This is a genomic window from Bombella apis, from assembly GCF_018221685.1.
Lineage (GTDB): Bacteria > Pseudomonadota > Alphaproteobacteria > Acetobacterales > Acetobacteraceae > Bombella > Bombella apis.
Map to the genome: position 1 here is coordinate 7,501 of NZ_JAGJTM010000005.1, position 56,955 is coordinate 64,455.

Annotated in this window: 53 protein-coding genes and 1 pseudogene (2 of these 54 cut by a window edge); 34 read left to right on the plus strand and 20 right to left on the minus strand. The window is 61.5% G+C overall.

Annotated features, from left to right (window positions below; translation table 11 throughout):
- Both J8Z04_RS07155 and J8Z04_RS07160 read right to left on the minus strand, forming a co-directional pair.
- Positions 1-124: the start of a cell division protein ZapA gene (locus J8Z04_RS07155; RefSeq protein ID WP_081563301.1), read on the minus strand. 269 nt of this gene lie to the left of the window's left edge; only the first 124 of its 393 coding nucleotides appear in the window; its start codon is at positions 122-124; its stop codon lies beyond the left edge, outside the window.
- A 5-nt stretch (positions 125-129) separates the two neighbouring features.
- Entirely contained in the window at positions 130-363 is a 234-nt protein-coding gene (locus tag J8Z04_RS07160) for a hypothetical protein (protein ID WP_103765175.1), read from the minus strand.
- Positions 364-491: 128 nt separating this feature from the next.
- Here J8Z04_RS07160 and J8Z04_RS07165 point away from each other — a divergent pair, with 128 nt between their 5' ends.
- Together J8Z04_RS07165 and J8Z04_RS07170 are read left to right on the plus strand one after the other, a co-directional pair.
- Positions 492-923 carry a hypothetical protein gene (locus J8Z04_RS07165; protein ID WP_192848483.1) on the plus strand — a complete coding sequence of 144 codons (432 nt, stop codon included), beginning with the start codon at positions 492-494 and terminating at the stop codon, positions 921-923.
- Positions 910-1,488 carry a thiamine phosphate synthase gene (locus J8Z04_RS07170; RefSeq protein ID WP_081563299.1) on the plus strand — a complete coding sequence of 193 codons (579 nt, stop codon included), beginning with the start codon at positions 910-912 and terminating at the stop codon, positions 1,486-1,488. Before J8Z04_RS07165 ends, J8Z04_RS07170 begins: the two co-directional genes overlap by 14 nt.
- A 10-nt stretch (positions 1,489-1,498) precedes the next feature.
- Here the strand turns inward: J8Z04_RS07170 and J8Z04_RS07175 are convergent, their stop codons facing one another.
- The 3 genes from J8Z04_RS07175 to epmA are packed head-to-tail and all read right to left on the minus strand — an operon-like array spanning position 1,499 to position 3,668.
- Positions 1,499-2,200 carry a hypothetical protein gene (locus J8Z04_RS07175; RefSeq protein ID WP_086431219.1) on the minus strand — a complete coding sequence of 234 codons (702 nt, stop codon included), beginning with the start codon at positions 2,198-2,200 and terminating at the stop codon, positions 1,499-1,501.
- 5 nt (positions 2,201-2,205) lie between these two features.
- Positions 2,206-2,610: a hypothetical protein gene (locus J8Z04_RS07180; RefSeq protein WP_086431220.1), complete on the minus strand. Its 405-nt coding sequence runs from the start codon at positions 2,608-2,610 to the stop codon at positions 2,206-2,208.
- Between the two features lie 56 nt (positions 2,611-2,666).
- Complete coding sequence (gene epmA, locus J8Z04_RS07185) at positions 2,667-3,668, minus strand: EF-P lysine aminoacylase EpmA (RefSeq protein WP_043557946.1); 1,002 nt, start codon at positions 3,666-3,668, stop codon at positions 2,667-2,669.
- Positions 3,669-3,789: 121 nt separating this feature from the next.
- On the opposite strand from epmA, the gene J8Z04_RS07190 reads away from it, so the two are divergent.
- The 17 genes and pseudogenes from J8Z04_RS07190 (at position 3,790) to trpS (ending at position 22,916) form a co-directional block, all read left to right on the plus strand.
- Complete coding sequence (locus J8Z04_RS07190) at positions 3,790-4,854, plus strand: lysine-2,3-aminomutase-like protein (protein ID WP_192848482.1); 1,065 nt, start codon at positions 3,790-3,792, stop codon at positions 4,852-4,854.
- Positions 4,855-5,000: 146 nt separating this feature from the next.
- Positions 5,001-5,567 (plus strand): elongation factor P, encoded by a 567-nt coding sequence (gene efp, locus J8Z04_RS07195; RefSeq protein ID WP_043557943.1) that lies wholly within the window; start codon positions 5,001-5,003, stop codon positions 5,565-5,567.
- Positions 5,568-5,569: 2 nt separating this feature from the next.
- A complete protein-coding gene (locus J8Z04_RS07200; protein WP_086431222.1) occupies positions 5,570-6,397 on the plus strand; it encodes an inositol monophosphatase family protein in 828 nt (275 codons plus the stop codon).
- Between the two features lie 97 nt (positions 6,398-6,494).
- Positions 6,495-7,220 (plus strand): OmpA family protein, encoded by a 726-nt coding sequence (locus J8Z04_RS07205; protein ID WP_192848481.1) that lies wholly within the window; start codon positions 6,495-6,497, stop codon positions 7,218-7,220.
- Complete coding sequence (locus tag J8Z04_RS07210) at positions 7,217-8,770, plus strand: MotA/TolQ/ExbB proton channel family protein (RefSeq protein WP_192848480.1); 1,554 nt, start codon at positions 7,217-7,219, stop codon at positions 8,768-8,770. The genes J8Z04_RS07205 and J8Z04_RS07210 overlap by 4 nt, the downstream gene beginning before the upstream one ends.
- Positions 8,771-8,772: 2 nt before the next feature.
- A complete protein-coding gene (locus J8Z04_RS07215; protein WP_192848479.1) occupies positions 8,773-9,741 on the plus strand; it encodes a peptidoglycan -binding protein in 969 nt (322 codons plus the stop codon).
- Positions 9,742-9,819: 78 nt separating this feature from the next.
- Positions 9,820-11,622, plus strand: coding sequence for a translation elongation factor 4 (lepA, locus tag J8Z04_RS07220; RefSeq protein ID WP_043557939.1), 1,803 nt, complete (start codon positions 9,820-9,822; stop codon positions 11,620-11,622).
- A 3-nt stretch (positions 11,623-11,625) separates the two neighbouring features.
- Positions 11,626-13,017 carry a glycosyltransferase family 2 protein gene (locus J8Z04_RS07225; protein ID WP_192848478.1) on the plus strand — a complete coding sequence of 464 codons (1,392 nt, stop codon included), beginning with the start codon at positions 11,626-11,628 and terminating at the stop codon, positions 13,015-13,017.
- A gap of 14 nt (positions 13,018-13,031) precedes the next feature.
- On the plus strand, positions 13,032-14,378 hold the full coding sequence (locus J8Z04_RS07230; RefSeq protein WP_192848477.1) for an NCS2 family permease: 1,347 nt from the start codon (positions 13,032-13,034) through the stop codon (positions 14,376-14,378).
- Positions 14,379-14,565: 187 nt separating this feature from the next.
- Positions 14,566-14,811: pseudogene (locus tag J8Z04_RS07235) on the plus strand (exodeoxyribonuclease VII small subunit); the annotation flags it as partial.
- 178 nt (positions 14,812-14,989) lie between these two features.
- Positions 14,990-15,898 carry a polyprenyl synthetase family protein gene (locus J8Z04_RS07240; protein WP_192848476.1) on the plus strand — a complete coding sequence of 303 codons (909 nt, stop codon included), beginning with the start codon at positions 14,990-14,992 and terminating at the stop codon, positions 15,896-15,898.
- A 6-nt stretch (positions 15,899-15,904) separates the two neighbouring features.
- Positions 15,905-17,863: a 1-deoxy-D-xylulose-5-phosphate synthase gene (gene dxs / locus J8Z04_RS07245; RefSeq protein WP_192848475.1), complete on the plus strand. Its 1,959-nt coding sequence runs from the start codon at positions 15,905-15,907 to the stop codon at positions 17,861-17,863.
- Positions 17,863-18,618, plus strand: a complete 756-nt coding sequence (locus J8Z04_RS07250) for a TlyA family RNA methyltransferase (protein ID WP_081563290.1) — start codon at positions 17,863-17,865, stop codon at positions 18,616-18,618. The genes dxs and J8Z04_RS07250 overlap by 1 nt, the downstream gene beginning before the upstream one ends.
- Before the next feature lie 72 nt (positions 18,619-18,690).
- Complete coding sequence (rlmN, locus tag J8Z04_RS07255; RefSeq protein ID WP_408610222.1) at positions 18,691-19,902, plus strand: 23S rRNA (adenine(2503)-C(2))-methyltransferase RlmN; 1,212 nt, start codon at positions 18,691-18,693, stop codon at positions 19,900-19,902.
- A gap of 110 nt (positions 19,903-20,012) precedes the next feature.
- On the plus strand, positions 20,013-21,245 hold the full coding sequence (locus tag J8Z04_RS07260) for an argininosuccinate synthase (protein ID WP_043557929.1): 1,233 nt from the start codon (positions 20,013-20,015) through the stop codon (positions 21,243-21,245).
- Positions 21,246-21,331: 86 nt separating this feature from the next.
- Positions 21,332-21,823: an FKBP-type peptidyl-prolyl cis-trans isomerase gene (locus tag J8Z04_RS07265; protein ID WP_043558393.1), complete on the plus strand. Its 492-nt coding sequence runs from the start codon at positions 21,332-21,334 to the stop codon at positions 21,821-21,823.
- Positions 21,824-21,926: 103 nt separating this feature from the next.
- On the plus strand, positions 21,927-22,916 hold the full coding sequence (gene trpS / locus J8Z04_RS07270) for a tryptophan--tRNA ligase (protein WP_086431348.1): 990 nt from the start codon (positions 21,927-21,929) through the stop codon (positions 22,914-22,916).
- Between the two features lie 66 nt (positions 22,917-22,982).
- On the opposite strand, the gene lpxB is transcribed toward trpS, so the two are convergent.
- The 5 genes from lpxB to rpmI all read right to left on the minus strand — a co-directional run bounded on the left by lpxB (position 22,983) and on the right by rpmI (position 28,548).
- Entirely contained in the window at positions 22,983-24,206 is a 1,224-nt protein-coding gene (gene lpxB / locus J8Z04_RS07275) for a lipid-A-disaccharide synthase (protein WP_081563289.1), read from the minus strand.
- Positions 24,207-24,240: 34 nt separating this feature from the next.
- Positions 24,241-26,709: a phenylalanine--tRNA ligase subunit beta gene (gene pheT, locus J8Z04_RS07280; RefSeq protein ID WP_103765184.1), complete on the minus strand. Its 2,469-nt coding sequence runs from the start codon at positions 26,707-26,709 to the stop codon at positions 24,241-24,243.
- A 1-nt stretch (position 26,710) separates the two neighbouring features.
- Positions 26,711-27,781 carry a phenylalanine--tRNA ligase subunit alpha gene (pheS, locus tag J8Z04_RS07285; protein ID WP_043557925.1) on the minus strand — a complete coding sequence of 357 codons (1,071 nt, stop codon included), beginning with the start codon at positions 27,779-27,781 and terminating at the stop codon, positions 26,711-26,713.
- A 195-nt stretch (positions 27,782-27,976) separates the two neighbouring features.
- Positions 27,977-28,330, minus strand: a complete 354-nt coding sequence (rplT, locus tag J8Z04_RS07290) for a 50S ribosomal protein L20 (protein ID WP_043557924.1) — start codon at positions 28,328-28,330, stop codon at positions 27,977-27,979.
- Between the two features lie 14 nt (positions 28,331-28,344).
- Positions 28,345-28,548 (minus strand): 50S ribosomal protein L35, encoded by a 204-nt coding sequence (rpmI, locus tag J8Z04_RS07295; protein ID WP_043557923.1) that lies wholly within the window; start codon positions 28,546-28,548, stop codon positions 28,345-28,347.
- 387 nt (positions 28,549-28,935) lie between these two features.
- Here rpmI and J8Z04_RS07300 point away from each other — a divergent pair, with 387 nt between their 5' ends.
- On the plus strand, positions 28,936-31,386 hold the full coding sequence (locus tag J8Z04_RS07300) for a membrane-bound PQQ-dependent dehydrogenase, glucose/quinate/shikimate family (RefSeq protein ID WP_192848473.1): 2,451 nt from the start codon (positions 28,936-28,938) through the stop codon (positions 31,384-31,386).
- A gap of 314 nt (positions 31,387-31,700) precedes the next feature.
- Positions 31,701-32,012 carry a hypothetical protein gene (locus J8Z04_RS07305; protein ID WP_197981626.1) on the plus strand — a complete coding sequence of 104 codons (312 nt, stop codon included), beginning with the start codon at positions 31,701-31,703 and terminating at the stop codon, positions 32,010-32,012.
- 77 nt (positions 32,013-32,089) lie between these two features.
- Here the strand turns inward: J8Z04_RS07305 and J8Z04_RS07310 are convergent, their stop codons facing one another.
- From J8Z04_RS07310 to J8Z04_RS07320, 3 genes are all read right to left on the minus strand, one after another.
- The gene (locus J8Z04_RS07310) at positions 32,090-32,536 is read right to left on the minus strand and encodes a SufE family protein (protein WP_043557920.1); all 447 of its coding nucleotides are present in this window, start codon (positions 32,534-32,536) and stop codon (positions 32,090-32,092) included.
- A gap of 94 nt (positions 32,537-32,630) precedes the next feature.
- On the minus strand, positions 32,631-34,130 hold the full coding sequence (locus J8Z04_RS07315) for an ATP-binding response regulator (protein ID WP_192848472.1): 1,500 nt from the start codon (positions 34,128-34,130) through the stop codon (positions 32,631-32,633).
- Positions 34,127-36,043: an ATP-binding response regulator gene (locus tag J8Z04_RS07320; protein WP_192848471.1), complete on the minus strand. Its 1,917-nt coding sequence runs from the start codon at positions 36,041-36,043 to the stop codon at positions 34,127-34,129. The genes J8Z04_RS07315 and J8Z04_RS07320 overlap by 4 nt, the downstream gene beginning before the upstream one ends.
- 131 nt (positions 36,044-36,174) lie before the next feature.
- Between J8Z04_RS07320 and J8Z04_RS07325 the strand changes: the two genes are divergently transcribed.
- The 10 genes from J8Z04_RS07325 to nadC all read left to right on the plus strand — a co-directional run bounded on the left by J8Z04_RS07325 (position 36,175) and on the right by nadC (position 46,095).
- Positions 36,175-36,612: a hypothetical protein gene (locus tag J8Z04_RS07325; RefSeq protein ID WP_043557919.1), complete on the plus strand. Its 438-nt coding sequence runs from the start codon at positions 36,175-36,177 to the stop codon at positions 36,610-36,612.
- Positions 36,613-36,635: 23 nt separating this feature from the next.
- Positions 36,636-37,379 carry an ATP-binding cassette domain-containing protein gene (locus J8Z04_RS07330; protein ID WP_043557917.1) on the plus strand — a complete coding sequence of 248 codons (744 nt, stop codon included), beginning with the start codon at positions 36,636-36,638 and terminating at the stop codon, positions 37,377-37,379.
- Positions 37,376-38,257 carry a hypothetical protein gene (locus J8Z04_RS07335; protein ID WP_192848470.1) on the plus strand — a complete coding sequence of 294 codons (882 nt, stop codon included), beginning with the start codon at positions 37,376-37,378 and terminating at the stop codon, positions 38,255-38,257. The genes J8Z04_RS07330 and J8Z04_RS07335 overlap by 4 nt, the downstream gene beginning before the upstream one ends.
- Positions 38,254-38,919 (plus strand): YdcF family protein, encoded by a 666-nt coding sequence (locus tag J8Z04_RS07340; RefSeq protein WP_192848469.1) that lies wholly within the window; start codon positions 38,254-38,256, stop codon positions 38,917-38,919. The genes J8Z04_RS07335 and J8Z04_RS07340 overlap by 4 nt, the downstream gene beginning before the upstream one ends.
- A 67-nt stretch (positions 38,920-38,986) precedes the next feature.
- Positions 38,987-39,742: a lysophospholipid acyltransferase family protein gene (locus J8Z04_RS07345; RefSeq protein WP_192848498.1), complete on the plus strand. Its 756-nt coding sequence runs from the start codon at positions 38,987-38,989 to the stop codon at positions 39,740-39,742.
- Between the two features lie 228 nt (positions 39,743-39,970).
- A complete protein-coding gene (locus J8Z04_RS07350) occupies positions 39,971-41,158 on the plus strand; it encodes a hypothetical protein (RefSeq protein WP_192848468.1) in 1,188 nt (395 codons plus the stop codon).
- The gene (locus J8Z04_RS07355; RefSeq protein ID WP_192848467.1) at positions 41,155-42,012 is read left to right on the plus strand and encodes an NUDIX hydrolase; all 858 of its coding nucleotides are present in this window, start codon (positions 41,155-41,157) and stop codon (positions 42,010-42,012) included. The genes J8Z04_RS07350 and J8Z04_RS07355 overlap by 4 nt, the downstream gene beginning before the upstream one ends.
- Before the next feature lie 714 nt (positions 42,013-42,726).
- Positions 42,727-43,713: a quinolinate synthase NadA gene (gene nadA / locus J8Z04_RS07360; protein WP_081563426.1), complete on the plus strand. Its 987-nt coding sequence runs from the start codon at positions 42,727-42,729 to the stop codon at positions 43,711-43,713.
- A gap of 11 nt (positions 43,714-43,724) precedes the next feature.
- On the plus strand, positions 43,725-45,191 hold the full coding sequence (locus J8Z04_RS07365) for an L-aspartate oxidase (RefSeq protein WP_192848466.1): 1,467 nt from the start codon (positions 43,725-43,727) through the stop codon (positions 45,189-45,191).
- A 34-nt stretch (positions 45,192-45,225) separates the two neighbouring features.
- Positions 45,226-46,095 carry a carboxylating nicotinate-nucleotide diphosphorylase gene (gene nadC / locus J8Z04_RS07370; RefSeq protein WP_043557912.1) on the plus strand — a complete coding sequence of 290 codons (870 nt, stop codon included), beginning with the start codon at positions 45,226-45,228 and terminating at the stop codon, positions 46,093-46,095.
- 4 nt (positions 46,096-46,099) lie between these two features.
- Here nadC and gloB read toward each other — a convergent pair whose 3' ends face one another.
- Positions 46,100-46,807 (minus strand): hydroxyacylglutathione hydrolase, encoded by a 708-nt coding sequence (gloB, locus tag J8Z04_RS07375; RefSeq protein WP_197981625.1) that lies wholly within the window; start codon positions 46,805-46,807, stop codon positions 46,100-46,102.
- A 176-nt stretch (positions 46,808-46,983) separates the two neighbouring features.
- Here gloB and J8Z04_RS07380 point away from each other — a divergent pair, with 176 nt between their 5' ends.
- Both J8Z04_RS07380 and J8Z04_RS07385 read left to right on the plus strand, forming a co-directional pair.
- Positions 46,984-47,661, plus strand: a complete 678-nt coding sequence (locus tag J8Z04_RS07380) for a phosphatidylserine decarboxylase (protein ID WP_043558376.1) — start codon at positions 46,984-46,986, stop codon at positions 47,659-47,661.
- An 11-nt stretch (positions 47,662-47,672) separates the two neighbouring features.
- Positions 47,673-48,539, plus strand: coding sequence for a CDP-alcohol phosphatidyltransferase family protein (locus J8Z04_RS07385; protein ID WP_081562888.1), 867 nt, complete (start codon positions 47,673-47,675; stop codon positions 48,537-48,539).
- On the opposite strand, the gene J8Z04_RS07390 is transcribed toward J8Z04_RS07385, so the two are convergent.
- Positions 48,455-48,973: an NADH-quinone oxidoreductase subunit B family protein gene (locus tag J8Z04_RS07390; protein WP_043557909.1), complete on the minus strand. Its 519-nt coding sequence runs from the start codon at positions 48,971-48,973 to the stop codon at positions 48,455-48,457. The two genes, J8Z04_RS07385 and J8Z04_RS07390, sit on opposite strands and share 85 nt — an antisense overlap.
- A gap of 108 nt (positions 48,974-49,081) precedes the next feature.
- On the opposite strand from J8Z04_RS07390, the gene J8Z04_RS07395 reads away from it, so the two are divergent.
- Complete coding sequence (locus J8Z04_RS07395) at positions 49,082-50,077, plus strand: diacylglycerol/lipid kinase family protein (protein WP_192848465.1); 996 nt, start codon at positions 49,082-49,084, stop codon at positions 50,075-50,077.
- Here J8Z04_RS07395 and J8Z04_RS07400 read toward each other — a convergent pair.
- From J8Z04_RS07400 to J8Z04_RS07420, 5 genes are all read right to left on the minus strand, one after another.
- Positions 50,001-52,874: a TonB-dependent receptor domain-containing protein gene (locus J8Z04_RS07400; RefSeq protein ID WP_332067163.1), complete on the minus strand. Its 2,874-nt coding sequence runs from the start codon at positions 52,872-52,874 to the stop codon at positions 50,001-50,003. The genes J8Z04_RS07395 and J8Z04_RS07400 overlap by 77 nt on opposite strands.
- A 95-nt stretch (positions 52,875-52,969) precedes the next feature.
- On the minus strand, positions 52,970-54,409 hold the full coding sequence (locus J8Z04_RS07405; RefSeq protein ID WP_192848464.1) for an NADH-quinone oxidoreductase subunit D-related protein: 1,440 nt from the start codon (positions 54,407-54,409) through the stop codon (positions 52,970-52,972).
- A 2-nt stretch (positions 54,410-54,411) separates the two neighbouring features.
- Complete coding sequence (locus J8Z04_RS07410; RefSeq protein ID WP_192848463.1) at positions 54,412-55,617, minus strand: hypothetical protein; 1,206 nt, start codon at positions 55,615-55,617, stop codon at positions 54,412-54,414.
- Positions 55,617-56,153, minus strand: coding sequence for a hypothetical protein (locus J8Z04_RS07415; protein WP_043557906.1), 537 nt, complete (start codon positions 56,151-56,153; stop codon positions 55,617-55,619). Before J8Z04_RS07415 ends, J8Z04_RS07410 begins: the two co-directional genes overlap by 1 nt.
- Positions 56,150-56,955, minus strand: the 3' portion of a protein-coding gene (locus J8Z04_RS07420; protein WP_146046898.1) for a hypothetical protein. 58 nt of this gene lie beyond the right edge of the window; only the last 806 of its 864 coding nucleotides appear in the window; its start codon lies off the right edge, out of view; the stop codon is at positions 56,150-56,152. Before J8Z04_RS07420 ends, J8Z04_RS07415 begins: the two co-directional genes overlap by 4 nt.

Consider the following 56,955-nt stretch of genomic DNA (forward strand, 5'->3'; position numbering starts at 1 on the left):
TTCTGCGTACTTCCTCAAGACGCTGCGAAATGGAGGCGGCAAGCGCCTTCAGATGGTCTTCCTCACCATCCTGACAGCCAACCGTGTAGCTGAGGCCACCGACCGAAAGCGTTACCTGCGCCATGACCCTTATCTTTCCTCTTCTTCTGTTTCAGGAGACGCAGCAGCCCCGAGCGCCCCGGCATCCATCTCGAGAATTGTCCGCAGGCGGGCCTCAAGAGCATCGATCCTGTCCAGCAGGGCCTGCCTCATTTCCTTCTGTTCCGTACGCTCGGCTTCGGCCTGGATTTCCTGCTGCTCCAGAGCAAAACCAAGCTGGACAAGGGCAATTTCCAACCGTTCAAGATCCGGATTTTTCTGCATGACACTCAACTGCCTGTTCTCCTGCACTGACACCCCCACCTTCATGGCCTATGATGCACGTCTGCCATGGCAGGATTCCCCTGCACTCCCAACATGACCATCCAGCTGATTTCCCAGATGAAGCCAGAATGACCGATCTTTACAGTGCGTCAAGCACCTTTCCACCCTTTCCACGCCCCTTCATCACCATTTCCTCCCGCCCTGCCCTCCTGAAGGCTCATCAACATTTCGCCACACGGCCCTTTACTATCCTCTCGCCCCTCCATGCCGGGGCAAGCCTAGGCGTAGACTGGTGGCTCCACCTCACCAGAGGATCTGAAGCCCCTTCCATTCTTGATTGCGGTGCCAGCGCCTCACTGGCCATCAGCGCCCTGCATGAAGGGATTGACGGAGTCGTTTGCCGCGATTTCCGTGCTGGACTCCCCGACGACATGAAACATCGCCTTTTCTCCAGCCGCCCAGAAGGTGACGTCATGCTGGACCTGCCTCTCTTCCAGGAGACGAAATGCTGGTCAACCAGCCAACAATCTGTCACATCTGACCCTCATGAATCACTGTGACCTCTACCCTGTCATCCCCTCACTTCCCGCCCTGACACAGCTTCAGGCGCAGCTTCCTCCCCTGCTGGCGCAAGAGGCCGTCACGGCTCTGCGGCTCTGCTTCGACAGGCCACCAGAGCGGAAACAGCTGGATGCCGTTCGTCAGATGGCCTGGGAAAGAGATGTCGCCCTGATTCTGGCTCCCGCCAACCTTGATCTGCTCCATGGTCTCTCCCTCAAGGAGAGCGATGGCGTCCATCTTTCCAGCCCGAAAGATGTCAAAACCTTTGCCGGACGCAGAGACAGACCGGAAGCGTTCCAGATCGGCTGCCATTGCCTGACACTGGATGACGCCATGCTAGCCGGGGAACAGGGAGCCGATTATGTCAGCCTGCCCGCCATCGGGCTGACAGCCCTGAAGCAGTGGAGCCTGTTTGCGGAACTGCCTGTCGTGGCCGAGCATGTCTGCACCACGGAAGAAGCCTTGGCGGCCACCCAGGCCGGAGCTGACTTTCTGGCCATCACGCTGGACCCGGCAGAGAATGGCCTAGACCATTTCACGGCCATAAGTGCAGCCATCCCCTGACGAAACCCTGTTACTGGTAGGGAAGGATTGAATCCACCATATACAGAACCCCGTTGGACTGCGGATAGCCATCACCGGCCAATGTCACGGTGCCATCTTTGCCGATGACCTCCACATTCCCGAAGGCCGTGGGCTTCAGGATCACGTCATAGCCGGGGCCGGCCAATGTCCGCACCTGTATGCTCCCGCCCCTCTTCGCCGCCTTGCGCCGGATTGTCGGCATGTCCCAGTGCCCTACAAGAATCATCTGGCCAATGAAGCCCGTCAGATAACCATGCCCCGTTGCCCTCATGAGGTCCGGCCTGACCTCATGCTTGAAGGCTTCAAACGGCCCATTGGGAACAGCCAGCACGGTATGATCCTTCTCTCCCTCAAGAATGGACCAGTATCCCGCCCTTATGACGGCAGCCTCAAAATCGGCCAGCTCAATGGCACTGGCCAGATTGTCGCTCAACGGCCTGTCCTCAAAAGAGAAAGCAGGCGGCATGTGGTACCGGACCTGCGGATTGGGAGGCGCATCCGGTGCGGCAGGCCGGTATGTCGCCTGAATGCTTTTCGCCTCGGGCAAGGCCTCCGCATGGGTTGAGCCATGTACGTCAACAGGATCCTGCCGGACCACCCGATGGCCAGAACAACCCGCCAGAACGGCAAGAACCATACAGGACAGACCCAGCCTCACGGACAGAGCCTGTCCTCCAAAAGAGCTACGCATCAGGCTCAACATCCTCCCCCATACAGCTTCCATCCCACAACCTTGTCTCCCACAACCTCAAATGTCGTCTGACAGGTAGCGCTGTAATAGCTCGGGGGAATGTTGATGCCCCCCCAGCCGCCACCATAGCCGTACCCGTATCCACCGCCCCAGCCCCAATCCCAGCTGGAATAGCCCGGCGAAACCTGCGTCTGTGTCTCGATATAAGAGAGGAAATTGTGCCCCTGTACATCGTAGGTACGGGCCGGAACCCCAAACCGCCGCAGCAGTTCAACGGTTGACTGACCAACCATGGAATCCAGAACCTTTGGCCGCTGAAGGGCCGGGACCGTACACCCGCCCAGCAGCATGACGGCCCCAAGGACCAGCCATGCCCGGCGCTTTCCCGCACCATTCACATCTCGTTCCATATCCCTCCCCCTGTTCCGCACGCCTGCACCCTGAAAACAGAAAATTCCGCTCCGCCTCAGCTTAACCAAAGAATCTCCTCAAGACGAGGGGCACCCGTTGCCAGCATCACGAGCCTGTCGAAGCCCAGTGCAATGCCAGAAGTCGGCGGCATGTCGGCCAATGCCTCAAGAAAAGCTTCATCCAGCGGCCAGTCCTGCTCTGGTGTGATCTGCATCCGCCGTGCCCGGTCCGTTTCAAAACGCTGGCGCTGCTCCTGCGGGTCCGTCAGCTCCTCGAAGGCATTGGCCAGCTCCAGCCCGGCAGCATACAGCTCGAAACGCAGGGCCACCCGAGGATCAGCCGGATCACGCTTTGCCAGAGCCGCCTGTTCGGCAGGCCAGTGCGTCAGAAAGGTCGGTCGCTCCCGCCCTATATGCGGCTCGATCCTTTCCAGAAGCAGGCGGAAGAACAGGTCCTCCCAGCTTTCTCCCTCCCGCAGCACCACCCCGGCCTCACGGGCCAGACGGTCGGCATCCCCGGCACTGGCCAGCAGGTCCACCCCGACATGGCGGGCAAAAGCCTCCTGCATCGTCAGGCGTTCAAAAGGCCGGTCCAGCTCCAGCATGACATCCCCATGAGAGAGACGGGGCGGCAGGACACGACGCAGCAGGTCCTCCGTCTCATCCATGAGGGACGACAGCCCGGCACCGGGACGATACCATTCCAGCATGGTGAATTCCGGCATGTGGGTCGCACTCCGCTCCCCGTTGCGCCAGACACGGGCCAGCTGGAACAGGGGCTGCCCCGTGGCCGCTACCAGACGCTTCATGGCAAATTCAGGACTGGTATGGAGGTAACGGACCTCGTCCGTGCCATCAGGACGTTCCAGAACCGTGCGGAAACAGCGCAGATGCACCTCTTCCCCCGGGGCAGGAACGGCATAGGGTGTCTCGACCTCCAGATACCCCCTGCCCTCAAAGAAGGCCCGCACGGCCTGCACCATCCGGGCACGCCGGCGCAGCAGGGGCAGGCGCTCCTGTATCCGGGCTGTCGTCTGTGTTGCGCTGGAACTCTCCATGACCGTTTCCTTCCACCCTCATCCGGCGATGCCGTCCCCTCCCTATAGGCCAGAGGCCCCGCACGGCACCATAGGCAGAGTTTTCTTGCAGGACGACGCGGCCTTTCGCTAGAGCAACCTCATGCACGATACCGCCTCATCCTCCCCGTCAGGCAGAACCCTCCGCAGCACACAATCGCTTCTCGAGGCGAAGCTCATCACGCCGGAACAGGCCCCGGCACTGGAGGAGGTGGCCAGGCATTATGCCACGGCCATTCCCCCCGCCTTCCAGCGGCTCATCACCAGCCCGGATGACCCGATCGCCCGGCAGGTCATTCCCGATGCCCGGGAGCTGCGGACCATGCCCCATGAAAGCGAAGACCCGATCGGTGATGAGGCCCTCTCCCCCGTTCCCGGCATCGTGCATCGCTATGAAGACAGGGCCCTGCTCAAGCCCCTGCTGGTCTGCCCGCTCTACTGCCGCTTCTGCTTCCGGCGGGAGCATGTAGGGCCCGATGGCGGCCTGCTGGGGGAAGAGGCTCTGGAAACCGCCTTCCACTGGATAGAGGCACATCCGCAGATACGGGAAATCATCCTGACCGGGGGCGACCCGCTGATGCTCTCCCCCCGCCGGATGCAACACATCATCCAGCGCCTGTCCTCCATCAGTCACATCGACATCATCCGCATCCACAGCCGTGTTCCCGTCGCCGCCCCGGAACGCCTGACCACGGCGCTTCTCGATGCCATGGAGACTGACCGTGCCCTCTGGATGGTTACCCACATCAACCATGCCCGGGAGCTGACGGACGAGGCCCGTGTGGCTGTCCGGCAGATGCTGGGCCGGGGCATCCCCGTCCTGTCCCAGTCCGTCCTGCTGCGGGGCGTGAATGACACGACGGAATCGCTGGAGGCCCTCCTCCGTGCCCTGATCGCCGCCCGCATCAAGCCCTACTACCTGCATCACCTCGATTCCGCCCCCGGCACGGCGCATTTCCATGTGCCGGTGGAGGAAGGCCGTGCCCTGCTGGAAAGCCTGCGGGGCCGGGTCTCCGGGCTGGTCTGGCCGACCTATGTCGTGGACATACCGGGCGGGAAAGGCAAGGTTCCACTCGGGCCGGATTATCTCGTCTCCACCCCGGCCGATGAAAGCTCCGGCTCCTCGCAGGCACGGGGACCGGACGGAAAGCCTTACCCTTTTACCTAGAGTGTACAGAGGGAGCTTGCGCCCGCCCCACCGACGCGGCTAGAAGTCTCCCTGAAGTTCATCAGAGAGTTTCCGCTTCTGCCCTGCCTGCATGGCCAGAAGCCTTGAGCAATACCCGATCTTTTGCATGTACATCAGGAGCTGACATGAAACAGCAAGCCAACCTCATCCGGGCCGGGCAGGTCATCGAACATAACGGCCGCCGCTGGACCGTCCTCAAGCAGCAGATTCTGACCCCCGGCAAGGGCGGTGCCTTCATCCAGGTGGAGATGCGCGACCTCGCCAGCGGCAACAAGAGCAACGAGCGGTGGCGTACGGCCGACACCGTCGAGCGTCTCGTCACAGAGGACAACGACTACATCTATTCCTACATGGATGGCGACAACATCGTCCTCATGGACCCCGAGACGTTCGAGCAGACCATGCTGCCGAAGGACATCCTTGGCGATCAGCTCCCCTTCCTTCAGGACAACATGACCATCAGCGTCAAGCTGGTCGAGGGCGACCCGGTGGCCGTCACCCTGCCGCCGCAGGTCACGCTGGAGATTGCCGAGGCCGACCCGGTCGTCAAGGGCCAGACGGCCAGCTCCTCCTACAAGCCTGCCGTGCTCTCCAACGGCGTGAAGGTGATGGTGCCTCCTTTCATCGAGGCCGGTGAGCGCATTGTCGTCCGCACGGAAGACGCCACCTACGTCGAGCGTGCCAAGGACTGATCATGCGTCTTTCTCCCCATATGGCTGTCATGCAGAACACCGCGCAGAAAGCGGCGCGGTCTCTCCTGCGTGACTTTGCCGAGGTCGAGCAGCTCCAGGTCAGCATCAAGGGTCCGGGAGACTTTGTCTCCCAGGCCGACATGCGGGCCGAGAAGACCATCCGTGAAGAACTGGCCCGTGCCCGTCCCGGCTATGCCTTCCTTATGGAAGAGAGCGGGGCCTCTGGCGGTGACAACTGGACATGGCGCTGGATTGTCGACCCGCTGGACGGCACCTCCAACTTCCTCCACGGCATTCCGCACTGGGCCATTTCCATCGCCCTCCAGCGTCGTCATCCGAATGGGGACGTCGAGCTGGTGGCCGCCGTCGTTTACAACCCGGCCTCTCATGAGATGTTCTGGGCCGAGAAAGGCATTGGTGCCTTCCTCAATGACCGGCGCATCCGTGTCTCTGCCCGGCGCAAGCTTTCGGAAGCCATGTTTGCCACGGGGATTCCTTTCGCCAAGGTACCGGCCCAGTACCGCATGCCTTTTGGCCGCGTGCTGAGCAGCCTGATGCCCAAGGTCGCTGGCATCCGCCGCTGCGGCGCTGCCGCCCTGGACCTCGCCTGGCTGGCTGCCGGCCGCTATGAAGGTTACTGGGAGCTGGGCCTGAAGCCGTGGGACTGTGCCGCAGGGCTGCTGATTGTCCGGGAGGCCGGTGGCCATGCCACGGATGTTGAGGGCAACGACCTCGGTACCCTTGATGATGATGTCCATGTCGTCGCTGGCAACCAGCACTTCCATGCCCCCCTGCGTGAACTGGTGCACAACGCCCTCACGCAGGACTGAAACATCATTCCACCATGACCGGGGATGGAGCCGTGTTCTCTGCTATGGCACCGCCATAAAGATTGCAGGATGCGGCTCCTCCGCATAGGATGCAGGCATGAAAAATCGGCTGGCTTCCCTCTTCCCTCTGCTTTGCACGCCTCTCATGGCGGGGCTTCTGTGCGCCCCGGCGGTGCGGGCCCAGATTTCCACGAATCTGGATGCCCTCCCCGAGGCTGCACCAGCAACCCAGACACCCCGGCAATCCGCCCGGCATGAAAATCGCACGGTGACCCATCCTGCCCCCGTACCGCAGGCCCCGCCCGTACCGCCGGGATATACCCGGGTTCCCAGCATTGCTGCTGAGGCTCCCAAACCGACAGTCATCACCCCACCAGAATTCCCTGTCATCCTGCACCCTGCCGTTCCCGCAGCGGACGTCCAGCCCGACGGAAGCAGCCACAGCCATACCGAGCCGCAGGAGGCAGACGCCCTGCGCATCCTGTTCGACACCGGCAGCACCGGCCTGAACGCCACAACCATCGAGTCCATCCGCCATTATGCGGAGACCATGGCCCCGAAAGCAGACACACGCTTCGTACTCCGCAGTTATGCCACGGTGCCCGGCAGCGACATCTCTGCACCCCGCCGTCTGGCCCTCTCCCGTGCCCTGGCCGTGCGTGGCCTGCTGGTACGGAGCGGCATTGCCACGACACGCATCTATCCCATCGCCCAAGGGCGGCCAGACAGTACCGACACCGCCCCTGCGGACAGGCTGGACATCCTCCCCGAAGCCAACCCCTCTCCTTCAGACAGTCCTGAAAAAGGAAACACGGCACCATGACGCGCCCGACCCGTTATCTCGTCCGTATCGTTGTTTTTCTGCTAATCATCATGGGGCTGGCCTTTGCCCTGCGGGATGTGCTGGTCCATGCTTTCATGGTCAATCCGGGACTGGACGGTGTCATCATCGCCATCCTGCTGCTGGGCATTCTCTGGAACCTCCATCTGACCATCCGGCTCTTTCCTGAAGTCCGCTGGGTCAACATCCTGCGCCAGCCACGAGCCGGGCTGAAAGTGCCGGAGCCGCCCCGGCTTCTCTCCCCCATGGCCCGTGTCCTGCGGGCACGGCGGGATGAGAATCCTGGTCTCTCCCTCTCCACCCAGACCACACGGGCCATGCTGGAAAGCCTGGAAGCCCGCATGGATGAAGGCCGGGAGATTTCCCGCTACATCACGCAGCTTCTGGTCTTTCTCGGGCTGCTGGGCACGTTCTATGGGCTGATTCTCACCGTACGTTCCGTGGCAGATGTCATCAGCGCCATGCCTTCCGGCGGGGCGGACATATCCACCATGTTCGAGCACGTCAAAACAGGACTGGTCAAACCGCTCGGTGGCATGTCCACGGCCTTCTCTGCCTCCATGTTCGGTCTGGCGGGGTCGCTCATTCTCGGCTTCCTCGACCTGACATCAGGACAGGCGCAGAACCGTTTTGCCAATGAGATCGAGGAATGGCTGGCTGACCAGACCTTTCTCGAAAACCCGGAAACAGGACCTGAGAGCCCCGCAGAAGACAGGCTGGCCACCATGGAAGCCTGGCTGCCACGTGTGCAGGACTTCATGCGGCTCACGACGGAAAATGTGGCCCTGCTCCAGCAGAACATCACCATCCTGCGCCGCATCCTGGAGGTTGACGGAGAGGACAACGCCAAGATCATTCTTGGCCTGCGCGCCCTGAACGAAACCATGCACAAGCTCTATGCCGATGGTGCCTTCCACAAGGACCAGTCCGCCATTCTCGGCCAGCTGACCAGCATGAATGAGACCTTCCGCAAGGGAGCTCCAGCGACGCAACATGACACATCCTCCCCATCCCGTGATAATCAGGGGTCTCTCATTGAGAGACTGACGCGCATCAGCGAGAATCTCCTGCATCATCGTGAAGCAGCCGCTCAGCCTCATGATAAAGTCCTCCGTGAAGGGCAGGCCGCCATCATCGAGAAGCTGGCGGAGATCCGTGAAGCCCTGCCTCATGAACGTGAAACCACATCCCATCAGCATGATGAGGCCATCCGGGCTGGACAGACGCACATCATTGAGAAGCTGACAGAAATCAACGAGACCCTCCGCAGCCATCAGGCACCCCCTGCCGCCCCTGCGCAGGACCTCTCGCAGCTCCAGCAGATCCTTCAGCAGATCGAAGAAGGGAACCAGGCCACACTGCGGACCATGAAGGCCCTGAGCAGCAGCGTCAGCCAGCGTCACTTCGAGGATCCGGCCGTCACCCAGCTTCTTCAGGACATGGAAAGGCAGCTGCTCGGCCTGCGTACCGATATCGTTTCCCTTGCCAGAAGTGAGAAAAGCCCCTTCATCTCCCGGCGTGGGGAGGGCTGACCATGGCCCGCCGCCGTCACCGCTCCGGCTCCATCAATGCCTGGCCGGGCTATGTGGACGCCCTCTCCTCCCTGCTGATGGTGGTCACGTTCGTCCTGCTCGTCTTCGTCCTCGGGCAGGAATTCCTCTCTGCGACCATCACCCAGAGAGAACACGCTCTGGAAAACCTGAAGCAGGAGCTCACCCATCTCAGTGACATGCTCTCCCTCAGTGAGGCAAAGGTCAAAACGCTGAGCAGTGCCGAGCAGGAACAGCGTGCCATGGTCGCCACGCTGAAGAGCCAGCTTGATGAGCGACAGCATCAGCTGGACGACATGCAGACCCACTCAAAAGAGGTCGAAAGCGCCCAGCTTGGCAGCATTGCCGATCTCTCATCGCAGATCACCGAGCTGACCCGCCAGCTCCAGGCCGTCTCCAGAGCCCTGGAGATTGAAAAAAAGAACGAGGTGGACAAGGATGCCCGCATCGCCGAGCTGGGGCAGAAGCTCAACATCGCCCTCGCTGACAAGGTCAACCAGCTTCAGCGTTACCGTTCCGAGTTCTTTGGCAGACTGAGGGACATTCTCAAAAATCAGCCAGGAATCTCCATTGTGGGCGACCGCTTTGTCTTCCAGTCCGAGATTCTCTTCCCCAGCGGCAGCGCAACTCTCACCCCGACAGGCCAGAAACAGCTCCTCACCCTGGCCCGTACGTTCCGTGAGGTAGCGGCCACCATTCCGTCTGATGTCCCATGGATTCTCCGTGTTGATGGCCATGCGGACCGCAAGCCGATCCGCTCCACTTTCCCAAGCAACTGGGAGCTGTCATCCGCCCGTGCCATTACGGTCGTCAAAACACTGATCACCAATGGGGTGGACCCGCATCACATTGCTGCCACGGCATTCTCCGGCTATCAGCCACTGGACAATGGCTCAAGCCCGGAAGCTCTGGCCCGCAACCGACGGATCGAGTTCCGCCTGACAGACCGCTAGCCCCCTTCACCCGTGGCGGGGGCCTCCCCGCCACCACACATGCTGACAGAACTTTCAGAATCACCTAATTAGGGCGTCATGACCGACACACCGCTTCACCTCATCCGCAATTTTTCCATCATCGCCCATATCGACCATGGCAAATCCACCCTGGCCGACCGGCTGATCGAAGCCTGCGGCGCCCTGACTGCCCGTGAAATGAAGGGGCAGGTTCTCGATTCCATGGAGCTGGAGCAGGAGCGGGGCATCACCATCAAGGCCCAGACTGTCCGGCTGACCTATCCCGCCAAGGATGGCAACGTCTATACGCTCAACCTCATGGACACGCCCGGCCATGTGGACTTCGCCTACGAGGTCAGCCGTTCCCTCGCCGCCTGCGAAGGGTCCCTGCTGGTCGTGGATGCCTCACAGGGCGTCGAGGCGCAGACTCTGGCCAACGTCTATCAGGCAATTGATGCCAACCATGAGATCGTCCCCGTTCTCAACAAGATTGACCTCCCGGCCGCTGAGCCGGAACGTGTCCGTGCCCAGATCGAGGAAGTGGTCGGCATCCCGGCAGATGATGCCGTGGAGATCAGTGCCAAGACGGGCCTGAACATCGAAGGCGTGCTGGAAGCCCTCGTCCAGCGCCTGCCTGCCCCCAAGGGTGATGCCGAGGCTCCCCTTCAGGGGCTGCTGGTGGACAGCTGGTACGACAGCTATCTCGGCGTCATCATCCTTGTCCGCATCAAGGAAGGCCGCCTGAAGCGGGGCGACAAGATCCGCATGATGCAGACCGGGGCAACCTATCATGTCGATCAGGTCGGCGTGTTCCTGCCCAAGATGCAGCCGGTCGATTCCCTTGGCCCGGGGGAAATGGGCTACATCAATGCCGCCATCAAGACCGTGGCGGACTGCAATGTCGGTGACACCATCACGCTGGACAACCGCCCGGCGGAAAAGGCCCTGCCCGGCTTCAAGCCCTCCATACCGGTCGTCTGGTGTGGTCTCTTCCCTGTCGATGCCGACGATTTCGACAAGCTGCGCACCAGCCTCGGCAAGCTGCGGCTCAATGACGCCTCCTTCCACTTCGAAGCGGAAACATCGGCTGCCCTCGGCTTCGGGTTCCGCTGCGGGTTCCTCGGGCTGCTGCATCTGGAGATCATCCAAGAACGTCTCTCCCGTGAGTTCAATCTGGACCTCATCGCCACCGCTCCCTCCGTCGTGTACAAGATGCACATGAACAACGGCGAGGTCGAAGAGCTGCACAACCCGGCCGACATGCCGGAGATCAGCAAGATCGACTATATCGAAGAGCCGTGGATCAAGGCCTCCATCCTCGTGCGGGACGAGTATCTGGGGTCCGTCCTCACCCTCTGCACGGAACGTCGTGGCGTTCAGATCGACCTGACCTATGTTGGAGACCGGGCCATGGTCGTGTACCGCCTGCCCCTCAACGAGGTGGTGTTCGACTTCTATGACCGTCTGAAATCCCTCACGCGGGGTTATGCCTCCTTCGAGTATCAGATGGATGGTTACGAGGAGAGCGATCTGGTCCGCATCTCCATCCTCGTCAATCACGAGCCAGTGGATGCCCTGGCTTTCATCGCCCACCGTACCGTGGCCGAGACACGGGGCCGGGCCATCTGCGCCAAGCTGAAAGACCTCATCCCCCGCCAGCTCTTCAAGATCGCCATCCAGGCCTCCATCGGCTCCAAGGTGATCGCCCGTGAGACGCTGGGGGCTCTCTCCAAGGATGTCACGGCCAAATGTTATGGTGGTGACATCTCCCGTAAACGCAAGCTGCTGGAAAAGCAGAAAGAGGGCAAAAAACGCATGCGGCAGTTCGGCAAGGTCGAAATTCCGCAGAGCGCCTTCCTCGCCGCCTTGAAGATGGACTGACCCATGCCCCGGACCGCCGCCCTTCTCTGCGTCCACAATGAAGCCAACAGGCTTGGCTGGTGGATCGCCCACCATATGGCGGCGGGTTTTTCGGCCCTGCTCATCTGTGACGACCATTCCACCGATGGTACGCAGGACATCCTGACCCAGGCAGCCCGCAACTACGACATCCGCCTGCTGACAACGGACCGCCAGGAAACAGACAGCCTGCACCGCCATCAGGATGCCCTGCTGACCATGCTCCAGCAGGAGGGCGACCATTTCGACTGGATCATCCAGCTGGCCGTGGATGAATATTTCACGCCTGATAGCGGCTCCGTGAAGGCGTTCCTGACCGGGATGGAGGCAGAACTGGGGGCAGAGACCTTCCAGAAAACCAGTCATCTCCCTGTCAACTGGTGCCTGACCGGCCTTGGCCAATGGGCCCACAAAACCCTTGATGGGCAGATGCCCCATCCACGGGCCCTCTTTCAGACCCACGCCGACAGCAATTTCCCGGACAGCCGGGTCACACGGTCTTTTTTCCGTCCTTCCAGCAGACAGGGCCTGCCAGACCCGTTTGCCCATATCCATGCAGCGCCGGACTGGTCCGCTGCCCGCATCCTGCATGATGCTGCCACCAGCAGCCACACACCGCAGATGCGCCGCCACTTCGACCGCAGCGAACAGTTCTACGACAAAGGGCAGGCTCTCCTGCCCCAGACGCTGGATATCAGCGCCCATCTCCTTCAGGGCCTGATCCTCGGTGCCTGTTACGCCATACAGAATGGACAGGCCCCTACCTCCTCCACCGGGGCACCTCCCCCCGAGACCGCCTGCCGCTTCAACCGGTTCCATCTGCACCGCGACGGACAGCGGCTTGCCCTGAACAGGGACAGCCGCATGACAGGCTTCCACCCCCTTGAGGAACTCCGGGACAGTCCCACACTGATACCGCTCTGCCTCATCAAGCCGGAAAACCCCGTACCGGGAATGGAAAATCGGGCATGGCTGTATGCAGACCGTCCGTCTGGCCTCCCATACCTGCCCGCAGCAGCCCCTGCCTCCACCTGTTTCCCGACCCTGCTGGACTGCCTGCCCCTCCATCTCCAACAGGATGACGGAGCTGTCAGGCTCTCGCTCCGCCCGACGGCGCTGGCTTTTCCCGATGACGCCCCCATAACCCTCATCCCCGCAGAGACCTCCTCATTCTCTAGGCTGGCCCCCGTGGAAAACGCTCTCCAGCACTTTACACTCCATGGTTTTTCAGCCGCTGGACTCCATGAAGCCATACGGCAGGGCCGGTGGCTCTCACCATCCGTCATCGGGGCTCTCTATGCCCAGCTGCCAGAGCAGGAGGCCCGTACACTCTTTACCCCCCTGCTCTACCGGCTCTTCCACGACTGGCCCCGCTAGACATCCCCTCTTTCATGAAACATGACGCCGTGATCCGCTCTTCCCTTGACCATTTCTTCCAGATCACCCGGCGTCACTCAACAATCCCCCGTGAAATCAGTGCCGGACTGACCATTTTTGGCTCCATGGCCTATATCATGGCCGTCAATCCGGCTGTTCTGGCAGGTGCCGGACTGGCCCGCCATGACATGATCATGACCACCATCGCCGGTGCCGTAGCCGGAACACTGCTCATGGCCCTATGGGCACGGCTGCCCATAGCCCTGGCCCCCGCCATGAGCAGCAATGTCCTGTTTGCCCAGGTGGTCGTTCAGCAGGCCCATGTCTCCCCCTCCACGGCCTTCACGGTCGTCCTCTTCAGCGGGATGTGTTTCACGCTCCTCTCGCTCACACGGCTTCGCCTGAAAATCATACAGAGCTTTCCACCCTGCATCATACTGGGCATCCAGACAGCCATTGGCGCTTTCATCGCCCGGATCGGTCTCATCTCCGCCGGAATCGCCGTCCCATCCGCAGGCGGGCTTGGTTTTGCCTCCCTCTCGCACCCGGCCGTGATCCTTGCCCTGGCTGGGGTGATGTTCTGCCTGCTGCTCCAGCTTCTCCGTATTCCCGCAGGGCTGCTTGTCACCATCATGGTCCTGACCCTTGCCGGCCTTGTCGTCCCCGGCCCTGATGGGCAGCCCCTGACCCAGCTTCCCGGCCACCTGATTGACTGGCCCCATTATCCGGTCAACATGCTTGCGCCCTTCGACTTCCATGAATTCTTTCAGCATCTCGGGCTGCTGCTGCCCATCACGCTCTATATCCTGCTCAGCGATTTCTTCGATGCCACAGGAACGATGCTGACAGTGACACGACAGGCTGGGCTCTGCGGCACCAGAGAACAACCCGACCTGCCTCCCCGCGCCTTTGCAGCGGACGGAGCAGCCAGCATCATCGGGGCCCTGCTTGGAACCTGTACCGTTTCCGCCTATCTGGAAAGCCTGACAGGCGCCGAAGCCGGTGGCCGTACAGGCCTCAGCGCCCTTGTGGTCGCCCTGCTGTTTGCCCTCTCCTGTTTCTTCTGGCCCCTGATAACAGCCATCCCCGCTCTGGCAACGGCCCCTGTACTGGTCTTTGTCGGAATCATCATGCTCAGCAACCTGACCGAACTGCCCGACAATCTGGAAGAGTCCTTCCCACCCCTCTGCATGGTTCTGCTGACGGTCGTTACGGGCAGTTTCATGCTGGCCCTTGCCTGCGGAATGCTGCTCTACACGGCCATGCTACTCATCAGACGGGCATTTCACAAAGTTACACCTGTCATAATTTGTCTTGATATAACTTTTCTCTGTTACATGATTCTGCAGGGGCGGTTTTAATGAAACTGTAAGACAAAAGCCCTGATGTTCCTCGATAAAAAACGTTAAAACAGGGTTGCCACTCTCCCGGAAAAACATCACGGCGCTCCGTGATGTTCCCCGACGGGCAGGATGAGGGCTGGAAAAAATCTCTCCATCCCTGTAATGCCCTGTAAGTTTCATGATCTGAACCCCGGCTGGATAGTTCATGCCCGACCCTACGACGACACAGACAACACCGCTGCACCAGCTTTCTTTTGAAAACGCCCTGGCCGAACTTGAGCAGATCGTCCGCGGGCTGGAAAGCGGCCAGATGAAGCTGGAAGACGCAATCTCCGCTTATGAGCGCGGTGCTGCCCTGCGCCGCCATTGTGAGGAAAAGCTGGGAGAGGCAGAAATGCGTGTGAAGGCCATCGTCCAGAAGGCTGATGGCTCCCTGTCGGAAGAACCTCTGGAGAAGGCAGAACAGCCTGCCCCACGCAGAAGGGCCAACGCCAGCCCCAGGAGGCCATCACCCGCCCCAAAGGAAGGCTGGTCTTCCCCGCCGCCTCATCTGGATGATGAGATTCCATTCTGATAAATCATTGCCTGCACACACTTACGACAGCCACCTTCCGCAAGGAGACTTCCCGATGACCGACAGCCACGCCCTTCCCCTCAAGGATGCCCTCCGCCAGGCCTGTCGTGAGATCGAGGCCAGCATTGATGCTCTCCTGCCGCCAGTGCCGGGTGATGAATCCCTGCTGATCGACGCCATGCGCTATGCCGCCCTGAATGGCGGCAAACGGCTGCGAGGATTCCTCGTGCTGGAGATCGCAGCCCTTTTCGGGGCATCCCGTGAAGCCGCCCTGCGTGTGGCTGCCTCCGTCGAGTTCCTGCACGCCTATTCTCTCGTCCATGATGACCTGCCTGCCATGGATGATGATGACCTCCGCCGGGGCCAGCCTTCCACCCACAAGAAATTCAATGAAGCCTTCGCCATCCTCGCTGGTGATGCCCTCCAGACCAGTGCCTTCGAAGTCCTGCTGGAAGACGCCACAAGTGCAGACCCCGCCATCCGGGCCGAGCTGGCGCTGGCACTGGCCCGTGCCTCCGGCAGTGCAGGCATGGTGGGCGGTCAGGTCATCGACATCCGCGGGGAAGGCAAGGCTCTTCCTCTCGAGAAGGTCAAACGCCTTCATGCCATGAAGACAGGTGCCCTCATCCGCTATGCAGCAGAAGCCGGGGCCATTCTGGCAGGGCTCAAGGCCGATGACCCACACCGCCAAGCCATCGTCCGCTATGGGACCGACCTCGGCACGGCCTTCCAGGTGGCTGATGACATCTTGGACACTACCGCCAGCACCGAAGAACTGGGTAAAACGGCAGGGAAAGATGAAGATGCCTGCAAGTCCAACTACGTCTCGCTGCTTGGCATCGAAGGGGCCCGCAGGGAGGCCCTGCGCCTGAGCGAGCAGGCCCGCCAGTCCCTTTCCTCTTTCGGCCCCCGTGCGGATACGCTCCGTGCCCTCGCTGATTATTTCGTTGAACGCAGGAACTGATTGTTCATGAGCACGTCTTCCTCCATCCCTACTCTGGGCCGTTATCCTCTTCTGGATCGGGTAAGCGTACCGGCGGACATGAAAAACCTGTCCATCGAGCAGCTCACCACCCTGGCCGAAGAACTCCGCTCGGAGACCATCAATGCGGTTTCCACCACGGGTGGGCATCTGGGTGCCTCCCTCGGCGTGGTCGAGCTGACGGTCGCCCTCCATGCAGTGTTCAACACACCGGATGACCGGGTGATCTGGGATGTCGGCCACCAGGCCTATCCGCACAAGATCCTGACCGGCCGCCGTGAGCAGATCCGCACGCTGCGCCAGCCGGGCGGTCTCTCCGGCTTCACCCGCCGGTCGGAAAGCCCCTACGACCCCTTCGGTGCGGCCCATTCCTCCACGTCCATCTCTGCTGGACTAGGCATGGCTGTTGCCCATCACCTCTATGCGGAGGACCATCCTTCCTACCGGGAACGGAATGTCATCTCCGTCATCGGGGACGGGTCCATCTCCGCCGGCATGGCCTATGAGGCCATGAACAATGCCGGGGCCATGGGTGGCAAGGGAGCGGAACGGCTCATCGTCATCCTGAATGACAATGAGATGTCCATTGCGCCGCCTGTCGGGGCCATGTCCAACTATCTCAGCCGCCTGATGTCCTCCCGCCGCTTCCTCACCCTGCGGGACATGGCGGGCAAGCTGGCCAAACGGCTGCCCTCCCGCATTGAGCGCACAGCCAAGCGGGCCGAGGAATATGCCCGTGGCATGATCATCGGCGGCACGCTGTTCGAGGAGCTGGGCTTCTATTACATCGGCCCGGTAGATGGACACGACATGCATCAGCTTGTCCCCATCCTCCGCAACCTGCGGGATGCCGAGGACAAGGGACCCGTCCTGCTGCACGTCATCACGGAAAAGGGCCGTGGCTACAAACCGGCCGAGGCCGCCGGGGACAAATATCATGCCGTCGCCCGCTTCGACGTGGAAACCGGCAAGCAGAAAAAAGGGCCTGCTGGTCCCCCCACCTACACGGATGTCTTCTCCCGCGAGCTGCTCCACCGGGCCAACCAGGATGACAGGGTGGTTGCCATCACGGCAGCCATGCCGTCCGGCACCGGGCTGGACAAAATGGCCCAGCAGCATCCTGACCGCTATTTTGATGTCGGCATTGCCGAGCAGCATGCCGTGACCTTTGCCGCCGGGATCGCCAGCGAAGGGATGCGCCCCTTCTGCGCCATCTACTCCACGTTCCTCCAGCGGGCCTATGATCAGGTCATGCATGACGTGGCCCTCCAGAACCTGCCCGTCCGCTTTGCCGTGGACCGGGCCGGGCTTGTCGGTGCGGACGGCGCAACCCATGCAGGCTCCTTTGACCTGAACTATCTCTGCTGTCTGCCCAACATGACGGTCATGGCTCCCTCTGATGAGGTGGAGCTACTTCACATGACGGCCACGGCATGGGCGCATGACAGCGGACCAATCGCCCTGCGCTATCCCCGTGGGGCTGGTCTGGGCCAGAAACTCCCCGATGAAGGGGAAATTCTGGAAATCGGCAAAGGCCGCATCATCCGCTCCTCCGAAGGAGAAGGCGTAGCCATCCTGGCTCTCGGCCCCCGCCTGCACGAGGCCCTGAAGGCCGCCGAAACGCTGGCCAGGGACGGTATTGCCGTCACCGTGGCCGATGCCCGCTTCGCCAAGCCCGTTGACGGTGCGCTGATCGAATCCCTCGCCCGCCAGCACAGGGTCTTCATCACCATTGAGGATGGCGCACCGGGTGGGTTCAGCACGCAGGTAGTGCAGCATCTGGCCGAAACCGGCCTGCTCGATCAGGTCCGTTTCCGCCCCATGGCCCTGCCGGATACGTGGATCGACCACAACACCCCTGCAGCCCAGTACGAAGAAGCGGGCCTGACAGCCCGTCACATTGCCGATCTGGCCCGCAAGGCCTTTGATGGCAAGGCTGGGGCCTGATGGCCAAACGCCGTGCGGACCAGCTCCTTGTGGACAGGGGGCTGGTGGAGACACGCAGCCGGGCACAGGCCCTCATCATGGCCGGGCTGGTCTATGCCGGCCCGCATGGTGACAGGCCCGTCAAAAAAGCAGGGGATCAGCTCGCTGAAGACATGCCCCTGACCCTGAAAGGGCAGGACCATCCCTGGGTCTCCCGTGGTGGGCTGAAACTGGCCCATGCACTGGAACATTTCCCCCTCTCTGCGGAGGGAAAGATCGCCGTGGATGTCGGAGCCTCAACGGGCGGCTTTACCGACGTACTGCTCCAGAATGGAGCGGCAAAAGTCTATGCCGTGGATGTCGGACACGGCCAGCTGGCCTGGAAGATACGCTCCGATGACCGTGTGGTGGTGCTGGAGAAAACCAACGCCCGCCACCTGAATGCCGAACACATACCCGAGGCCCCGGACATCGTCGTCTGCGATGCCAGCTTCATCAGCCTGAAAACCGTTCTGGCTCCGGCCCTTGGCATGGCAAAAAATGGGGCCTGGGCCGTGGCCCTCATCAAGCCGCAGTTCGAGGCAGGCCGGACCGACATCGGCCCCAAGGGGGTCGTACGGGACCCCGCCGTGCATGAACGTGTCTGCGAGGAAATCCGGGACTGGTTTGCCAGCCTCCCCGGCTGGACCATCCTTGGCCTGGTTCCCAGCCCGATCACCGGGCCCGAAGGCAACAGGGAGTTCCTCATCGCCGCCCGCAAGGACGCCATCGGGTAAGCCCACCCTCGCCCCTCACTTTTCTGACCCGGAAACGGGTTCCCATGCTATAGCCACCACATGACACATCCGATGCCTTCTTCAGCTCCCATTTCCTCCGATGCCGTGAATGCCCTCAACGAGAGCGAGCGCAAACGCATCGAGGCCAAGTCAGCCCTGTTCGCACCGCCAACACCGGTCACGGAGGATGGACGCCGTGAGCTGGTCGGCCTCTCCCGGGAAGAGCTGGCCGGGGTCCTGACCGAGATTGGCGAGAAGCCCTTCCGGGCCAAGCAGCTCTGGCACTGGATCTATCATCAGGGCGTGACGGACTTCTCCCGCATGTCCACCATCGCCAAGCCCTTGCAGGCCAAGCTGGAAAAGCACTTCATCGTCGGCCGCCCCAGCCTGACGACGCAGCAGACATCCAAGGACGACACGCGCAAGTTCCTCTTCCGCTTCCGGGACGGGCAGGAGGCAGAGACTGTCTATATTCCAGACAGGCGGGAAGACCGTGGAGCCGTCTGCATCTCCTCCCAGGTGGGCTGCACCCTGTCCTGCACCTTCTGCCATACGGGAACGCAGAAGCTCGTCCGCAATCTGGGAGCAGCCGAAATTGTCGGGCAGTTCATGGCAGCACGGGACAGCTATGGCGAATGGCCCAGCCCCAAGGGGGACACGCCCCGCCTGCTCTCCACCATCGTGCTGATGGGCATGGGAGAGCCGCTCTACAATTATGAGAACGTCGCCAAGGCCATGAAGATCATCATGGATGGCGAAGGCATCGCCCTCTCCCGCCGCCGGATCACGCTCTCCACCTCCGGCGTCGTGCCCATGATGGACCGCTGCGGTGATGAGCTGGGCATCAATCTGGCCATTTCCCTCCATGCCGTCCACAACGACCTGCGGGACCAGCTCGTACCGCTGAACCGGAAATACCCGATCGAGGAGCTGATGGCCGCCTGCCACCGCTATCCGGCCGCCTCCAACTCCCGCCGCATCACCTTTGAATACATCATGATCCGGGACATGAATGACAGTGATGCCGAAGCCCGGGAGCTGGTGCGGCTGATCCGTGGCCTGCCCGCCAAGGTCAATCTCATCCCCTTCAATCCATGGCCGGGATCGGACTTCCGCCCCTCCACACGGGAGCGGCTGGCCAGTTTTGCCCAGATCGTCATGGATGCCGGTTATGCCGCCCCCATCCGCATGCCCCGTGGCAAGGATATCCTCGCCGCCTGCGGGCAGCTCAAGACACAGAGCGAGCGGAAGCGGCAGGCCGAATCCCGCAAAAACGAGGCCTGAGCCTTCTCTTGCGGATATGGGCCTCTGGCCCAATGGCCTGACAGCTGTTACAAGACCATAATAACTTAACGATATCTGGTTCTGTCTTTCAGCAGAGGTATATAACGATCATGAGCAAAGCCTCAGGCATCAAGAAAGTCGTTCTGGCCTATTCCGGTGGGCTGGATACGTCCGTCATTCTCCGCTGGCTTCAGGAGCATTATGGCTGCGAGGTTGTCACCTTCACGGCTGATCTCGGTCAGGGGGAAGAGCTGGAACCCGCACGCCGCAAGGCTGAATCCCTTGGCGTGAAGGAAATCTTTGTCGAAGACCTGCGGGAAACCTTCGTCAAGGACTACGTCTTCCCGATGTTCCGTGCCAACACGGTTTATGAAGGCCAGTACCTGCTGGGCACCTCCATCGCCCGCCCGCTGATCTCCAAACGCCAGATCGAGATTGCCGAGGCCGTCGGTGCGGACGCCGTGGCGCATGGTGCGACAGGCAAGGGGAACGACCAGGTCCGCTTCGAGCTGGCCTATTACGCCCTGAAACCGGACGTGAAGGTTATCGCCCCATGGCGTGAATGGGACCTGACCTCCCGCACCAAGCTGCTGGACTTTGCCGAGAAGAACCAGATTCCTGTCACCAAGGACAAGCGGGGCGAGGCTCCGTTCTCCGTCGATGCCAACCTGCTGCACTCTTCCTCCGAAGGGAAGATTCTGGAGGATCCCTCCCTGCCGCCGGATGAGATCGTCTTCCAGCGCACCATCTCCCCGGAAGCTGCCCCGGACAAGGCAACCGAGATCACCATCGACTTCAAGCATGGTGACCCGGTGGCCATCAATGGTGAGGCCCTCTCCCCGGCCAATCTGCTGGCCCGCCTGAACGAGCTGGGCAAAGCCAACGGCATCGGCCGTCTCGACATCGTGGAGAACCGCTTCGTCGGCATGAAGTCCCGCGGCATTTACGAGACGCCCGGCGGTACCATCCTGCTCCAGGCGCACCGCTCCATGGAGTCCATCACGCTGGACCGTGAAGCTGCCCACCTCAAGGACAGCATCATGCCCCGCTATGCCGAGCTGATCTATAACGGCCTGTGGTTCTCCCCGGAGCGTCACATGCTTCAGGCCCTGATCGACAGCAGCCAGAAATCCGTCAATGGCCGTGTGCGCCTGAAGCTCTACAAGGGCAATGTCATCTGCGTGGGCCGCGAAAGCCCCGACAGCCTGTATGATGCCCGTGTCGTGACCTTCGAGGATGACGAAGGTGCCTACAATCAGGTAGATGCACAGGGCTTCATCCGTCTGAACGCCCTGCGGCTGCGGCTGGGTGCCAACAAGGGACGCCGCGGCGGCACACCCTGAGCCTGCCGTCTCCACCGGGTCTGACGGCCCGGTGGTGCCCGCCTTTTCCTCCCAGCTTGCAAAGAGGCATTTCCATGTCCCGTTGTCTGCGTTCTTTCTTCCGTTATCTGCCGGTCTGCGCTCTGGCTGGTCTGCTCGGCCTGACAGGCTGCTCTGGCGACCAGAAACCGGACCTGACACCCCAGCAGTTCATGGATCAGGTCTACAAACAGCCCGGAGTGCAGAAACTGCCTGATGGTCTGGCCTACAAGGTCCTGAAATCTGGCCCCAAGGATGCGCCCCACCCACAGAAGGGAGCCACCATGATGGTCATCTATGAGGGCCGCCTGCCAGACGGGGGCATTTTTGATGCCTCGGAAATGCACACCGGCGCCGCCTACATGGAGATGCCTCTTGATGGTGTCATCGACGGCTGGATGGAAGGGCTGCCCCTGATGCGTGTTGGCGATACGTGGGAGCTCTATGTCCCGCCCCAGCTGGGGTATGGCAAACGGTCCATGGGGATCATCCCGCCCAACAGCCCGCTGATCTTCAAGATCCAGCTTCTGGGTGTCGAGGATGACAATTCCCTTCAATAAGGGCATAGCCTTCTGCCATCTGCCCAGCCAGCAGGGTTTTCCGCCGTCCCCTCACCTCTGAGCGGGGCGGCTTTTGTCTTTTCCTTCTGTCAGGACCATGTTCATGCAGCGTGTTTTTTCAGGAATCCAGCCAACAGGCATTCCCCATCTGGGCAATTATCTCGGAGCCATCCGCAACTGGGTCACCTTGCAGAAGGACCATGACTGCCTGTTCTGCCTTGTGGACATGCACTCCCTGACCATGCCATGGTCCCCGGAGGCCCTGCGTGAACAGACACTGGCCTCCACTGCCTGCCTTCTGGCCTCCGGCATCGACCCGACCCGCCTGTACAACCAGTCCGCCGTCAGTGCCCATGCCCGCCTCGGCTGGATTTTCAACTGCGTGTCCCGTCTGGGCTGGCTGAACCGCATGACACAGTTCAAGGACAAGGCAGGCAAGAACCGGGAAAACCATTCCGCTGGCCTGTATGTCTATCCCAACCTCATGGCGGCGGACATTCTGGCCTTCCACGCCACACGGGTGCCCGTGGGTGACGACCAGCGGCAGCATCTTGAGCTGGCCAATGACATCGCACAGAAGTTCAACCACGATATGGGTGTCGAGTTCTTCCCGCTGATTGAACCGCTCATTCCGCCTCATGCTGCCCGTGTGATGAGCCTGCGGGACGGCAGCAAGAAGATGTCCAAGTCCGACCCGTCTGCCCAGAGTCGCATCATCCTGAATGATACGGCAGACGATATCGCCCAGAAGATCCGCAAGGCCCGCACGGATGCCGAACCTCTGCCCTCCGAGGAAGCCGGGTTGGAAGGCCGCCCGGAGGCCCGCAATCTGCTGACCATCTACGCTGCCATGTCCAACAGGACGTTGGCTGACGTGCTGGGCCAGTTTGCCGGCCAAGGCTTCGGCACCTTCAAGCAGGCTCTGGCTGACCTGCTGGTCGAAACACTGGCCCCCGTGGCCGATGAAACCCGCCGCCTAATGGATGACAAGGCTCACCTCATGCAGGTCCTGCGCCAGGGAGCCGAACGGGCCCGTGCCGTCTCGGAACCGATTGTGAGCGAGGCAGAAAAGCTGGTTGGCTTCCTGCGCTGAAAGCACTCCCAGGTTGCCATCCTTCGGCATGAAAAAAGCCTGTCCCCTGACAAGGACAGGCTTTTTTCATGAGCGCCGCAATTCGGACAATGGCGTTTCCATCAGTGCCAATACCTCTCTGGCCGCTGACATGGCAGGCAGCTCCCCGCCCGGAGCTTCCAGCATGGCCAGAATATCGGCAAAAGCCTCCTGCTGGGCCTGCCGCTTTGCCCCATCTGTCAGGAGAGAAGTAATTTCATCCGCCAGTTTCTGGGGAGTACAGTCATGCTGGACCAGTTCTGGCACGACTTCACGCCCTGCCAGAATATTGATCATGGAAATGAAGGGAAGCCGCAGGAAAAGCCGCCCCAGCAGGGCTGAAAGCGGATTGACCCTGTAGGTGACCACCATGGGTACCTGCCCTATGGCCAGCTCCAGAATGGATGTACCCGATTTGGTCAGGGCACAGTCAGCAGCCCGGATAGCATCGTGCTTGTCCTCCGTATCCGTCAGGATGGAGGGGTGAACCGCCCAGTGCCGCACCATCTTTTTCACGAGTGGGGCCATGCCCGACGTGGCCGGAATGACGGGCTGAAGATCGGGGAAACGTTCATGAAGAATTCCGAGAGTCTTCTCAAAAACAGGCAGCAGCTTTGGGACCTCGGAGGACCGGCTGCCCGGCATGAGGATCAGAATAGGGCTGTCCGACCGAATATCATGCCGTTTATGGAAACGCTGTGCCTGACCATGCGCCACGCCCGATTGCAGGATGGGATGGCCGACAAACCGGGCCTCGGGCAGGCCCCGTTCAGCAAACCATGCTTCCTCAAACGGGAAAAGGCAGAGCAGCCTGTCCCACAATCCCCGATACCCTTTGACCCGACTCTCCCGCCAGGCCCATGTCTGCGGCGCTACATAATGCAGGCGCCGGACATTCAGCTTGCGGATGCGCCGCAGAAGCCGGAACGAAAAACCCGGGCTATCAATGGTGATGACAATATCAGGACGGCGCAGCTCAATATCCTGCTCAGCTTCCAGCAGCCTCTGTGACAGAAGGCGCAACCGGGGCAGGACTTCCATGAACCCCATGACCGTCAGGTCTTCCATCGGGAAGAGGCTCCGCAGGCCCCGGGCCTCCATCCGCCCTCCGCCAACACCAGCAAAGACCAGCATCGGGTCAATGCGGTGCAGGGCCTGCATCAGACGGGCCCCGATACTGTCCCCACTGGGCTCACCGGCCAGAATCCAGATCACCCGGCCATGGTGATGAAGGGGAACCTCACCCTCTACAGGGGCACTCTCATCCACCATGGCAGCCTCTCCTTCTTTCCCGCCGTTGCAGGGCTCAACGCCGCAGCGTTGCCCCCGTCGCCTTCTGGACGGCACTTTCTACAGCCGTCATCAGCGCATCAAGCTGAGTATCCGTCAGGCTGTCTTTCTGCGGCTGGAGGGTCACCTCCACTCCCAGAGAGCGATGCCCTGCCGGAACGGAGCCACCTTCAAAAATGTCGAAAAGACGCACATCCGTGATCAACTTGCGGTCTGCCATACGGACAGCCTTCAGCACATCCTGTATCTGCACCTTTTCATCAGCCAGGAAGGCAAAGTCACGACGGACAGGCTGAAGGACCGACAGCGTCGGGGCAGCCTTCCGCTTCACCTTGGGCAGCGGAACCCTGTCCAGCGTCATCTCAAAGAGCGCCACCGTGCCGCTCAGGCCGAAGTGACGGGCCACACGGGGGTGCAGCTCACCGAAGCTGCCCAGCACCAGCTTGGGCCCCTGCCGCACGACACCGGAACGCCCCGGATGGTAATAGCCCGGCGCATCCGCCGTGCTGCTCAGGGAAGCCTCGGCCACACCGAGAGCTGCAAGAGCCGCCATGAGATCGGCCTTGGCATCCATCCATGATGGTTCCTCGGCAGACTGACCCGGAGCTCGGCCACTCACGCCACCCCGCACACCAGCCAGCACCATACGGGTGCCCTGCTGCCCGAAGCAGGGGCCAAGCTCGAAGAAGGAGGCATCCCCGCTGAAGCCCTGCCCGTGAGCCAGATTCCGCCCAAGGGCACGCAGCAGGTTGATGATTGGTGTCGGCCGCAGCTGGTTCAGGTCCGTTGCAATCGGGTTCAGCAACCGATCCTGCTCCCGTCCTTCTTCAAACAGGGCAGCATCCTGATCGGACACGAAGGAAAAACCAACGGTCTCCATCAGGCCACGCCCCGCACACAGGCGGCGCAGAAGGGCTACCCGGGCCTGCTGTGGTGTCACCGCTGGAGCAGGCACCATATGGGCACGGGGCAGGGACAGGGCCGGAACTTCATCCAGACCACGGATGCGCAGAACCTCCTCGACCAGATCGGCCTCGGCTTCCATGACCTCCACACTGGCGGCAGCCCGTTCGGCCACAGCGGCATCGAGCGTGACAGCCTGTGCCAGGCCATGCCCTGCCGCCACGTCATTCCGCCATGACGGCACGGAGAACACGGCCTTCTCTGCCGTGCGCTCCTGCACCTCAAACCCCAGGGCCTCGAGGATGTCCACGGCCCTGTCCGCCTCGATCTCCAGACCGCCCAGCGAGGCCAGACGCTCGAAACGCAGGCTGGCGGTTCTCTGCCATGCCGGTTCCGCCCCCGCCTCGGTCACCTCACTTGGCGTGCCGCCACACAGCTCCACGATCAGGGCCGTGGCGGCTTCCAGACCGGAACGTACGAGAGCCTGATCCACACCACGCTCGAAACGGTAACGGGCATCCGTCTGCACCCCAAGGCGGCGGCCTGTCAGGGCAATACGCACCGGGTCAAACAGGGCGGATTCCACGAAGACATCGACCGTCTCATCGGTCACCGCACTGGCCTCACCGCCAATGATGCCCGCCAGCGACTGCACCCCGGCCTCATCCGCAATGACGAGATCATCCGTGCCCAAAACCAGCTCCTGCCCATCCAGCGCACGGAAATGCTCCCCCGTGCCGGATGTCAGGGAAAGCCTGTCACCGGTCAGGCGGGCGGCATCAAAAACATGCAGCGGCCGCCCGACATGCATCATCAGATAGTTGGTCACATCCACTAGGGCGGATTGCGGCCGCAGCCCCACGCTCTCCAGACGACGCTTCAGCCAGGCCGGGCTGGGGCCATTCTTCACGCCACGGATCAGCCGCCCCGTAACATAACGGCAGGCCGGGTGGCTGATCTCCCACTGGATCGGGCTTTCACCCTGCCCTTCCACCGTCTCCGTCAGCCACGGCTTCAGGGTGCCCAGCCCCGCAGCGGCGAGGTCACGGGCAATGCCCCGGACGCTCAGCGCATCGCCACGGTTGGGCGTGATGGCAATCTCGATGACGGGGTCATCCAGCCGGGCATGGCGGACATAATCCTCACCCAGCGGAGAACCATCAGGCAGTTCAGCAATGCCATTGGACTCCTCACCGATCCCGAGCTCCCGCAGGGAGCAGAGCATCCCGTTGCTGGCCTGTCCCCGAATCTTGCCGGGCTTGATCGTCATGTCACTGCCGGGAATGTAGGTCCCCGGCGGAGCGAAAATGACATGTAGCCCCGTGCGGGCATTCGGCGCACCACAGACGACCTGAACGTCCTCGAAGCCCTGACCGGCTGAGACACGGCAGAGCTGAAGGCGGTCTGCATCCGGATGGGGGGAAGCCTCCAGAATCTTTGCCGTACGGAACCCGGCCAGACGTTCCGTCGGGTCATCCACGCTTTCGACCTCAAGGCCGATGCGGTTCAGCGTCGTGCATATCTCGTCCAGAGAGGCGGTAAAATCGAGGTGATCCCGCAACCATGAGAGTGAAAATTTCATGTCAGAAACCCTCCGTCAGCGTTGCCGGGGACAGTGATGAAAAACCGTAATGACGCAGCCAGCGCAGGTCACTTTCATAGAAGGACCGCAGGTCCGTGATGCCATTCTTCAGCATGGCCAGACGTTCGATCCCCATGCCGAAGGCAAAGCCCTGCCACTCTGCCGGGTCCAGCCCGCAGTTGCTCAGCACCCGGGCATGGACCATGCCGGCACCCAGCACTTCCAGCCAGTCCGCCCCGGCACCGATCACGCCTGTCTCCCGGGACCAGCCGATGTCAATTTCCATGGATGGTTCGGTAAAGGGGAAGTAGGAGGCACGGAACCGGACAGGCAGGTCCGGCTGACCAAAGAAGGCCCGCAGGAATTCGGTCAGGCAGCCCTTCAGATGGCCCAGCGTGATGCCTTTCTCGATGACCAGCCCCTCGCACTGGTGGAACATGGGGGAATGGGTGGCGTCATGATCGGCCCGGTAGGTCCGGCCCGGTGCGATGATGCGGATGGGGGGCTTCTCACCCAGCATGGTGCGGACCTGCACGCCGGATGTCTGCGTCCGCAACACCCGCAGGTCCTCGCCTTCTCCGGCTGCCGGAAGGTAGAACGTGTCCTGCTCTGTCCGGGCCGGATGATGTTCCGGCGTGTTCAGGGCGGAAAAATTGTGCCACTGGCTTTCAATGTCCGGCCCTTCCGCCACATGGAAATCCATCGCCCCGAAGATGGTCGTGATTTCCTCGATCGTCCGGCTGACGGGATGGATGAGACCGGCCGGTGCCGGGGCGGGAGGCTGGGTGATGTCCACCGTCTCCTCCGCCAGACGCTGCTGGAGGGCCAGCTCCTCGATCTCCCTGCCACGCTGCTCGATCAGGGCCGTCAGCTCGTCACGCAGGCGGTTGAGGGCCTGCCCCCGCTCTTTCCGCTCCTCGTGCGGGAACGAACCGAGCTGCCGGAGCAGGCCGGTCAGTTTGCCTGAGCGTCCCAGCGTCCCCACACGGACAGCATCCCATTCCCCATGGGTGCTGGCCTGTTTCAGGGCCGCCAGTGTCTCATCCTTCAGAGTGTCGAGGTCATTGGCCATAGCCTGTCTTCCATCATCTCATGAGCCTGTTTCAGGAACGCTTCCTGCCCCGGCCCCTGAAGGTCCGGATGTTGAAACGTTTCTGAAGCAGCCTCAAAGAAAAACGGGCTGCTCCGTTGCCAGAACAGCCCGCCAATCATCAGTCCCATTCCTCACGGTCCATCAGGAACAGACCATGAAGCATGAGGAATCCCCTTACAGGGCTGCCTGAGCCTTGCGTACGATCTCGGCAAAGGCCGCTGCATCGTCATAGGCGATGGCAGCCAGAACCTTACGGTCGATCTCGATCCCGGCCTTGTTCAGACCGTTGATGAAACGGCTGTAGGTCAGGCCATGCTCACGCACGGCAGCGCTGATGCGCTGGATCCACAGGGAGCGGAAATCACGCTTCTTGTTGCGGCGGTCGCGATAGGCATAACGCAGTGCCTTCTCGACGCGCTCCAGAGCGATGCGATAGTTTGTGGAAGAACGCCCGCGATAGCCTTTGGCCAGATCAAGGACCTTCTTGTGACGGGCGTGGGTGGTCGTACCCCGTTTAACACGTGCCATGGTTTCTTAACTCCTTATGACAGCCCGTAGGGTGCCCACTGTTTGACGGTACGGGCATCCATGTCCGTCATTGTCTGCGGACCACGGTTGCTGCGCTTCATCTTCTGCGGACGGTTAATCAGGCCATGGCGTTTGTTGCCGGGACCACAGGTCACCTTGCCAGTCGCGGTGATCTTGAACCGCTTCTTGACCGAAGACTTCGTCTTCAATTTGGGCATTTTCATCTCCTTACAGTTCTGAAGTTCCCATTCCCCTGGCGGACAACGGAAACCGCACGGCCGGGCATGCCACATCATATGGCCCGGGCGCGTGCACGACCTGTTGGCGCTTATAGGGACAACGGGGAACGGCCTCAAGCAAAAACCGCATCAGAACGGCATGTTTTTTGAGCAGTGAGCATTAACTATTGTGAAGTAAATATCACATGGTTGTGAATATGATGATAGAGGCACTCATCCAGTCCGAATTATTATCCCCTGATGCTTGACCCATGGCCCCTTCCCTGTGCTTAAAGGCAGGAGATCATCATCCATGACGGGACATTCCTGTCAGGGCAACGCTTATCCAGGTTGAGTGATCGAGTTTAACAACACTGAGGCTTATCCATGTCCTCCACTTCCCGTACGGGGGGAATCTGGGTCTCGCTGGTTGCCATCCTCATGGCGATCGTCGGCCTGCTGCTGGTTGCCGGTGGTATCTATGCCATCAGCGAAGGCGGTCCCTTCTATTATCTCATCAGCGGGCTGGGCACGCTGCTCAGCGCGTTCTTCGTCCATAAACGGAAGCCGATCGGCCTTGCTGTCTATGCGGTCGTCCTGCTTGGCACGCTCATCTGGGCTCTCTGCCTCGTAGGCCTCAACCTCTGGAGCCTCGTGCCCCGGCTGGATGTGGTCATCGTCATCGGCATCGTCCTTCTGCTTCCTTTCATCCGCCGTCCGCTGGCTGCCAACCGGCTGGCCACCATTCCTCTGGGCATCGGCGTGGTCCTCAGTGCCCTGGCACTGGTGGTTTCCGCCTTCATGGACCCGTATGACATCGGTGGTTCCCTGCCTACAGAGCAGGTCAATGCCAGCCCGGCAAACCCGGACAACGTGCCGGATGGTGACTGGACCTCCTACGCACGCACGCAGGATGGCAATCACTGGTCCCCTCTGACACAGGTCAACAGCCAGAACGTCAACCAGCTGAAAGTTGCCTGGGTCATGCGGACCGGTGACCTGCCGGACAAGTCCCGCGACCCGGGTGAGGCCACCAACGAGGCCACGCCGCTGGAGTTCGACAACACACTCTATTTCTGCTCCCTGCATCAGAAGGTCTTTGCCGTCGATGCCGTGACCGGGAAGACGAAATGGGTGTTCGACCCCAAGCTGAACGTCAATCCTGGCTTCCAGCATCTGACATGCCGTGGCGTCAGTGCCCACACGAAGCCTGAAAATGCTGTCGACAGCAGCGGCCAGCCTGTCACCACGACAGACTGCACCAAGCGCATCATTACCATGGTCAATGACGGCCGCATGGTCGAGATCGACGCACAGACAGGCAAGGTCTGCCAGGGCTTTGGGGACAACGGCCAGGTCGATCTGCGCTTCTCCCACCAGCCTTACACGACGGCTGGGGAGTATGCCCCGACATCACCGCCCGTCGTTACCGACAAGCTGATCATCGTCAACAGTGCAGTGAAGGACAACGGCTCCGTCCACCAGCCTTCCGGGGCAACACGGGCCTATGACGTCTACACGGGCAAGCTTGTCTGGGTATTCGACGCCGCCAATCCTGACCCGAATGAAATGCCGAGCGAAGAGCATCCGCATTTCCATCCGAACTCCCCCAACTCCTGGTCCGTCTCGTCTTACGACAAGAACCTGAACATGGTGTACATCCCCATGGGGGTTGGCACGCCTGACCAGTGGGGTGGCTACCGTGACAAGGATGCCGAACGCTATCCGCCGGGTGTCATTGCACTGAATGCGGACACGGGCAAGCTCGTCTGGTTCTACCAGACCGTCCATCATGACCTCTGGGACATGGATGCCTCCGCACAGCCCAACCTTGTGGACATCACCCAGAAGGATGGCAGCCTGGTTCCGGCCATCTACATCCCGACCAAGAGTGGTGACATTTTTGTTCTGGACCGCCGCACCGGCAAGCCGATCGTTCCGGCACCGGAGGTTCCTGCCCCGGGTGGCGCTGCCACGGGTGACCATACAAGCCCGACCCAGCCCCATTCCGAGCTGAGCCTGCGCCCGAAAGATCCGCTGTCCGACCGTGACATCTGGGGGGCCACGATCCTTGACCAGATGGTGTGCAGCATCTACTTCCACAGCCTGCGTTACGAGGGGCCCTATACGCCGCCTTCCACGCAGGGGACGCTGGTTTTCCCTGGCGATCTGGGCATGTTCGAGTGGGGCGGCCTTGCGGTTGATCCTCGCCGCCAGGTAGCCTTCTCCAACCCCATCTCCATTCCGTTCGTCTCCACTCTGGTTCCCCGTGGCCCGGGCAACCCGCGCTGGCCCGACCCGAATGGTGACAAGGGTGGCAGCGGCGGTGAGACGGGTCTCCAGCCGAATTACGGCATCCCGTACGCCGTCAACCTGCATCCCTTCCTGGACCCGCTATTTGCCAAGTTCGGCCTTTTCGTGCCGTGCCGCACGCCACCGTGGGGGGCTGTCGCCGGGATCGACCTGCGCACCAACAAGGTTGTCTGGCAGCACCGCAATGGTACGCTGCGTGACTCCCTGCATGGCTCGTCCCTCCCGATCCAGCTGCCACCCATCAAGATCGGTGTCCCGAGCCTTGGTGGCCCGCTGGCAACGGCTGGCAATGTAGCCTTCCTGACATCATCGCAGGACTACTACATCCGGGCCTATGACCTGACGACCGGCCATGTCATCTGGAAAGACCGTCTCCCTGCCGGGGCACAGTCTGCACCGATGACCTACAGCATCAACGGTCGCCAGTACATCGTGACCTACGCTGGTGGGCATGGCTCCTTCCTGAGCCGGATGGGTGATTATCTGATCGCCTATGCTCTGCCGGAACAGGCCGAGAAGAAGTGAGACCCTGACAAACAGGTTGTCACAAAACAGAAAAGGGGAGGTCCAGCCGGGCCTCCCCTTTTTTCATCATGCAACTGATCCCGGACCATACAGGCCAGCAGCCAATATCCTTCCCGTACAGCACTATCAGTAACCCGGGACGATGGAGACAATTCCAGAGCCCTGTCCCCCACCCAACCTCAATTGATAATATTTGGTAATGACTGGCCGTTATTCTTTAAAAATAACATAGACTTCACTATCACCAGCCTGAATTTCCTGTATAGGATAATGCCAGCCTATTCGTTCCCTGTTCTGACAGAAGGAAAACCCCCATGATGTTCCGTCGCATGGCCACATTCGCCCTCATTGCCAGTGCCCTGACCAGCCAGGTTGCCTTTGCCGCCTCTCATGGCAAGGCTCACCACTGCCGCAATGAGAAAGGTCAGTTCACAAAGTGTGAAAAGCCGAAGGCCAAGCCCTGCCGCGACAAGAACGGCAAATTCAGCAAGTGCAACACTCAGGATGCCGCCAGCGCCAAGCCGGCCGAAAAGGCCGAAGCTACAGCTGACAGCGTGAAGGACAGCTCCAACCCGATGAAGTCCGACATGCCTGCCACCGATGCTGCGGCTCCGGCCACGCACTGAGACACGGGGACAGCCCCTGCATGAAAATGCCCTCTGGTTTTACCGCCAGAGGGCCTTTCCTGTTCCGGCCAACGGGCTCAGACTGCGGCGGCTCTTTGCCGGATGGCTTTTGCCATGGCCTCCACGCCATTGCCCCGATTGGCTGAAAGCGCCTTCACCAATCCCAGCTCATGCAGAAAAACCGGGTCAGTCGCCAGAATCTCATCCCGTGTACGACCGGAATAGACACGCAGCAGCAACGCCACCAGCCCCTGAACGATAGCGGCGTCAGACGCACCAGCAAAAAACAGACATCCGTTTTTTTCCTCAGCTTCAAGCCAGACCTGGCTCTGGCAACCCGGCACCCGGTGCGCGTCATCCTGCCAATCCTGCGGAAAGTCCGGCAGTTTCCTCCCCATCTCGATGATGTACTGATAACGCTCCATCCAGTCATCGAACAGCGCCAGTTCATCCCCGATGGCCGTGATGGCCTGTGCTGCATCATCTTCCTGCGGCTGAACAAAACAGGCTTCCCTATCGGCCATGCCATCCCCCTTCCTTCATCAATTTATGTTCGTGCGATCCATCATAACTGGAGGCACCAAAATGGGAACCGCTCCCCTCCGAAATGTCTTCGGCTCACTGTTTCAGCAAGGGTAACAGAAGACGCATCACCGTTCCCTCTCCGGGTCGGCTCTGCACAACAACATCCCCATGATGGGCCAGAACGAAACTGTAAATGCCAGCCAGCCCCAGCCCTGTGCCTTTCCCCGCCTGCTTGGTGGTGAAAAAAGGCTCAAAAATATGGCGCTGGACCTCTTCACTCATGCCTTCCCCTTCGTCCCGGACATCAAGGGCCAGCGCATGATCCTGCTCGCAACTGGATGGGGCAGCAGGCAGGACGTGGCGTATCCGGCTGGCAGAAAGAGTCACGGTCCCGCCATCAGGCATCGCATCCCGGGCATTCACACACAGGTTGAGCAGGGCCATTTCCAGCTGTTCCGGGCAGGTCAATACAGGGGGAACAGTCCCTTCCGGGAGGTCCAGCACAAAACGGATGGCCGGGACGGCTCCATAAAAACCATGCCGGAACAGGCTGGCCCGCTCCTCCAGAAAAGCCACGATGTCAAACGGACGCACCGTCCCACCATTCCGCCCCGCCCGGCCAAACTGAAGCAGACGGCGGGTCAGCCCTTCCCCCCGTTCCACGGTCTCCAACGCCCGGGCCAACCACTTCTTCTGGGTGGCACGGGCCGCTTCATCTCCCTGCAACTGCCCGGAAAGAGCCTCCAGACAATTACCCAGAATGGTGAGCAGGTTGTTGAAATCATGCGCGACACCACCGGCCAGACGACCCAGGGCTTCCAGCCGCTCACCCCGGTTCAGCCGGTCTTCCACCATCACACGCTGGGTCACGTCCCGATCCATGCTGACCTGCCAGGCCTCTTTCAGCGGGACATCCTCCGGCCATTTCAGCGCCAGACGGACAATCTCGTGCCAGCGTCTCTGCCCATCTTCCGCCACGACCTCCAGAAGCTCCTCTGCCTGCCCGTCCTCCCAGACCTTTTCCCGCAGACGGGCAATCACAGGCTGAAGAATGGCCGTGTAATGGTCACTCTCGCACGTCCCCTGATGATGCCGGTTGCTGCGGATACAACGGCCTTGCGCATCGGAAAAAACCAGACCGAACGGCAGGCTCTCCATGAGGCCATGCAACAGGGCCTGCTCCACCTTCAGGGCCCTCTGGGCCTGCCATGTCCTGTGTGCCTCATGGACGAGGGACAGCACATGGTCCGCCTCCCACGGCTTGTGCACATAGGCAACGATCCTGCCGTGATTCAGGGCTGCCACAACGGCATCCAGATCCGCATATCCTGTCAGCAGAATAGCCCGGGCGTCGGAGCAGGCACTGGCACGGCTGAGAAACTGGTCCCCTGTCATGCCCGGCATCCTCTGGTCTGAAATGATGACCGAAATCTCCGGATGGGCGGCCAGCAGGGCAAGGGCCCTGCCAGGCTCGGCCGCTGTCAGAACCGTGCAGCTTTCCCCCAGCAGATCCCCGAGTGCCACGAGAATCTCTTCCTCATCATCCACCAGAAGAACACAAGGTTGGGCCTCGATACTGTAAGGCTCGTTCATGCCGTTTTTACTTCCTCCTGTGCCCTGTGCCGTTCAGGCTCCCGCACAGCCCAGCCTTCTGCCGTCTCGTGGACAGGAAGGCGAATCACGAAATGTGCACCACGCCCGCCATTGGTCTGCCCATCTTTCTGGCAGCCATCTCCGGCCTCACGGGCATCTGTCACGTCGATGGTCCCACCATGGGCCTGCACGATGCCATGAACGATGGAAAGGCCCAACCCTGTCCCTTCCCCCTGCGCCTTCGTGGTGAAGAACGGGTCAAAAATCCAGGGGCGGATCGACTCTTTTATGCCTGGACCATTGTCACTTACCGTAATTTCATAAACATCATCGTAAAGACGGGTCGCAATCCGTATCAGCCCATCATGATGCTTCTGCCCTTCCCGCCGCATATCATTCAGCGCATCGGCAGCATTGGCAATGAGATTCATGACAGCCTGATGGAACAATGTTTCCTGGCAGACCAGCTGCCGGGGTGCCTCAAGCTGGCAGTCCACGGCAATGGACCTGCCAAGCCGATGGCGGACCAGGGCCAGCCCTGTCTCTATCGCCTCGCCCACATCCACCATGCGCCACTCTCCTTCTTCCAGACGGGAGAAACGACGCAGACGCACGACCAGGTCCCGGATACGCCCCAGCCCTGTCTTCATCGCAGCCAGACGGTCCCTGGCCCGCCGAATGCGGGTCTGACCATCCTCATCCTGCACGACAGTATCCATCCAGTGCAGGCATCGCTCGACCGTATCGGCATGACCCAGAGTGAACGCCAGAGGATTATTGATCTCATGGGCAATGCCGGCCACCAGCTCTCCCAATGAAGCCATCTTGGCCGTCTGGACCAGCCGGGCCTGTGTCTGCACCAGCTCCTCATTCGCCTTGGCCAGCTCCTTGTTGGCTCTGGCCAGAGCCTCCGCCAGCGAGGCCTGCGCCTGTGCAGCCTCCAGCGCCAGAGCCGACTGCTGGCGTTCCATCTCCCGCTGATGAAACGCCTCATTCTCCCGCCGCCGCCGGACCATGGCCCGGATGCGCAGAGCCAGCACCATGGGCGTCATGTCACTCGGAACAAGGTCCTCCAGGCCAGCTTCCAGAAAAGCCACGCAGGATTCACCCCGGAAGCGGGCTGCCTGTATGATGCAGAGAATGCGGAACGGTGTACCCCCCTGCTCCCGCAGGGCCTGGCGGCGCTGGTCCAGCAGACGGCAGAAAGCGAGGTCTGTCTCGTTATCCTGTATGTCCTCCAGCACGATGCAGTCCGGCCCGTCCGGGCCTGTCAGCCAGCCGCCATTCAGCAGATCACTGGAGCGGGTGACAGAGGTCACCGTGTGTCCATCCCGCCAGAGAAGCTCCCCCAGCCCAGCCTCCTCCGTGCCGTCCCGGCTGTTTTCATGATCCATGATGCTGGGGTCATTCCAGAAATCCAGCAGGGTCTCATCATCAGGGGCACGGACGATGACAACCCTGGCCCGCCGCATGTGCCATTGGGGATGAAGCTGGCGCTTTTCTTCCGCCAGATGCAGGAGCGTGCGTATCCGCAGCAACAGCAGGTCAGAATGGGCAGAGCTGGAAAGGTAGGCATCGGCCCCGCTTTCAAAGCAGTCCAGCTCAACCCGTGAGGATACATCCTCCGTCAGCATCAGCACCGGTACGCCCTGCATGGCAGGAGTCGCCTTGGCACGGCGAACGAACTGCCCGGCGCTCATGCCTTTCTGGAGAGTGCAGCAGATGACCATGTCTACCTGATTGATACGACAGCGGGCCTCCAGCACTTCCAGCATCATTTCAGCACTCTGCCGGCAGACAACATCCATCCCCTCCCTGCGCAGAAGCTCATGGACCCGACTGTGAGCAGGACCGGCTGGATCCAGAAGAAGAACATGGACATCTTTTTCATCCAGCGTGGGTAAGATTTGCATTACGCCTCTCTTGAAGCTAGGTGCAGAAGCAGGAGGACAGAACAGCGGCCCCTCCGCCCTGCTTTCCGTCTCCCTCGCCATTACTATGCCATTGCCAGCCCGGCTGTCTTGCAGGAAGGTCTGAAACATTCATGGATACATCGCCCTCTTCCTCCCATTCCTCCCCGGCACGGGGCGAACGCCTGCTCTCGGCCACGCCATCACGCCAGCAGCAGGGCGGAGCCATCATGGGGCGGGTCCTGCTCAACCTCATATGGGCCGTGGCGCATTTCGTTTTCAGCTTTCTCATTCAGCTGACAGAACTGTTTGCTCCCATCCTGCTCATCCTTGGCGTCGGCTGGTCCCTGCTGCCGCACCTTGTCACCGTTGCCACAGCCAATCTCGGGTCCCTCACGGAAGACCAGCAGACGCATGAGATCGTCAATCACATCGCCCATACCATCCCCGAACAGCTCATGGTAGCCGGTCACACCCTTACACCGCACGGGCTGATAAAGGATGGTCTGCTCCTCATGGCTCTGGCAGCAGCCTCCTCCACGGCGGCGGCCTGGCTGGCCCGGAGGCTCTGAGGCACAGCCATGCGGAGCCCTGCATGATCGCCCTGGAGACGCTTCCGCTGCCTGTCGGCACGTCTCTCGTGCCGGGTGGCGTGCAGCACCTGTCCCTGCGGCTGGAACGGGGTGGCACCCTCTGGGTGACAGGCCCTGCCGAAGCGGGCAAGACAGCCCTGCTGGATACCATCGCCCTGCGCCGCCCTGCCACGGGCGGGATGATGACCCTCCTCAACCATGCCGCAGGGCCCGGCCTTTCCGCACGGGGTCGCAGGCAGCTCCAGCAGCGCATCGGGTACATCGAGGCAGCCCCCCTTTTCATGGACCGCCTGACGCTGGCGGACAATATTGCCCTGCCGCTGGAGCTGAACCACCTGCGCAGAGCAGATGTGAAACGGGAAACCGACTCCATCATCCGCTGGTTCGGGCTGGAGAGCCATGCACAGCTTCTTCCTCACTCACTCAGTCAGACCATGAGAATGCGGGCCGCCTGTGCCCGGGCCCTGATCACCCAGCCTTCCATCGTCTTGGTAGATGAACCAGCCCTGACCCTCTGCCCTGTCCTGCGGGATCATCTTCTTTCCACCCTGCGGGGCCTGGCCAGAAATGGCACCACAACCCTTCTGGCCATGCAGCACCAGCCAGAAGGGACAGACCCTGATGACCAGCTCCTGACCCTGCCCCGGCTCCCCCCATCACCGGAAGTCTCCATTTCTTCTGCCTCCGGGAATGATCTGGCAGCCCCGCTGATCCTGTCCCCCAGAGATGAAAGGCTGCTCCCATGACATGCCTGTCCCGTGCTACAGACCGGCCTGCCCTATGGCCCCTGCTGCTTGGCCTCTGTCTCGTCACATGGCTGGCCGGGCTGGCTCTGGCCCTGCCCTATGGTGTGGATGGAGCTGTCCAACGCTGGGAAGGACAGGTGAACAGCCAGATCGTCATCGCCCTGCCTGTGATCGGCAAGGAGGCTCCCGCCCTGGCGGACAGCCTGCCCAAAGCCCTGACCGCCACATTCCCCGAAACCCACGCCACCCTCCTGCCAGAGCAGGAGGTTTCCCGACTTCTGGCCGCATGGTCCGCCCCGTGGGAGGGGCCTCTCCCCAGGATTCTCACCCTCTCGTATCATGGGGACATAACCAGACTGGCCGCCTTTGTTCACAGCACCGCCCCAGAGGCCATCATCGTTCCGCCGCCCCCCCAGCTGACAAAGCTTACCCCACTCATGACAGTCCTCCAGCAGACTGCACGCCATGTCGCCCTGATGGCTGGGCTGGCAGCAGCTCTGATCGTTCCCGCCCTGCTCTATCTGGCAGCCAGAACCGTCGCTCTGGCCAACCGGCAGCAGCAGGCCGTCCTGTGGAGACTGGGCGGAAAGCTGTCCGTCCTTCACCGTATTTTTGCCCGGCGGGTCGCCCTGATGGCCTTTCTGGGCAGCCTTGCAGGCATCGTCCTGCTCCTGCCTTCACTGGGCTTCATCACCGCTGCTCTGCACCCTCTGCTGCGCCTGCCACCCGCAGAGGGAAGCATGTCGTCCTTCATCTCTCCATCACTGCTGCCAGTCCGGCTCTGGCTGGCCTTTTCCCTGATGCCGGTCCTGATGGCACTGGCGGGCTGGGCCATGGTGCATCTGGTCTGTGCCAGACAGGGGCAACAGGCATCATGAAACGGCCGGGCCCCCCTGTCTGGTCTCTCTTCTCTGGTGGGGTGACCATCGCAGGATGGCTCATGCTGGCCAGTTTCATTTATTTCTGTGCCGATGCCCTGCGCCCCTCACCGGACCTGCACAGCATCCCGGCTGACTGCGACGGCATCGTTGCGCTGACGGGCGGCAAAAACCGCATAGAAGCCGGAATTGCCCTGCTCCAGCAGAAACCGGAGCGACTGCTCCTGATCTCCGGCGTTTCCCCCCATACGGGGCTGAACCATATTCTGGCCGCCACGGGAATCGGCCCGCTGCCGCCGGATCTGACGCAGCGCATCAGCCTTGGATATCGGGCCGCCACTACCATCGGCAATGCATGGGAAACCGCCCAATGGGCAAAGCAGAAAAACCTGCATCATCTTGTTCTGGTCACGGCGGGGTATCACATGCGCCGCTCCCTGCTGGAGTTCCACGATATTGCCCCGCAGCTTCAGTTCACCCCCTACTGGGTGCAGCCTCCCGCCATGAGCACCCCCTTTCATCCACACACCATGCTGCTGATGTTCAGCCAGTACGGAAAGCTGATCGGGGCCTTCATCCGTCTCATGGTCCTCCACCAGCCGGACCATGCCCAGGAAGGATTCCGCCCTGTTCCTCCAGCTTCAGGAACACCTCCCGCCTGATTTCTGGCTCGCCCATCTTTTTCCCTTGCTCTTCGGATAGATTCTGCGCCATGCAGGGAGCATTATGATGAGTCTCGTCCGTGGCAGCCTGTTCAACCTGTATCTCCTGATTCTGACCCTCGTCATGGGGGTCTTCGCCTTTCCCATCCGCCTGCTCAACCGGCGGGATGCCGCCTTGGGCTATGCCAAGCTCTGGTCCAGGGCCGTGCTCTGGGGGCTGGAACGCCTCTGCGGCATCCGCATCGTCATCAGCGGGCAGGAGAACCTGCCTGATGGCCCTGCGCTCATTGCCTCACAGCATCAGTCTTTCTTTGATGGTTTTGTCTGGATGAATACCGTGCCGCTGCCGGCCTATGTCATCAAGAAGGAACTGACATCCATTCCGCTGGTCGGCCCCATGCTCATTCTCAGCGGCATGATTCCTGTCGATCGTTCCGGCGGATCTCAGGCCCTGCGGGGCATGATGGATGCCGTGGCAAAGGCACAGGGAGCCGGACGACAGATCATCATCTTCCCGCAGGGCACACGCACGAAACCCGGTCAGGCTGTTCCGCTACAGAATGGCGTCATCGCTCTGGCCCGACAGGCCACCTGCCCCATCCTTCCCGTAGTGACGAATTCCGGCCTGTTCTGGCCACATTCCCCGTGGCGGAAATACCCCGGCACGCTCCGGGTTGCCATCGGGAAGCCTCTCTCCGCCAGCCTGAAGGGGCGTGACCTCATACCGGCCATCAGCGGCGCCTGGGAGGCACTCTGCAAGGAACATGACCTGCCCCATGAAGCTGTGGAAAACTCTGTGGATGTGAAGAAGGATAACCAGTAATTCCTGTCCCGCACGGAATGGACGCAGGTATAGACCATGAAAGTGCTGCCCTGTGGGTATCTGCCTAACCATCTGTAATACAATACATTTCATGAGGCCTGCAGAAGGCCTCCCTTTTTGCCCCGTATCAACATTCTGGTGTGATTACTCTACAAAAGGTGAAGAACCTTCTGGGGACAAAGTAACAGGCCCGTCGTTCTATCCTTCTTCCACAGCGGAGGACAAATCTTGAGCCTGTTCCGCCGCCATTTCATCCTGATCACCTCCTGTCTGTTCCTCGCTCTTCTGGCAGGCAGCTGGGGGTTGTACCTTCGGACGCAGGCCCTGCTTTCCAACCAGCTGGCCCATCTGGCCGTCCAGTCCCTGCCTTCGGACGGTCCCACCCCAACCCTGACCATACAGAAAACCTCTGCCAGAGGATGGCCTTTCGGGGCCTGGCGTCGGCTTTACGGCGTGTCCTTTCACACCCATCTCAACGGGGCCGATATTGTCGGGGCCACCCCCATGCTCCGCCTGGGTGGGAACTGGCTGGACTGGGCACATTCCCTGACCACACGGACCGAACTTCCACTACAGCTGCCGGACAGCACCATCCTCCGCATGGTCCGCAACGGCGAAAGCCTGACCCTGCGCCTGCGCAAAGCAAAACTGCGCATCAGCAAGGAAAGTCTTCCCTGTCCACCAGATGCCAGATGCCATGACCACGGCACGCTGCCCCTGTACTGGGCACATTTCCGCATTGCTGAACTGGAACTGGCCTCCTCCCGCCTGTCACACAGCCTCATGCTGAATCACACTGCCGGGACCATCCGTTTTGCACCGCAGTCCCTGTCGCAACCTGACCCTGCCCTGCAGAACAGGCCTCTGCTTTCCGCTGCCATCACGGCCAGAGAGCTGACCTATCCCTCCTCATTTCTACAGAATTTTCGGGTGGAACAGGTTCATGCTGCTTTTGCCCTGCTACCCGGCACCAGCACGACACCCCTCAGATTGCCGCCGGAAACCGATCATGCCACATCCTCCTGGCCTGACATTCCGTTACAGCTCAGGCTTCATGAGCTCAGTGCCACCATCCATCCGGTGGCTCCGGGAAAACAGGACACGCCACCGCCGCATCTCTCCCTTGGTGGCAAACTTTATGTCCCGGCCTTTTCTGGCATTCTGTCCGTCAGTCTGACCAACTGGCAGGAGCCCCTGCATGATCTGCTTCAGAGTTCATGGATCCAGCGCAACGTACCCATCGCCATGCAGGGGCTCCTGAACGACATGATGACCAGCCCCCGGATGCTGTCCCTCTCCTCCCATCCCCTGACGGTCAGCATCCCTCTTGACCACGGCGTTCCCCCGGGGCTTTCATCCGATCATTTGCAGACCCTGTACAGCCATTTCCGCCAGCTTGCTCCTCATCCTCAATGACCTTCCAGAGCCTTTGCCCGACAGACCTGATTACCGTTCTCATGACATTGGGCGATGATGCACCCCACGTCGCCCTGCTGCGCCATGACCGGGACACTCCCCCCCTGGAGGAAAGCCATCATTCCCTGCAGAAACGCCTCTGCCATTGGGCGGAAACCCTGACACACTGCCCCATCGGTTACATGGAGCAGCTCTATACATTCAGCTCCTTTCCCATACGGGAACAGACGCCCCATATTCACATCACCTATCTGGCCCTGAGCCACAGCCACCCACGGGGCTGTCACGGTTCGCTTTACCAGCGTTTCCCCTGGGAAGACCGCCGGGACGAAAGCGGCAACAAGCAGCTGGCCGAGTTCATCACGGCCATCAGGCAATGGGCCGACAACAATGAGGAACGCCAGAGCCGCATCGCTCCAGCCTTTGGGCTGGATGGCCTGCCGTGGGACGATACCCGTGTTCTGGAGCGTTACGAACTGCTGTGGGAATCCGGGCTGGTGCCACGCAGCCCGCCCAAACAGAAAAACACGGACCGGGATGACCGTCGCCTTCTGGCCACGGCCCTGTCCCGGCTACGTGCCCGCACCCGCTACAGTCCAGCCGTTTTTGAGCTGCTTCCTTCGTCTTTCACTCTTCTACAGCTGCAACAGGCGATGGAAACGGTATCTGGCCGCCTCATGCACAAGCCCAACTTCCGCCGCCTTGTCCTGCATCAGCAGCTTGTGGAAGAAACCGGCACCTACGACCGCCCAACCGTAGGACGCCCCGCACGGCTGTACCGTTTCCGGCCAGCCGCTATGGCTTCCTGCTATCTGGGAGCGGCATTTTTACCGCTTGATGTGCCGACTCTTTAAGCGATTTTTATCACGTATGATGGAACTTCATTGAAACAGGCCCATCTTTAGGGAAAGACATCACAAAACTGTCCCAATTTCCCTGTCCTGCTTCTTCCATAAGTTCGTGAAGTGCTGGTACACCCACCGACACTTCCCCAAGGCATATTCACTCAGGGGGCGCAGACTGGCTTTCACTGCTCTCATCATGCAAACGCCCTCCACCAAGAAGACCCGCAGAGTTCGCCGCCATCCCCTTGGCAAGGCCGACGAGCTTCTGCGACATCGATCCGGTAACCAAGCCGCCGCCTGCATGGCCGTGCTACGATAATCCGATATGTTCGCCCGTTGCATCTGCCCAAAAGCAGACAGGCTGCCATGAATGAGACGAAGCCACTACCGTATTCCAAAGCCAGAAAGAGACAAAGGCTGAGCCTACGATGATGCCCCCGCCACCATTACCCATCCGGTTCCCGGAGAAGGGCTGACCTTTCCGCCCACATATCTGGCTCCATTCCGGGTATCTCCGGTAACCGTACCCCCCAACCAGAAAACGCCACATTCCCCTGATTGTGGAGAGCTTCTGCCCAGTCACTCCCATCCAGAATACGCTCCCGAAAGAACGGTACGATCTTTCCTCCTGACACACCCGGAGCAGAAACCCCTTGGCATGGTCTCCAGCAGGGCCTATATTATGCTCATAGTGAGTATAACCTTGGTAAGGACCTCTCCATGATGCAGGGCATTGCCCCTTCTCCGTCCCGCGCTGCGCTGTACAGCCCCGTGGCCTCCCTCATGGCCCGGCAGGACTGGGACCGGCTTTTTGCAGATGACATCGAGGCCATTCTCGAGCTGAAGCGCAAACATAATGCCGTCATCCTCGCCCATAATTATCAGACGCCAGAAATCTTCCACTGCGTGTCCGACATCCGGGGGGACAGTCTGGCTCTGGCCCGTGAGGCCCAGAATCTGGAACAGGATGTCATCATCATGGCGGGCGTCCATTTCATGGCCGAAACGGTCAAGCTGCTGAACCCCACAAAGACCGTCCTCATCCCGGACGAACTGGCAGGCTGCTCCCTGGCCGAAGGCATCACGGCGGAAAATGTCCGCACCCTGCGGGAACGCCACCCCGGCGTGCCGGTCGTTACCTATGTGAACAGTTCCGCTGCCGTAAAGGCCGAGACAGACGTCTGCTGCACGTCCGGCAATGCACGCCGTGTCGTGGAAAGCCTTGGCGTACCGGAAGTCATCATGATCCCCGATGAATTCCTTGCCCGGAACATCGAGCGGGAAACCGGCATCAAGATGCACACATGGTCAGCCCGCTGCGAAGTCCATGAACGGTTCACCCCGCAGGAAATCCGCCAGTACCGGCGGATGCATGGCCCGCTCCATATCATTGCGCATCCGGAATGTTCACCCGATGTCGTGGCAGAAGCCGACCATGCCGGGTCCACGGCCAGCATGATGGACTACATCGCCCAGCATAAACCTGAAAAGGTCATGCTCATCACCGAATGTTCCATGAGCGACAACCTCGCCGCCATGCACCCGCAGACCGACTTCATCCGTCCCTGCAATCTCTGCCCGCACATGAAGCGCATCACCCTGAAGAACATCCGTCAGGCTCTGGAAACCATGAGCACCGAAGTCACCATCCCGGCTGACCTTCAGGAACCGGCCCGCCGCTCCGTCGAGCGGATGCTGGCCATCAAGTGAAGGACCGTCCCATGCAGGGACATGCCCTTTCCCGCCACGCAGGCTGGCCAATCATCATCGGGGCCGGGCTGGCTGGCCTCATGGCGGCTCTGGAGATGGACGGCCCCTGCGTGCTGCTTGCTCCCTCCTTCACAGGGGAAGGAACATCCAGCACCCTGGCCCAGGGCGGCATGGCAGCGGCGGTCGGTCCCGGGGACAGTCCGGCCAGCCACGCCGAGGATACGCTCAGGGCCGGTGCCGGTCTGTGTGATCCGGCCATCGTGCAGCGCATCACCGAGGCAGGACCGGGTGCCGTGGAAACGCTCCTGCGGCTTGGCGTGCCCCTGGCCCATGATGGAAAAGGTCAGCTTGCCCTCCATCTGGAGGCCGCCCACAGCCATGAGCGGATTGTCTTTGCCGGTGGCGACCGGAGCGGACAGGTCATCCTTCAGCATGTTCTCCAGCAGGCCCGGAAAAAGGACACCATCCACTGGCTACAGGCCACGCTGAAAGGGTTCCACGCCCCTGATGGGACAGTGCAGGGTGTATGGACATCCGCCGGGTTCATCCCCACACGGCACTGCATTCTGGCCAGCGGCGGCTGCGGCGGGCTGTATCAGCACACGACCAGCCCACTCTCCAACCGGGGTACGACACTGGCTCTGGCCGCATGGGCAGGAGCTACCCTGCGGGACATGGAATTCACGCAGTTTCATCCCACGGCCCTCGTCGCACCGGGCCAGACGGGCCGCCTCTCCCTCATCAGTGAGGCCGTGCGGGGAGCCGGAGCCGTACTGCGTCTGGATGACGGCCATCGCTTCACGGAAGAACTCGCCCCCCGTGATGTCGTCAGCCGGGCCATCGCTGCCCAGCTGCGGGAAGGACGCACCGTCTTTCTGGATGGACGCTCCCTGCCAGGTGCCCCCTTCAGCGCACGTTTCCCCGGCATCACACAGGCCTGCCGAAAAGCCGGTCTTGATCCGGACACCCAGCTTCTCCCCGTCCAGCCCGCCATGCACTACCACATGGGCGGCCTGAAGGTGGACCAGACAGGCCGCACGACCCTGGAGGGATTGTGGGCCTGCGGAGAGGTCGCCTGTACCGGCCTTCATGGTGCCAACAGGCTGGCCAGCAACTCCCTGCTGGAGGCTCTGGTCTGCGGGCAATGGGCAGGGCGGGACGTCAACACCAGCCGGAACGACGGAACAGCTCCCCCTCCCGCCACGGTACCGGCACGCCCCACCTTCACGACGGACTGGCCTTTCCGGGCTGAAATGCAGCAGCATCTCGGCATTCTCCGCACCCGCACAGGACTGGAAAATTTTCTGGAACATACCCTGCCACTGGCCCGCCAGAATCTCTGCGCCCTGACCGCCTCCTTCATCGGCTGGGCCGCCCTGAACCGCCCGGAACAGAGAGGGGCACACTGGCGGGAAGACACGCCCGGTCTTCAGCCGCCCCGTCACATCGACATGCAGCTGACCGACCTGCCCCTGTAACCTCCTTCCATCCAGCACCAGGAGACCTATCATCATGGCCCTTGAGACGCTTTTCCTGCCCGACCTGCTCTGGGAACCGGTCATCAGCAACGCCCTGCGGGAAGATTTCGGCACAGGTGGCGACGTCACCACGCAGGCTCTCATGCAGGGCCAGCCCACACTTCGGGCCTCCTTCGTCGCCCGGCAGGATGGACGGCTGGCCGGACTGCCCGGTGCCCGTCTGGCCTTCACGCTTCTGGATGGCCGGACCCGTTTCACACCCTTCAGGCAGGAGGGCGACCGCATCACCCGTGGCGACGTTCTTGCCGAGGTGGAAGGCCCGGCCAGCGCCGTGCTGGGCGGGGAACGTGTGGCCCTCAACCTGCTGTCCCATCTCAGCGGAATCGCCACCACCACGGGCCAGATCGTGGATGCCGTGGAAGGTACGGGGGTCAGCATCTGCTGCACCCGCAAGACGCTCCCCGGCCTGCGTGCCCTACAGAAATATGCCGTCCGGGCTGGTGGTGGCAGCAATCACCGCCACAGGCTGGATGATGCCATCATGCTCAAGGACAATCATCTGGCTCTTTTCGGCAGCAACATCCCCGCCGCACTGGCCGCTGCCCGCCAGCGGGCCGGACACCTCATGAAGATCGAGCTGGAAGTGGACTCCCTCGCCCAACTTGCCGAGGCGCTGGACTGCCCCGACGGGCCGGATGCCTACCTGCTGGACAACATGACCCCCGCCATGCTGCGTGAGGCCGTGAACATGATCGAAGGCCGGGCCATTGCCGAAGCCTCCGGCGGCATCACGCCCGACACGGCCCGCAGCATTGCCGAAAGTGGCGTGGACATCCTCTCCCTCGGCTGGCTGACCCACAGCGTGAAAGCACTGGATATCGGGCTGGACATCCGCACGGCATGACAACTCAGAACTGGTCTTTCTGCTTCCGCAGGCGGGCCAGTTCTTCCGGCGTCCGGGCCATGAGGAACGGGTTGGTCTGCCGCTCCACGCCCAGCGGAACAGGCACCGAGGGCCGCCCTTCCGCCCGGAGCTGCGCCACCTCTGCCCTGCGGGCCTCCAGCGCAGGGGTGCTTCTGCCCAGTGAGGCAATGAATTTCAGGTTCCCCTGCGTGTATTCATGGCCGGGGCAGAGAAGTGTCCCGTCCGGCAGATCATCAAACTGGCGGAAGCTGGCAAAAAGCTGTTCCGCAGTCCCCTCGAACAGGCGGCCACTCCCACCACTGAACAGCGTATCCCCACTGAAGAGGGCCGGGGTTCCACCCTCCAGCGCATAGCAGAGGTGATCCAGCGTGTGACCCGGTGTGGCCATGACACGGAATGTCAGCCCGGCCACCTTCACCTCATCACCATCCTTCAGCGGGTGATCGACACCTGCCACATCCGCTGGACCATAAACCGGCACGTCGTGGCGCCGTGCCAGTTCTGCCGCCCCACCGACATGATCGCCATGATGATGGGTCAGCAGGATGGCAGCCGGAGCCTCTTCCCCCAGCATCGCCTCTGCTGGCCCGGCTTCACCGGGGTCAATCACCACCCAGGGGCGCCCCTCCTTACGGACGAACCAGATGTAATTATCCTGAAAGGCGGGAACCGGCCTTATCTCCACACTCATGAAACCTCTCTCCAGACGAGGTTATCCCGCAGGAAACAGCGGGATAACGGAAGCCATGCCTCCAAGATGGCCCCTGCCACCTTTCCCTGCAAGCACACACCCAGCCCTGACCACGCCCTCCCCATCCCCGTCACGAAATACTTGACCCATCCAGCAGGTGACGTATGAGTAATCTCATGTCACTGATCAAATCTCTCAAACTCGTCCTTGCTCCGCCGCACCGTGCGGCAACACCCTTTCTGGGCATCGGCCTTCTGGCTGGTGTGTTCGGGCGGGCCACGCCATGGCGGCTGACACGGGCCCTGGGGACAGCAGGCTTTGCGTTCACAGGCTTCTGCCTCTATTTCTTCCGCAACCCACGGCGGACGTCTCCACAGGGTGAAGGGCTCGTCCTCGCCAGTGCGGATGGACGTGTGACAGGTGTTTCCATGGTCCCGCCGCCGGCTGCCCTGGAGATGGGCAGTGAGCCGGTCTGGCGTGTTTCGACCTTCCTCTCCGTACTGGATGTGCATGTAAACCGTATGCCCGTCAGTGGGACAGTCACGAAAATTGCCTATCATGCAGGCAAATTCCTCAATGCCAGCCTGGACAAGGCCTCCGAACATAATGAACGCAACGAACTGCGCGTAACTCTCCGGGATGGCCGCCAGGTGGCCGTCGTGCAGATCGCCGGGCTGGTCGCCCGCCGTATTCTCTGTGATGTGAAAGAAGGCGAACAGGTGCAGGCCGGGGAGCTGTTTGGCCTCATCCGCTTTGGCTCCCGCACGGACATCTACCTGCCACCGGGTATCACTCCCGATGTCCTGGAGGGACAGACGATGATCGGAGGCGAGACGGTCATAGCGAAGCTCTGAGGGCCAGACATATGCAGAAGCCATCTTCCGACACGGCCATGGTGCATAGATACCGGCGCAAGCGGCGCCGGGTCCGTGGGCTTTCCTTCAACCGGCTTGTCCCCAACATCCTGACGATGCTGGGCCTCTGTGCGGGGCTGAGCGCCATCAAATTTTCCATGACAGGCCATTTTACCCATGCAGCCGGGGCCCTGCTCATCGCTGCCTGCATGGATGGGCTGGACGGACGCATCGCCCGCCTGCTGAAGGGGACATCCCGTTTCGGAGCTGAATTTGACAGCCTGTCGGACTTTGTCTGCTTCGGCGTCGTGCCGCCCTTCATCCTCATGCTCTGGGCTCTGCCTGCCACGCAGCGGCTGGCCTTCATCCCGTTCATTCTTTTCACGGTCTGCATGGCCCTGCGGCTGGCCCGCTTCAACTCCGCACTGGACGACGATACGGCACCGGAATATGCCGCCAATTTCTTCTCCGGCGTGCCCGCACCGGCAGGGGCAGGGCTTGCACTGTTCCCGGTCTTTCTGGGGCTGGAAGCCAAGCGCAACAACCTGACAGGCATCGAGCATTTCGCCCACTCCCCATGGCTGGCCGCTGGCTGCCTGATCGTCACCGCCCTGCTGCTGGTCTCCACCCTGCCGATCTGGTCCTTCAAGAACTTCAAGGTGCCATCACGCTATATTCTGCCCATGCTGGTCGGCGTCGGTGCCTATGCCGCCATTCTGGTAACAGAACCATGGGGCGCTCTGGCCGCAGCTGGTGTCCTCTATCTCGTCATGATCCCGCTCTCCCGCCGGTCTTACTGGCGGCTGCGGCGTGAGGCAGAAGATGCGTGGGAGCCCGTGGGAGATGAACCACCCTCTGCCAGCTCCACCAACGCCTGAAGAATGGATGCGGGCGACGGCGGGCAGCCAGGAATGGACCCATAGACCCGGCTGAGCGCATGGAGGCCACCCAGCGTGGCGTATGTGTTCTTCCACAATCCACCATCATGGGCGCAGTCTCCCACAGCCACGAGGCTGCGTCCTGCGGGCATGGCCTCCCACGCACTGGCCAGATCGCCTGCGCAGGAGCGTGTCACAGAGCCGGTGACAAGGAGCCAGTCCGCATCCTCCGGATGCTGGACCCTCTGAAACCCGCTCCCTTCCAACGGGTAGGCGCTGCTTCCCAGAGACACCAGTTCCATCGCACAGCCTTCGCAGCTTCCCGCCTCAAGCGTGAACAGCCTGATGCGCCGCCCCTGCCGCCTCACGGGGCGGGGGCGCCATTTCTGTACATCCAGAAAAGCAAGCATCATGGTCAGGGGAGCTGACTGCATGGCAGATGTGATCCTCACAATGGGAACAAAACAGCAGAACCTGTAACAGAAGGTTCATGCCGGGCACTATATAGTGTCCCGGCCCAGAGTGAAGTACCCTCCCCCGCCATGCACCTGCACCTACCACCCTCCTCACTGCACCCCCATCCCCGCAGAGCACTGCTCATCATCAACCCGACAGCGGGGCATCACTCTCCCCGGCGGCAGGCTGCCTTCGTGAAGCATCTGGAAGGAACCGGGCTGGACGTGCGTGTCATGAAAACCCGTTACCGGGGCCACGCTGCGGAGATCGTGAAAACCTACCTGCCAGAAGCGGACCTCATCATTGCCGGAGGCGGTGATGGCACGATTGCCGAAATTGCCCAGGCCATGACGGGCGGTTCCTGTCCTCTTGCCCTCTGGCCTGTCGGCTCTGCCAATGTGCTGGCACTGGAGCTGGGCATCCCCTTCCATGACGCCAGCAATGCCGCCCTCATCGCCAGCGGGCAGACCCGCACGCTCTGGCCGGGCTGGCTCACCACAGAAGGACAGGCCAACCCAACCCTGTTCCTCCAGATGGTCGGGGTCGGCCCCGATGGCTGGGTGGTGCAGCAACTCTCCACGGCCCTCAAGAAACGGATCGGCCGGGCCGCCTATGCCGTCACCGCCCTGCGCCTGCTGTCCACCTATCCCTTCCCCGCATTCGAGACAGACGTGGATGGCCGATGCTACCAGTCCCGCCTCACCATCATCTCCAAAGGGCGGCTTTATGGCGGTCCGTTCCGGCTGTTCCACCACAACCACCATGAAGAGGCCGCCTTCTCCGTCTTCATGCTGCACCGGCTGCACCCGCTCTGCCTACTGAAGCAGGCATGGGCTTTCCTCTGCCGGAACGACTGCACCACCCCGACCTTTTCCTTCATCCGGGGACGGACCGTCACCTGCCCCGGCAGCCAGCCCGTTCCTGCCCAGAGTGATGGGGACTTCAGAGGAACAACGCCGCTCCACATCACCAGCGCACCAGCTCCCCTGACGGTCATCTGCCCGGCTAGAAATCAGCCCCCATCTGGAGAAAGAAACTTCTTCCGGCAATGTAGCCTGAATATTGGGAAAAGGCGGTATTGAAGGCCCCATCCGGCACGAAGGGCGGCCGACGGTTGAACAGGTTGCTGATGCCTCCCATCAGCTGGAACTGGTGCCACGTCCCTGACACCGTCACGTCATGCAGGATCGTTCCTCCCACGTGGGTCCGCCCGGATGTGGCCGGGTCAAGATCACGGTGCCCGTCATTCATCCTCATCCCGCTGATGAGGCGTGTCATCCAGATGAGGCTGACATGGTCATGCCGCCATGTCGTGCTGATGTAATGCTGCTCCCGTGGTCGGCCACTGCCATTCAGATAGAGCAGACGACCTGTATAGTCCTGCCAGCTCCCGTTGCGGGTCAGCTTCTGCCTGTAATTCAGAAGATACTGGGTGTTTTCATGAAGGCTCAACTGGTCCCTGTCGCCCAGGGGCAGGCTGTAATGCAGGCTGAAATCCAGACCATCCGTCTTCAGGGCACCGACATTCTGCGGCAGGGCCTTGATGGCCGTGATCTGCCCGCTGCTGGAACGGGGCAGGATGGCACCACAGAAATCCGGCTCGCTGCCCGTGTAACATCCATCCAGAAGCGTCTGCGTGCTGAGGGTCGAGATCATGTCCCGCAGGCTGTAATGCCAGTAATCGACAGAGAGCCGCAACGCCCTGAGAGAGCGGGGCGTGATGTCCATGCCGACCGTTGCCGTACGTCCATATTCCGGCCCCAGCCGAGGATTGCCACCGGAGAGGGTCGGCAGCTGCCCGACCAGTGAAGAAGTGAAGCTGGCCGGGTTGATTCCTTCCTTCTGGCACCGTGCCTGCACCGCTCCCGCACGGCTGCCATAGCTTCCCACATGGGCGCAGGGATCGGATGCAGAAGCATAACTCAACGTCTGGCCGCCATAGACATCATACAGCCCCGGCTGCCGGAACGAGGTGCCCAGCGTCCCCCGGAAGGCCACGTCCTGAACCGGTGCCCAGTGCAGGCCGGTCTTCCAGTTCAGCGGTGTTCCGTAATGACTGTATGAAGAGACACGGCCCTGAAGGTCAACCGTCAGGTCCCGGGCCAGTGGCGCACGCCGCAGCAGGGGAAGCTGGATTTCTCCATAACCCTCCGAAACGGTGAACCCACCGCCCGTATAGGCCCCCGCCGCCCCTGTGGACGCCCCCTGCGCCACGAGGGCATCAGGGTGATAGCTCAGCTGCTCCCCCCTATGTTCCATGCCTGCCGCCACCCCGACCGGCCCGCCATACATCCACGGCAGGGCAAAGAGATGCGGGTTCCGCAGGCGCAGCATCGTGTCCCGCAGCTGATAGGTGGCCCGGTCCTTCTGGGTGAACCGGACATGATCCTTCGCCTGCTGGCTGTAAGGCGCAAAAGGATTCTGCAGCACGCAGCCCTGCGCCGCCTGGCATATGCCCGGGTCATAGACCACGGGACTGCGGGAATCCATCACATCCAGCTGTCTCGTCCCTGTCGTTTCCAGCAGGTTGCGGTAATTGATCATGTCCTGCGTGTGGGAGGACAGATGGCTGCGCCCGTAGGTATAGGAGAGGTCATAATCCCACCCGGCTCCCAGCTGTCCTTTCAGGCCGGGCAGGAAGGTCCATGTATCAGTGTTGATGTGATTGCGCCGTGGCCCGACATCTTCCATCCGCTTGATGATGGACGCATCCCGCCCCCACGGATTGTACGGACTGGCCGTCGGCAGCAGCCATGAAGACGGCAGTGTGGATGGCGGGACACTCCCCTGCACCGGCGCTGGCGACTGGGTCCGTTCCACGAGCGTATGGCTGTATCGCATGGTGCCATAGAGCGTCACGAACCGGGAAAACCGCTCATGGGCATCAAGAGAGGCCGTGCCGTCATCATGGCGGTTCATGATCGTGGAATAGCGGGCAAAATTGTACAGATCGTCCCTGGTGAAGCGGCGGAAGCCGCCCTGCCCGTCCGGCACCATCTTCTGCCCCGTCTGCGGATTGATGAGCACGCCGGAAGGAATGATGGACGACCCGTAACTGGGGCTGCCCGTGGCCGGATTGTCATTCTGTGGCAGGGCTGACCAGCTGCGGTCCCGGTTATAGATGGGGCCGGTCGTGCTGTAGCTGCCCGCCAGCGTGACGTTGCCCCGCCCCTCATCAAAATTCATGCCGTGATAGGCGGAGACCTCGCCACCCCGGGCATCCCCGGCCTGCGCAATGCTCCCCCGCATGGTGATGTTGCTGCCCGTGAGGTCGTGCCGCAGATGGATGTTGATGACCCCCGCCACGGCATCCGCCCCATACAGGCCGGACCCGCCATCCTTGAGAATTTCCACCTTCTCGATCTGCTGCAACGGAATGGTGTTGAGATCCACACATTCGGACCCGGCATTGAGGGTCGCCCTGTGCCCGTCAATCAGCACAAGCACCCGCCCCTGCCCCAGATTCCGAAGGTCCGTGCAGGATGCCCCCTTGCCCCCGTTGGTCAGGCTGTTCGGCGAACCGGATGAGCCGATGGAAGGCATCCTTTGCAGATAGTCCCCCAGAGACGTCACGGCACTGCGCTGTATCTCCTTCCCCGTGATGGTCTGCACGGGATTGGGGGATGTCTTCCGCCCACCCTGAAGGTAAGACCCTGTGACCGTCAACTGCTCGACAGACTGGAAACGGGCCTGTGCTGCCTGATGTGCTGGTCCGTTGCCCCTGTTTCGAGAATGTTCTGGTGCTGAGGGGGTTTTCACCGTCCCGGCCGTCTCAGGCTCCGCCACTGGCGGTTGGGCCTGCGCGGGCAGCACCGTCAGGACCGGGCAGACCAGCCCTCCACCCAGCATGAGGGCAACGCCCTGTCTGATAAACCGCACAGCCCCTCACACAACGCATGATGAATCTTAAATCATATTTTATATGTTATAATATAACATCATGACGGATGCCAGAGCTTTTCAGGCAGGCCATCTCACAAGGCAACTCCGGCGGGCGACAGGCCCAGAGATACCAGCGCAAGCCCCAGCTGTTCCGGCTCATGCCCTTCCAGCACGGAACCCAGCACGGCCAGAAGAGGCACAAGCGGATCCCGTATCTGAACACTGGCCAACCGTCCCTCCTTCAGCACGACATGGTACCAGACATCTCCTCGGGCTCCCTCGGCCACGCCCAGCCCTTCATCAGTGCGGGGCATGGCCTGGCGCTCACTCTCCGCACCATAATCGGCGACAATACACTCCATGATTTTCAGGGCTTCCTGACTTTCTGCCAGACGCTGCCGACTGCGTGCCCAGGCATCCCCTTCATGACGCCCAGCCCCACCCATCGCCCGCGTGCGGACACCCTCATCCATGTAACGCATGTCCAGATACCGCCCACTGGCCCGGCCAATCACCCCACCCAGCGCATAATCCCACGCCAGTTCTGTCGGCACGGTGGCTATGGTCTTCAACCGTCCATCCGACAAACGGGCCAGCTGTCTGATCTGCTCCAGCCGTGGGGCCACCCCCTGCACCACGGCCTGAACAAACGGAATCATCGCATCAACGCCACTGCTTCCCTCCAGCCTGATGCTGTCTGTCAGACGGCGGGACAGACCATGCGCCGTACAGAGGCCCGCAAGATGCTCCCGGGCATGGTCGCACAGGCTCGCCATCAGGCCAGCACCAGCCTGATGGGCCGTCTGCGCCAGATCAAACAGATGCAGCCCCAGCCGCTCCACCTCCAGCAAAATGAGCCGTCTGTCCCGCTCCCGTAGGTCTATCTGGCGATTTTCTGCCTGCTCCAGCGCCCGGACGAACGCCAGAGGATGGGCCACAAACCCACCTGCTGAAATCCGGGCCACCAGCGGCATGGCCTCCTGCGGTGTCAACCCGACCAGACGGGACAGGACACCACGATGGCCAGCCGCAATCTGCACCTCCACCTGCTGCATCACACCGTCGGCCAGCACATAATCCACACCCAGCAGGCCCGGTATGGCCGTACGGAAGGGCGCAATCCTGCACCGTGGCAAAGGCTGCCCCGTCCCCTCGCTGACAGGCAGGGGACGGGCAGACAATGGCGCCGCAAGGGACCAGCTGCCATCATCCAAAGCCGGACTGTCATCCAACGCAGACCAGGCCTCCACACCCCAGAGGTCCCTGGCCATACGCTCCCCCCACTGGGCCGCCGGGAAATACTGCGAGGCTGCCTGATAACGCCCCTGCACCACCGCTGTACTGAGCAGCAAAGGCTGCTCACCCTGTAACAGGAACAGGGCCGTGGCCCATTCCTCATCCGCCCAGAAACCCAGCAGGGACATCAGCCGGACATTCTGCTGCAACAGATGCAGCCAGCCCTCCGCCGTCACACGGTAATGAAACAGCCCGACACGCTCCCCTTCGGGCAGGACGACTGATCCTTCCGTCATGTTCAATGTCCTTTCAGGTCAGGCAAGGGAGGAACCAGCATGCCTCCCCAGACCAGCAGCGCAACGGCCAGCAGGGCCAGAAGAACCAGCAGCAGAAGGAGCCCCCGCATCACCCAGCCACCACGCTGCCAAACGGCCAGAACACCCTGCGGCATGGTTTCCAGCTCCGGATGCCGGAATCCCAGCATCACACAGGCCAGCAGCCCAAGCAGGGCCGGCCAGCCCAGCAGCGGCGCCATGACAGCCAGTACGATCATGATGACGGGCAGGACCATCTGCACCGGCAGGGCAGCCACACCTCCCAGAAGCAGGCCATCACATCCCAGCCGCAGGGCCGTGGCGAGCAGGGCGCCCCCATAAAGCAGGAGAAGGCATGGCATCTGCCCTGTTCCCGCAGCCAGCACGCCCAAACCCGTCATCCATGAAAGAAGTGGAAAACTGCCCTGTCGCCCCAGAAACGTGCCTGCCAGAGCCAGCAGTCCAGCCACCACCATGAGGTGCCGCATGAAAGGGGTCACGGCCAGCAACGCCATAAGAAACAGCGGAACAAAACGCAGCCCCGCATCCAGCAGGACCAGCTCTGCCCGGCTGGATACGGCACTCCCCAGCCCCGCCATCATGCACAACCCTGTCAGCGCCAGAACCTGCCCAACCTGGGCTGCACTCTCGCTGCTGGAAAACACACCCCCTCCCTGCATCACTGCAAAGCCAAGCCCCGCCAGTATCAGGCCACTCAGCCGCAGACGGACCACCTCCCAGGCAGGCATGGCCCGCCGGGTTGCCCGGCCATCCCACCAGGCCAGCAGGACAGTCCCGGCACCATCAAAAAACAGGGCTGCCAGAGGGGGGCGCAGCAGAAGCCCCATAAACACGCAACCTGTTACCAGAAAGGGCAGATAGACGCTCATCCCTTCCCTGAAGGACGCCGTCCCCGTGATCGGTTCAGTTCTGCCCCGCAGAACAAAAAGCAGCGCCGGTACACAGGCCTCCATGGCCAGACAGACCTCCTGTCCCCACGTCATGCCGGACGAACAGCCCAACAGGGCCAGGCCACTGAGACCCAATCCCAGCCGTGCCATGAAGCTGGCCTGATCGGGCCGGCGTGAAGCCCACAGGACCCAGACCACCAGAAACGGCCAGCACATCAGCCCGAACAGCACAGGAGACGCAAACAGTCCGGAAGAGAAAGACGCGGCAGCCAGCATCATCACCCTTCCTCCACCCGCAACCAGGCCAGCCGGGGCAGAAGCACAAGTGCCAGGAACACCATGACCGCCCAGAGTGCCACAGCCGTCACGAACAGCCCCCATGAAGGCAGGATGGCCGCCATCACCATGAGGCCATCCACAGCCATGATCAGCCCGCAGAACTGGGCCAGAGCCACACCACAGGCTGCTGCACACAAACCGGCCAGCACCAGACCGATGCCAAAAGTCGGCACCAGTCCGAGACCTGCCCCAAAGAAAGCCAGAACAACCTGAAGGAGCAATGTCATCACGACAGGCAGCAAACCCCGCCCACTGGCAAGGAGACGCCCTTGCTGGCCAACAGCAAAATGCCGCACGAGCCCCCACAGGATCAGATTGAAGACCGGCAGCAGCAGGGCACAGAGACCTGCCAGCCCTCCCGTACCGGATGTCCCCGCAATGATGGCGCAGAACCCGCCATAAAGCGGCAGCCAGCGACCATCCCGCCCCAGCCTCAGCAGAACGAATACCAGTGCGCAGGCAAACCCGGCCATCATACGGCAAACCTCCCGGCAAGCGCCATCAACCCGGCCAGCCCCAACAGAAGGGCCACAAACCGTCCATGCCGTCTCATGCCTGTCATCTGCCCCAGAGCTACCAGAACACTCCCCCCCACGAACCTGACAGACAGCCCGAGAACTCCCCCCGGCCCCTCCAGACCAAACAGGACAGGCAGCAGAAGATCCCCCAGAAGCAGCGACCAGCCAGCATGATACACGCCCACGATCACCTGTCGCTGATCCCGTGCCAACCGGCCAACCGGCTGGCCCCTCGCCACCATGTCATCAGCCAGTGTCTGGCGATCCGGCAGGGAGGTCGTCAGGGCCAACGCCACGGCACAGCAGAGGGCTGTCCCAGCCAGACTGGACCCCGGTGCCGCCAGCAAAAGCTGCTGCACACCCCGCAGGCCGGTCACACCCGGAGCCGCCAGCACGATGAAAGCTTCTGTCAGACAGAGGACCAGGCAGCAGCGTCCATGCATCCACCAGAGCGGCCCCGGGACAGCCCAGAAAGCGCCAGCCAGCAGAACACTCCCCATCAGCAACGGGTCCGCCAGCCATGCACCCATCACGGCACCGACATCCGGCATGACGATGGACAAACCCGCCAGACAGAGCAGCACCAGCAGCCCCAGAGCCAGCATCAGCCCATCCTCCAGCGGCAGGCCATGCCGCAGGGTCAGCCGCCAGAATGCAGCCATCCGGCCATATCTCTCCCGCAATGGTGCCACAGCCCTGCCAACCAGCAGGGCCGGAACATCCTCCCCCAGCCAGAACATTGCCGGCAGAAGAAGCAGGA

Bases quoted from the DNA above. Each gene is read 5' to 3' on its own strand.
- J8Z04_RS07160 (WP_103765175.1), bottom strand. From the start codon at position 363: ATGCAGAAAAATCCGGATCTTGAACGGTTGGAAATTGCCCTTGTCCAG.
- J8Z04_RS07165 (WP_192848483.1), top strand. From the start codon at position 492: ATGACCGATCTTTACAGTGCGTCAAGCACCTTTCCACCCTTTCCACGC.
- J8Z04_RS07170 (WP_081563299.1), top strand. From the start codon at position 910: ATGAATCACTGTGACCTCTACCCTGTCATCCCCTCACTTCCCGCCCTG.
- J8Z04_RS07175 (WP_086431219.1), bottom strand. From the start codon at position 2,200: ATGCGTAGCTCTTTTGGAGGACAGGCTCTGTCCGTGAGGCTGGGTCTG.
- J8Z04_RS07180 (WP_086431220.1), bottom strand. From the start codon at position 2,610: ATGGAACGAGATGTGAATGGTGCGGGAAAGCGCCGGGCATGGCTGGTC.
- epmA (WP_043557946.1), bottom strand. From the start codon at position 3,668: ATGGAGAGTTCCAGCGCAACACAGACGACAGCCCGGATACAGGAGCGC.
- J8Z04_RS07190 (WP_192848482.1), top strand. From the start codon at position 3,790: ATGCACGATACCGCCTCATCCTCCCCGTCAGGCAGAACCCTCCGCAGC.
- efp (WP_043557943.1), top strand. From the start codon at position 5,001: ATGAAACAGCAAGCCAACCTCATCCGGGCCGGGCAGGTCATCGAACAT.
- J8Z04_RS07200 (WP_086431222.1), top strand. From the start codon at position 5,570: ATGCGTCTTTCTCCCCATATGGCTGTCATGCAGAACACCGCGCAGAAA.
- J8Z04_RS07205 (WP_192848481.1), top strand. From the start codon at position 6,495: ATGAAAAATCGGCTGGCTTCCCTCTTCCCTCTGCTTTGCACGCCTCTC.
- J8Z04_RS07210 (WP_192848480.1), top strand. From the start codon at position 7,217: ATGACGCGCCCGACCCGTTATCTCGTCCGTATCGTTGTTTTTCTGCTA.
- J8Z04_RS07215 (WP_192848479.1), top strand. From the start codon at position 8,773: ATGGCCCGCCGCCGTCACCGCTCCGGCTCCATCAATGCCTGGCCGGGC.
- lepA (WP_043557939.1), top strand. From the start codon at position 9,820: ATGACCGACACACCGCTTCACCTCATCCGCAATTTTTCCATCATCGCC.
- J8Z04_RS07225 (WP_192848478.1), top strand. From the start codon at position 11,626: ATGCCCCGGACCGCCGCCCTTCTCTGCGTCCACAATGAAGCCAACAGG.
- J8Z04_RS07230 (WP_192848477.1), top strand. From the start codon at position 13,032: ATGAAACATGACGCCGTGATCCGCTCTTCCCTTGACCATTTCTTCCAG.
- J8Z04_RS07240 (WP_192848476.1), top strand. From the start codon at position 14,990: ATGACCGACAGCCACGCCCTTCCCCTCAAGGATGCCCTCCGCCAGGCC.
- dxs (WP_192848475.1), top strand. From the start codon at position 15,905: ATGAGCACGTCTTCCTCCATCCCTACTCTGGGCCGTTATCCTCTTCTG.
- J8Z04_RS07250 (WP_081563290.1), top strand. From the start codon at position 17,863: ATGGCCAAACGCCGTGCGGACCAGCTCCTTGTGGACAGGGGGCTGGTG.
- rlmN (WP_408610222.1), top strand. From the start codon at position 18,691: ATGCCTTCTTCAGCTCCCATTTCCTCCGATGCCGTGAATGCCCTCAAC.
- J8Z04_RS07260 (WP_043557929.1), top strand. From the start codon at position 20,013: ATGAGCAAAGCCTCAGGCATCAAGAAAGTCGTTCTGGCCTATTCCGGT.
- trpS (WP_086431348.1), top strand. From the start codon at position 21,927: ATGCAGCGTGTTTTTTCAGGAATCCAGCCAACAGGCATTCCCCATCTG.
- lpxB (WP_081563289.1), bottom strand. From the start codon at position 24,206: ATGGTGGATGAGAGTGCCCCTGTAGAGGGTGAGGTTCCCCTTCATCAC.
- pheT (WP_103765184.1), bottom strand. From the start codon at position 26,709: ATGAAATTTTCACTCTCATGGTTGCGGGATCACCTCGATTTTACCGCC.
- pheS (WP_043557925.1), bottom strand. From the start codon at position 27,781: ATGGCCAATGACCTCGACACTCTGAAGGATGAGACACTGGCGGCCCTG.
- rplT (WP_043557924.1), bottom strand. From the start codon at position 28,330: ATGGCACGTGTTAAACGGGGTACGACCACCCACGCCCGTCACAAGAAG.
- rpmI (WP_043557923.1), bottom strand. From the start codon at position 28,548: ATGCCCAAATTGAAGACGAAGTCTTCGGTCAAGAAGCGGTTCAAGATC.
- J8Z04_RS07300 (WP_192848473.1), top strand. From the start codon at position 28,936: ATGTCCTCCACTTCCCGTACGGGGGGAATCTGGGTCTCGCTGGTTGCC.
- J8Z04_RS07305 (WP_197981626.1), top strand. From the start codon at position 31,701: ATGATGTTCCGTCGCATGGCCACATTCGCCCTCATTGCCAGTGCCCTG.
- J8Z04_RS07310 (WP_043557920.1), bottom strand. From the start codon at position 32,536: ATGGCCGATAGGGAAGCCTGTTTTGTTCAGCCGCAGGAAGATGATGCA.
- J8Z04_RS07315 (WP_192848472.1), bottom strand. From the start codon at position 34,130: ATGAACGAGCCTTACAGTATCGAGGCCCAACCTTGTGTTCTTCTGGTG.
- J8Z04_RS07320 (WP_192848471.1), bottom strand. From the start codon at position 36,043: ATGCAAATCTTACCCACGCTGGATGAAAAAGATGTCCATGTTCTTCTT.
- J8Z04_RS07325 (WP_043557919.1), top strand. From the start codon at position 36,175: ATGGATACATCGCCCTCTTCCTCCCATTCCTCCCCGGCACGGGGCGAA.
- J8Z04_RS07330 (WP_043557917.1), top strand. From the start codon at position 36,636: ATGATCGCCCTGGAGACGCTTCCGCTGCCTGTCGGCACGTCTCTCGTG.
- J8Z04_RS07335 (WP_192848470.1), top strand. From the start codon at position 37,376: ATGACATGCCTGTCCCGTGCTACAGACCGGCCTGCCCTATGGCCCCTG.
- J8Z04_RS07340 (WP_192848469.1), top strand. From the start codon at position 38,254: ATGAAACGGCCGGGCCCCCCTGTCTGGTCTCTCTTCTCTGGTGGGGTG.
- J8Z04_RS07345 (WP_192848498.1), top strand. From the start codon at position 38,987: ATGAGTCTCGTCCGTGGCAGCCTGTTCAACCTGTATCTCCTGATTCTG.
- J8Z04_RS07355 (WP_192848467.1), top strand. From the start codon at position 41,155: ATGACCTTCCAGAGCCTTTGCCCGACAGACCTGATTACCGTTCTCATG.
- nadA (WP_081563426.1), top strand. From the start codon at position 42,727: ATGCAGGGCATTGCCCCTTCTCCGTCCCGCGCTGCGCTGTACAGCCCC.
- J8Z04_RS07365 (WP_192848466.1), top strand. From the start codon at position 43,725: ATGCAGGGACATGCCCTTTCCCGCCACGCAGGCTGGCCAATCATCATC.
- nadC (WP_043557912.1), top strand. From the start codon at position 45,226: ATGGCCCTTGAGACGCTTTTCCTGCCCGACCTGCTCTGGGAACCGGTC.
- gloB (WP_197981625.1), bottom strand. From the start codon at position 46,807: ATGAGTGTGGAGATAAGGCCGGTTCCCGCCTTTCAGGATAATTACATC.
- J8Z04_RS07380 (WP_043558376.1), top strand. From the start codon at position 46,984: ATGTCACTGATCAAATCTCTCAAACTCGTCCTTGCTCCGCCGCACCGT.
- J8Z04_RS07385 (WP_081562888.1), top strand. From the start codon at position 47,673: ATGCAGAAGCCATCTTCCGACACGGCCATGGTGCATAGATACCGGCGC.
- J8Z04_RS07390 (WP_043557909.1), bottom strand. From the start codon at position 48,973: ATGCAGTCAGCTCCCCTGACCATGATGCTTGCTTTTCTGGATGTACAG.
- J8Z04_RS07395 (WP_192848465.1), top strand. From the start codon at position 49,082: ATGCACCTGCACCTACCACCCTCCTCACTGCACCCCCATCCCCGCAGA.
- J8Z04_RS07405 (WP_192848464.1), bottom strand. From the start codon at position 54,409: ATGACGGAAGGATCAGTCGTCCTGCCCGAAGGGGAGCGTGTCGGGCTG.
- J8Z04_RS07410 (WP_192848463.1), bottom strand. From the start codon at position 55,617: ATGATGCTGGCTGCCGCGTCTTTCTCTTCCGGACTGTTTGCGTCTCCT.
- J8Z04_RS07415 (WP_043557906.1), bottom strand. From the start codon at position 56,153: ATGATGGCCGGGTTTGCCTGCGCACTGGTATTCGTTCTGCTGAGGCTG.